Source organism: Streptococcus infantis (assembly GCF_018499575.1).
Taxonomy (GTDB): domain Bacteria; phylum Bacillota; class Bacilli; order Lactobacillales; family Streptococcaceae; genus Streptococcus; species Streptococcus infantis_K.
The window spans coordinates 1,151,245-1,205,990 of the sequence record NZ_JAHDAP010000001.1 but is presented as its reverse complement, the minus strand read 5'-3'; the positions used below and the strand labels follow the sequence as shown (position 1 = coordinate 1,205,990).

The 54,746-nt window shown below is 40.0% G+C and carries 72 protein-coding genes and 1 pseudogene (1 of these 73 running past the window's edge); 64 read left to right on the top strand and 9 right to left on the bottom strand.

Features of this window, described 5'->3' with window-relative positions; genetic code table 11:
- The first annotated feature begins 111 nt into the window (after positions 1-111).
- The 18 genes and pseudogenes from nagA to rpmH all read left to right on the top strand — a co-directional run bounded on the left by nagA (position 112) and on the right by rpmH (position 15,926).
- A complete protein-coding gene (gene nagA, locus KJR31_RS06000) occupies positions 112-1,263 on the top strand; it encodes an N-acetylglucosamine-6-phosphate deacetylase (protein ID WP_214262510.1) in 1,152 nt (383 codons plus the stop codon).
- A gap of 167 nt (positions 1,264-1,430) precedes the next feature.
- Entirely contained in the window at positions 1,431-1,808 is a 378-nt protein-coding gene (locus KJR31_RS05995; protein ID WP_214262509.1) for a DUF1033 family protein, read from the top strand.
- Positions 1,809-1,860: 52 nt separating this feature from the next.
- Positions 1,861-2,802 (top strand): competence type IV pilus ATPase ComGA, encoded by a 942-nt coding sequence (comGA, locus tag KJR31_RS05990; protein ID WP_214262508.1) that lies wholly within the window; start codon positions 1,861-1,863, stop codon positions 2,800-2,802.
- Positions 2,750-3,766, top strand: a complete 1,017-nt coding sequence (comGB, locus tag KJR31_RS05985) for a competence type IV pilus assembly protein ComGB (protein WP_214262534.1) — start codon at positions 2,750-2,752, stop codon at positions 3,764-3,766. Before comGA ends, comGB begins: the two co-directional genes overlap by 53 nt.
- On the top strand, positions 3,767-4,090 hold the full coding sequence (comGC, locus tag KJR31_RS05980) for a competence type IV pilus major pilin ComGC (protein WP_214262507.1): 324 nt from the start codon (positions 3,767-3,769) through the stop codon (positions 4,088-4,090).
- Positions 4,053-4,487 carry a competence type IV pilus minor pilin ComGD gene (gene comGD, locus KJR31_RS05975; protein ID WP_284444667.1) on the top strand — a complete coding sequence of 145 codons (435 nt, stop codon included), beginning with the start codon at positions 4,053-4,055 and terminating at the stop codon, positions 4,485-4,487. The genes comGC and comGD overlap by 38 nt, the downstream gene beginning before the upstream one ends.
- The gene (comGE, locus tag KJR31_RS05970) at positions 4,450-4,752 is read left to right on the top strand and encodes a competence type IV pilus minor pilin ComGE (RefSeq protein WP_178895505.1); all 303 of its coding nucleotides are present in this window, start codon (positions 4,450-4,452) and stop codon (positions 4,750-4,752) included. The genes comGD and comGE overlap by 38 nt, the downstream gene beginning before the upstream one ends.
- Positions 4,715-5,176, top strand: coding sequence for a competence type IV pilus minor pilin ComGF (comGF, locus tag KJR31_RS05965; protein WP_214262506.1), 462 nt, complete (start codon positions 4,715-4,717; stop codon positions 5,174-5,176). Before comGE ends, comGF begins: the two co-directional genes overlap by 38 nt.
- Positions 5,154-5,591 carry a competence type IV pilus minor pilin ComGG gene (gene comGG, locus KJR31_RS05960; RefSeq protein ID WP_214262505.1) on the top strand — a complete coding sequence of 146 codons (438 nt, stop codon included), beginning with the start codon at positions 5,154-5,156 and terminating at the stop codon, positions 5,589-5,591. The genes comGF and comGG overlap by 23 nt, the downstream gene beginning before the upstream one ends.
- Before the next feature lie 58 nt (positions 5,592-5,649).
- The gene (locus KJR31_RS05955; protein WP_214262504.1) at positions 5,650-6,351 is read left to right on the top strand and encodes a histidine phosphatase family protein; all 702 of its coding nucleotides are present in this window, start codon (positions 5,650-5,652) and stop codon (positions 6,349-6,351) included.
- Between the two features lie 190 nt (positions 6,352-6,541).
- The gene (locus KJR31_RS05950) at positions 6,542-8,248 is read left to right on the top strand and encodes an ABC transporter ATP-binding protein (RefSeq protein WP_214262503.1); all 1,707 of its coding nucleotides are present in this window, start codon (positions 6,542-6,544) and stop codon (positions 8,246-8,248) included.
- A 1-nt stretch (position 8,249) separates the two neighbouring features.
- Positions 8,250-10,016 carry an ABC transporter ATP-binding protein gene (locus KJR31_RS05945; RefSeq protein ID WP_214262502.1) on the top strand — a complete coding sequence of 589 codons (1,767 nt, stop codon included), beginning with the start codon at positions 8,250-8,252 and terminating at the stop codon, positions 10,014-10,016.
- Between the two features lie 137 nt (positions 10,017-10,153).
- Positions 10,154-10,843 carry a gamma-glutamyl-gamma-aminobutyrate hydrolase family protein gene (locus KJR31_RS05940; RefSeq protein ID WP_045614750.1) on the top strand — a complete coding sequence of 230 codons (690 nt, stop codon included), beginning with the start codon at positions 10,154-10,156 and terminating at the stop codon, positions 10,841-10,843.
- Positions 10,837-11,028: pseudogene (locus KJR31_RS08640) on the top strand (hypothetical protein). Before KJR31_RS05940 ends, KJR31_RS08640 begins: the two are co-directional and overlap by 7 nt.
- Complete coding sequence (locus KJR31_RS05935; RefSeq protein ID WP_214262501.1) at positions 11,015-12,364, top strand: glucose-6-phosphate isomerase; 1,350 nt, start codon at positions 11,015-11,017, stop codon at positions 12,362-12,364. Before KJR31_RS08640 ends, KJR31_RS05935 begins: the two are co-directional and overlap by 14 nt.
- A 131-nt stretch (positions 12,365-12,495) precedes the next feature.
- Positions 12,496-13,956 carry a glutamate--tRNA ligase gene (gltX, locus tag KJR31_RS05930; RefSeq protein WP_214262500.1) on the top strand — a complete coding sequence of 487 codons (1,461 nt, stop codon included), beginning with the start codon at positions 12,496-12,498 and terminating at the stop codon, positions 13,954-13,956.
- A gap of 476 nt (positions 13,957-14,432) precedes the next feature.
- A complete protein-coding gene (locus KJR31_RS05925; RefSeq protein WP_214262499.1) occupies positions 14,433-15,647 on the top strand; it encodes a pyridoxal phosphate-dependent aminotransferase in 1,215 nt (404 codons plus the stop codon).
- Between the two features lie 144 nt (positions 15,648-15,791).
- Positions 15,792-15,926, top strand: coding sequence for a 50S ribosomal protein L34 (gene rpmH, locus KJR31_RS05920; RefSeq protein ID WP_000831905.1), 135 nt, complete (start codon positions 15,792-15,794; stop codon positions 15,924-15,926).
- Between the two features lie 183 nt (positions 15,927-16,109).
- On the opposite strand, the gene KJR31_RS05915 is transcribed toward rpmH, so the two are convergent.
- Positions 16,110-17,954, bottom strand: coding sequence for an APC family permease (locus tag KJR31_RS05915; protein WP_214262498.1), 1,845 nt, complete (start codon positions 17,952-17,954; stop codon positions 16,110-16,112).
- Between the two features lie 155 nt (positions 17,955-18,109).
- Here KJR31_RS05915 and KJR31_RS05910 point away from each other — a divergent pair, with 155 nt between their 5' ends.
- The 13 genes from KJR31_RS05910 (at position 18,110) to pflA (ending at position 30,239) form a co-directional block, all read left to right on the top strand.
- A complete protein-coding gene (locus tag KJR31_RS05910; RefSeq protein ID WP_214262497.1) occupies positions 18,110-18,886 on the top strand; it encodes a TatD family hydrolase in 777 nt (258 codons plus the stop codon).
- The gene (rnmV, locus tag KJR31_RS05905) at positions 18,883-19,446 is read left to right on the top strand and encodes a ribonuclease M5 (RefSeq protein WP_214262496.1); all 564 of its coding nucleotides are present in this window, start codon (positions 18,883-18,885) and stop codon (positions 19,444-19,446) included. The genes KJR31_RS05910 and rnmV overlap by 4 nt, the downstream gene beginning before the upstream one ends.
- A gap of 132 nt (positions 19,447-19,578) precedes the next feature.
- Positions 19,579-21,006: an SseB family protein gene (locus KJR31_RS05900; RefSeq protein WP_214262495.1), complete on the top strand. Its 1,428-nt coding sequence runs from the start codon at positions 19,579-19,581 to the stop codon at positions 21,004-21,006.
- Positions 21,007-21,095: 89 nt separating this feature from the next.
- Positions 21,096-21,806, top strand: coding sequence for a dimethyladenosine transferase (locus KJR31_RS05895; RefSeq protein WP_214262494.1), 711 nt, complete (start codon positions 21,096-21,098; stop codon positions 21,804-21,806).
- A gap of 19 nt (positions 21,807-21,825) precedes the next feature.
- Positions 21,826-22,698 (top strand): 16S rRNA (adenine(1518)-N(6)/adenine(1519)-N(6))-dimethyltransferase RsmA, encoded by an 873-nt coding sequence (gene rsmA / locus KJR31_RS05890; RefSeq protein ID WP_214262493.1) that lies wholly within the window; start codon positions 21,826-21,828, stop codon positions 22,696-22,698.
- Position 22,699: 1 nt separating this feature from the next.
- Complete coding sequence (gene rsgA, locus KJR31_RS05885) at positions 22,700-23,578, top strand: ribosome small subunit-dependent GTPase A (protein ID WP_214262532.1); 879 nt, start codon at positions 22,700-22,702, stop codon at positions 23,576-23,578.
- Between the two features lie 10 nt (positions 23,579-23,588).
- On the top strand, positions 23,589-24,245 hold the full coding sequence (rpe, locus tag KJR31_RS05880) for a ribulose-phosphate 3-epimerase (RefSeq protein ID WP_214262492.1): 657 nt from the start codon (positions 23,589-23,591) through the stop codon (positions 24,243-24,245).
- The gene (locus KJR31_RS05875) at positions 24,208-24,870 is read left to right on the top strand and encodes a thiamine diphosphokinase (protein WP_214262491.1); all 663 of its coding nucleotides are present in this window, start codon (positions 24,208-24,210) and stop codon (positions 24,868-24,870) included. The genes rpe and KJR31_RS05875 overlap by 38 nt, the downstream gene beginning before the upstream one ends.
- Before the next feature lies 1 nt (position 24,871).
- Positions 24,872-26,128, top strand: coding sequence for a DNA recombination protein RmuC (gene rmuC, locus KJR31_RS05870; protein ID WP_214262490.1), 1,257 nt, complete (start codon positions 24,872-24,874; stop codon positions 26,126-26,128).
- Positions 26,118-27,059 carry a 3'-5' exoribonuclease YhaM family protein gene (locus KJR31_RS05865; RefSeq protein WP_214262489.1) on the top strand — a complete coding sequence of 314 codons (942 nt, stop codon included), beginning with the start codon at positions 26,118-26,120 and terminating at the stop codon, positions 27,057-27,059. Before rmuC ends, KJR31_RS05865 begins: the two co-directional genes overlap by 11 nt.
- 102 nt (positions 27,060-27,161) lie before the next feature.
- Positions 27,162-27,986, top strand: a complete 825-nt coding sequence (gene purR, locus KJR31_RS05860) for a pur operon repressor (protein ID WP_214262488.1) — start codon at positions 27,162-27,164, stop codon at positions 27,984-27,986.
- Between the two features lie 72 nt (positions 27,987-28,058).
- Positions 28,059-29,312: a diaminopimelate decarboxylase gene (locus KJR31_RS05855; protein ID WP_214262487.1), complete on the top strand. Its 1,254-nt coding sequence runs from the start codon at positions 28,059-28,061 to the stop codon at positions 29,310-29,312.
- Positions 29,313-29,444: 132 nt separating this feature from the next.
- Positions 29,445-30,239, top strand: coding sequence for a pyruvate formate-lyase-activating protein (pflA, locus tag KJR31_RS05850; protein ID WP_004251620.1), 795 nt, complete (start codon positions 29,445-29,447; stop codon positions 30,237-30,239).
- Between the two features lie 73 nt (positions 30,240-30,312).
- Here the strand turns inward: pflA and yidC are convergent, their stop codons facing one another.
- Together yidC and KJR31_RS05840 are read right to left on the bottom strand one after the other, a co-directional pair.
- Complete coding sequence (gene yidC / locus KJR31_RS05845; RefSeq protein ID WP_214262486.1) at positions 30,313-31,239, bottom strand: membrane protein insertase YidC; 927 nt, start codon at positions 31,237-31,239, stop codon at positions 30,313-30,315.
- A 77-nt stretch (positions 31,240-31,316) separates the two neighbouring features.
- Positions 31,317-31,595: an acylphosphatase gene (locus KJR31_RS05840; protein WP_001174501.1), complete on the bottom strand. Its 279-nt coding sequence runs from the start codon at positions 31,593-31,595 to the stop codon at positions 31,317-31,319.
- A gap of 33 nt (positions 31,596-31,628) precedes the next feature.
- Between KJR31_RS05840 and KJR31_RS05835 the strand changes: the two genes are divergently transcribed.
- The 11 genes from KJR31_RS05835 (at position 31,629) to KJR31_RS05785 (ending at position 40,554) form a co-directional block, all read left to right on the top strand.
- Entirely contained in the window at positions 31,629-32,369 is a 741-nt protein-coding gene (locus tag KJR31_RS05835) for a TrmH family RNA methyltransferase (RefSeq protein WP_214262485.1), read from the top strand.
- A 52-nt stretch (positions 32,370-32,421) separates the two neighbouring features.
- Entirely contained in the window at positions 32,422-33,105 is a 684-nt protein-coding gene (locus tag KJR31_RS05830; protein ID WP_214262484.1) for a Bax inhibitor-1/YccA family protein, read from the top strand.
- A gap of 95 nt (positions 33,106-33,200) precedes the next feature.
- Entirely contained in the window at positions 33,201-34,193 is a 993-nt protein-coding gene (gene asnA, locus KJR31_RS05825; RefSeq protein WP_214262483.1) for an aspartate--ammonia ligase, read from the top strand.
- A gap of 59 nt (positions 34,194-34,252) precedes the next feature.
- A complete protein-coding gene (rsmD, locus tag KJR31_RS05820; protein WP_214262482.1) occupies positions 34,253-34,792 on the top strand; it encodes a 16S rRNA (guanine(966)-N(2))-methyltransferase RsmD in 540 nt (179 codons plus the stop codon).
- A complete protein-coding gene (gene coaD / locus KJR31_RS05815) occupies positions 34,782-35,270 on the top strand; it encodes a pantetheine-phosphate adenylyltransferase (protein WP_214262481.1) in 489 nt (162 codons plus the stop codon). The genes rsmD and coaD overlap by 11 nt, the downstream gene beginning before the upstream one ends.
- Entirely contained in the window at positions 35,254-36,291 is a 1,038-nt protein-coding gene (locus KJR31_RS05810) for a SepM family pheromone-processing serine protease (protein WP_214262480.1), read from the top strand. The genes coaD and KJR31_RS05810 overlap by 17 nt, the downstream gene beginning before the upstream one ends.
- Before the next feature lie 57 nt (positions 36,292-36,348).
- Positions 36,349-36,579 carry a DUF1146 family protein gene (locus tag KJR31_RS05805; protein ID WP_033587493.1) on the top strand — a complete coding sequence of 77 codons (231 nt, stop codon included), beginning with the start codon at positions 36,349-36,351 and terminating at the stop codon, positions 36,577-36,579.
- 24 nt (positions 36,580-36,603) lie between these two features.
- Positions 36,604-37,890: a UDP-N-acetylglucosamine 1-carboxyvinyltransferase gene (gene murA, locus KJR31_RS05800; RefSeq protein WP_214262479.1), complete on the top strand. Its 1,287-nt coding sequence runs from the start codon at positions 36,604-36,606 to the stop codon at positions 37,888-37,890.
- Positions 37,883-38,071 (top strand): DNA-directed RNA polymerase subunit beta, encoded by a 189-nt coding sequence (locus KJR31_RS05795; RefSeq protein ID WP_195183716.1) that lies wholly within the window; start codon positions 37,883-37,885, stop codon positions 38,069-38,071. The genes murA and KJR31_RS05795 overlap by 8 nt, the downstream gene beginning before the upstream one ends.
- A gap of 203 nt (positions 38,072-38,274) precedes the next feature.
- Positions 38,275-39,102, top strand: a complete 828-nt coding sequence (locus KJR31_RS05790) for a DNA/RNA non-specific endonuclease (protein WP_214262478.1) — start codon at positions 38,275-38,277, stop codon at positions 39,100-39,102.
- Between the two features lie 120 nt (positions 39,103-39,222).
- The gene (locus tag KJR31_RS05785; RefSeq protein WP_214262477.1) at positions 39,223-40,554 is read left to right on the top strand and encodes a hemolysin family protein; all 1,332 of its coding nucleotides are present in this window, start codon (positions 39,223-39,225) and stop codon (positions 40,552-40,554) included.
- 110 nt (positions 40,555-40,664) lie between these two features.
- Here the strand turns inward: KJR31_RS05785 and KJR31_RS05780 are convergent, their stop codons facing one another.
- The 4 genes from KJR31_RS05780 to KJR31_RS05765 form a co-directional block, all read right to left on the bottom strand.
- On the bottom strand, positions 40,665-41,732 hold the full coding sequence (locus tag KJR31_RS05780) for a site-specific integrase (protein ID WP_214262531.1): 1,068 nt from the start codon (positions 41,730-41,732) through the stop codon (positions 40,665-40,667).
- Positions 41,733-41,855: 123 nt separating this feature from the next.
- Positions 41,856-42,125: a DUF4177 domain-containing protein gene (locus tag KJR31_RS05775; RefSeq protein ID WP_214262476.1), complete on the bottom strand. Its 270-nt coding sequence runs from the start codon at positions 42,123-42,125 to the stop codon at positions 41,856-41,858.
- A 14-nt stretch (positions 42,126-42,139) separates the two neighbouring features.
- The gene (locus KJR31_RS05770; protein WP_214262475.1) at positions 42,140-42,520 is read right to left on the bottom strand and encodes an ImmA/IrrE family metallo-endopeptidase; all 381 of its coding nucleotides are present in this window, start codon (positions 42,518-42,520) and stop codon (positions 42,140-42,142) included.
- Positions 42,517-42,867: a helix-turn-helix domain-containing protein gene (locus KJR31_RS05765; protein ID WP_214262474.1), complete on the bottom strand. Its 351-nt coding sequence runs from the start codon at positions 42,865-42,867 to the stop codon at positions 42,517-42,519. The genes KJR31_RS05770 and KJR31_RS05765 overlap by 4 nt, the downstream gene beginning before the upstream one ends.
- 163 nt (positions 42,868-43,030) lie before the next feature.
- On the opposite strand from KJR31_RS05765, the gene KJR31_RS05760 reads away from it, so the two are divergent.
- A complete protein-coding gene (locus KJR31_RS05760; protein WP_214262473.1) occupies positions 43,031-43,246 on the top strand; it encodes a helix-turn-helix domain-containing protein in 216 nt (71 codons plus the stop codon).
- 26 nt (positions 43,247-43,272) lie between these two features.
- Positions 43,273-43,425 (top strand): hypothetical protein, encoded by a 153-nt coding sequence (locus tag KJR31_RS05755; RefSeq protein WP_214262472.1) that lies wholly within the window; start codon positions 43,273-43,275, stop codon positions 43,423-43,425.
- Here KJR31_RS05755 and KJR31_RS05750 read toward each other — a convergent pair.
- Positions 43,379-44,038, bottom strand: coding sequence for a hypothetical protein (locus tag KJR31_RS05750; protein WP_214262471.1), 660 nt, complete (start codon positions 44,036-44,038; stop codon positions 43,379-43,381). The genes KJR31_RS05755 and KJR31_RS05750 overlap by 47 nt on opposite strands.
- Positions 44,039-44,097: 59 nt before the next feature.
- Between KJR31_RS05750 and KJR31_RS05745 the strand changes: the two genes are divergently transcribed.
- On the top strand, positions 44,098-44,433 hold the full coding sequence (locus KJR31_RS05745) for a hypothetical protein (protein WP_214262536.1): 336 nt from the start codon (positions 44,098-44,100) through the stop codon (positions 44,431-44,433).
- Between the two features lie 8 nt (positions 44,434-44,441).
- On the opposite strand, the gene KJR31_RS05740 is transcribed toward KJR31_RS05745, so the two are convergent.
- A complete protein-coding gene (locus KJR31_RS05740) occupies positions 44,442-44,651 on the bottom strand; it encodes a hypothetical protein (RefSeq protein WP_214262470.1) in 210 nt (69 codons plus the stop codon).
- 120 nt (positions 44,652-44,771) lie between these two features.
- On the opposite strand from KJR31_RS05740, the gene KJR31_RS05735 reads away from it, so the two are divergent.
- The 19 genes from KJR31_RS05735 to KJR31_RS05645 all read left to right on the top strand — a co-directional run.
- Entirely contained in the window at positions 44,772-44,930 is a 159-nt protein-coding gene (locus KJR31_RS05735; protein WP_214262469.1) for a hypothetical protein, read from the top strand.
- A 43-nt stretch (positions 44,931-44,973) separates the two neighbouring features.
- Positions 44,974-45,258 carry a DNA-binding protein gene (locus tag KJR31_RS05730; protein ID WP_214262468.1) on the top strand — a complete coding sequence of 95 codons (285 nt, stop codon included), beginning with the start codon at positions 44,974-44,976 and terminating at the stop codon, positions 45,256-45,258.
- 10 nt (positions 45,259-45,268) lie between these two features.
- On the top strand, positions 45,269-45,466 hold the full coding sequence (locus KJR31_RS05725) for a hypothetical protein (protein ID WP_214262467.1): 198 nt from the start codon (positions 45,269-45,271) through the stop codon (positions 45,464-45,466).
- The gene (locus KJR31_RS05720; RefSeq protein ID WP_214262466.1) at positions 45,463-45,654 is read left to right on the top strand and encodes a hypothetical protein; all 192 of its coding nucleotides are present in this window, start codon (positions 45,463-45,465) and stop codon (positions 45,652-45,654) included. Before KJR31_RS05725 ends, KJR31_RS05720 begins: the two co-directional genes overlap by 4 nt.
- Before the next feature lie 11 nt (positions 45,655-45,665).
- A complete protein-coding gene (locus tag KJR31_RS05715; RefSeq protein WP_214262465.1) occupies positions 45,666-46,004 on the top strand; it encodes a hypothetical protein in 339 nt (112 codons plus the stop codon).
- Entirely contained in the window at positions 46,001-47,335 is a 1,335-nt protein-coding gene (gene dnaB, locus KJR31_RS05710; RefSeq protein WP_214262464.1) for a replicative DNA helicase, read from the top strand. Before KJR31_RS05715 ends, dnaB begins: the two co-directional genes overlap by 4 nt.
- A gap of 3 nt (positions 47,336-47,338) precedes the next feature.
- Entirely contained in the window at positions 47,339-48,103 is a 765-nt protein-coding gene (locus tag KJR31_RS05705) for a conserved phage C-terminal domain-containing protein (protein WP_214262463.1), read from the top strand.
- Positions 48,104-48,925 carry an ATP-binding protein gene (locus tag KJR31_RS05700; RefSeq protein WP_214262462.1) on the top strand — a complete coding sequence of 274 codons (822 nt, stop codon included), beginning with the start codon at positions 48,104-48,106 and terminating at the stop codon, positions 48,923-48,925.
- Between the two features lie 75 nt (positions 48,926-49,000).
- Positions 49,001-49,297: a hypothetical protein gene (locus KJR31_RS05695; protein ID WP_000090262.1), complete on the top strand. Its 297-nt coding sequence runs from the start codon at positions 49,001-49,003 to the stop codon at positions 49,295-49,297.
- Between the two features lies 1 nt (position 49,298).
- Complete coding sequence (locus KJR31_RS05690; RefSeq protein ID WP_214262461.1) at positions 49,299-49,799, top strand: MazG-like family protein; 501 nt, start codon at positions 49,299-49,301, stop codon at positions 49,797-49,799.
- Positions 49,792-50,418 carry a DUF1642 domain-containing protein gene (locus KJR31_RS05685; protein ID WP_214262460.1) on the top strand — a complete coding sequence of 209 codons (627 nt, stop codon included), beginning with the start codon at positions 49,792-49,794 and terminating at the stop codon, positions 50,416-50,418. The genes KJR31_RS05690 and KJR31_RS05685 overlap by 8 nt, the downstream gene beginning before the upstream one ends.
- Positions 50,419-50,431: 13 nt before the next feature.
- On the top strand, positions 50,432-50,848 hold the full coding sequence (gene ssb, locus KJR31_RS05680) for a single-stranded DNA-binding protein (protein WP_214262459.1): 417 nt from the start codon (positions 50,432-50,434) through the stop codon (positions 50,846-50,848).
- 18 nt (positions 50,849-50,866) lie between these two features.
- Positions 50,867-51,097, top strand: coding sequence for a hypothetical protein (locus KJR31_RS05675; RefSeq protein ID WP_214262458.1), 231 nt, complete (start codon positions 50,867-50,869; stop codon positions 51,095-51,097).
- A complete protein-coding gene (locus tag KJR31_RS05670) occupies positions 51,094-51,294 on the top strand; it encodes a hypothetical protein (protein WP_214262457.1) in 201 nt (66 codons plus the stop codon). The genes KJR31_RS05675 and KJR31_RS05670 overlap by 4 nt, the downstream gene beginning before the upstream one ends.
- 18 nt (positions 51,295-51,312) lie before the next feature.
- A complete protein-coding gene (locus tag KJR31_RS05665) occupies positions 51,313-51,738 on the top strand; it encodes an ArpU family phage packaging/lysis transcriptional regulator (RefSeq protein ID WP_214262456.1) in 426 nt (141 codons plus the stop codon).
- A 145-nt stretch (positions 51,739-51,883) separates the two neighbouring features.
- Positions 51,884-52,450, top strand: a complete 567-nt coding sequence (locus tag KJR31_RS05660) for a site-specific integrase (RefSeq protein ID WP_214262455.1) — start codon at positions 51,884-51,886, stop codon at positions 52,448-52,450.
- A 214-nt stretch (positions 52,451-52,664) separates the two neighbouring features.
- Positions 52,665-53,009 (top strand): HNH endonuclease signature motif containing protein, encoded by a 345-nt coding sequence (locus KJR31_RS05655; RefSeq protein WP_214262454.1) that lies wholly within the window; start codon positions 52,665-52,667, stop codon positions 53,007-53,009.
- A gap of 200 nt (positions 53,010-53,209) precedes the next feature.
- Positions 53,210-54,478 (top strand): phage portal protein, encoded by a 1,269-nt coding sequence (locus tag KJR31_RS05650; protein WP_214262453.1) that lies wholly within the window; start codon positions 53,210-53,212, stop codon positions 54,476-54,478.
- On the top strand, positions 54,468-54,746 hold the start of the coding sequence (locus tag KJR31_RS05645; RefSeq protein WP_214262452.1) for a hypothetical protein. It continues 921 nt past the right edge of the window; the window shows 279 of its 1,200 coding nt (coding positions 1-279); its start codon is at positions 54,468-54,470; the stop codon falls past the right edge of the window. The genes KJR31_RS05650 and KJR31_RS05645 overlap by 11 nt, the downstream gene beginning before the upstream one ends.

The window sequence follows — 54,746 nt, the reverse complement described above, 5'->3', positions numbered from 1 at the left end:
CTTGTATTTTTTAACTATAACAGGTCTATACCATTTACAAATTGGTAAGAAAGGTTTATAATGTAATTGACATAATAAATATTAAATTAATCAATTACGGAGGTTATCATTATGCCTAAATATATTAAAGCAGATCAATTTTTCTATCCTCATGGTGTTCGCCGTGGCGGTTTTCTTGAACTAGTCGATGGTAAATTTGGTAAGCATGTAGATCAAGTAGCTGAAGGTGCTGAAATTATTGACTATAGTGGTTATAGTATTGCACCTGGTCTTGTTGACACTCACATCCATGGTTTCGGTGGTGTGGATGTCATGGACAATAATATTGAAGGAACACTTCATACAATGAGTGAAGGACTTCTTAGCACAGGTGTTACAAGCTTTTTACCAACAACTTTGACATCTTCATATGAGCAGTTATTAGCAGTAACTGAAAATATTGGGGCTCGTTACCAAGAAGCTACCGGTGCTAAGATTCGTGGTATTTATTTTGAAGGTCCTTATTTTACTGAAAAGTATAAGGGAGCTCAAAATCCAGCTTACATGAAGGATCCTCGAATGGATGAGTTTCGTGCTTGGCAGAAGGCTGCTAATGGTCTTCTTAATAAGATTGCGCTTGCTCCAGAACGTGAAGGTGTAGAAGACTTTGTACGTACTATTACTGGAGAAGGAGTTACCGTTGCTCTCGGTCATTCGAATGCAACATTTGATGAAGCTAAAAAAGCTGTTGATGCCGGAGCAAGTGTTTGGGTTCATGCTTATAATGGTATGCGTGGCTTAACTCACCGTGAGCTTGGTATGGTTGGTGCTATGTATGAGTTACCACATACCTATGCTGAATTGATTTGTGATGGTCATCACGTTGATCCTAAGGCTTGTGATATCCTACTTAAACAAAAAGGAACTGAAAATATTGCCCTTATCACTGACTGTATGACAGCGGGTGGTTTGCAAGATGGTGACTACATGCTAGGTGAATTCCCGGTCGTGGTTGCAAATGGAACTGCGCGTCTCAAATCTACTGGGAACTTGGCAGGTTCTATTCTCAAACTGAAAGATGGTTTAAAAAATGTTGTTGAATGGGGAATTGCAAATCCTCATGAAGCAGTCATGATGGCCAGTCTTAACCCGGCAAAATCTGTTCATATTGACGATGTCTGTGGACAAATCCGTGAAGGCTACGATGCTGACTTTATCGTTCTTGATAAAGATTTGGAATTGGTAGCAACTTATCTTGATGGTGAAAAACGTTATCAAGCATAAAATCATAAAGTAGTGACTAATCTTAGTTGCTGCTTTTTAGTTTTAGAAAGTTTTAAAGGGTGATTGAATCAATGAGAAATATTCTAAGGTAGTTACTGAAAACGAGCAGATTTCTTTCATTGTTCTCGAAATTTCGCTATAATATACGGTACAAAGGAAATGAAACTATGTATCGTGTTATAGAAATGTATGGAGATTTTGAACCTTGGTGGTTCATAGATGGATGGGAAGAAGACGTCACTAGGAGTAAGAAATTTGAAAATTACTATGACGCCTTGAAGTATTATAAATCTTGTTGGTTTGAGTTGGAAAAGAAAATTCCACTTTACAAAAGTCGTGGGGACTTGATGACCATATTTTGGGATCCAGATGATAAACGTTGGTGTGAGGAATGTGATGAATTCTTGCAACAATATCATTCGCTGGCTTTACTAGAAGATGGTCAAGTTATCCCAGACGAAAAATTCAGACCGGGTTATGAAAAACAAACGGGTATAGAAATCCACCGAACTTGTCGTATCAAAAAAGATGGAACAACTTTTTAATAAAGTTGTTCTTTTTTTATATTTTCTTCGAATAATAAACTGAGGAGGAGATATGGTACAAGCACTTGCACAAGAATTGATTAGTCTCGCAAAAAGGAATGGAGCTCAGGATATTTATTTTGTTCCCAAGAATCAGATCTATGAGCTACATATGCGAATTGGAGATGAAAGACGTCTAATTGACACCTATGATTTTGAAAAGTTGGGTGCTGTCATTAGTCACTTTAAGTTTATTGCGGGGATGAACGTTGGCGAAAAGCGTCGTAGTCAGCTGGGTTCCTGTGATTATCAGCATGATGGCAAGATTTCTTCACTACGTTTGTCAACTGTAGGAGATTATCGTGGCCATGAGAGTTTAGTTATCCGCCTTTTGCACGATGAAAAACAAGAGCTACGTTTCTGGTTTCAAGATATTCATGAATTAGAAAAGGGATTTAGACAAAGAGGTCTTTACCTTTTTGCAGGTCCTGTAGGAAGTGGTAAGACAACCCTGATGCATGAATTAGCTAAGTCATTGTTTAAGGGGCAACAGGTCATGTCCATTGAAGACCCGGTCGAGATAAAGCAAGAAGAGATGCTGCAATTACAACTCAATGAAGCTATTGGATTGAGTTATGAAAATCTGATAAAACTATCCCTTCGTCATCGACCAGATCTGTTGATTATTGGGGAAATTCGAGATAGCGAAACAGCCCGTGCAGTTGTACGAGCTAGTTTGACAGGTGCCACAGTATTTTCAACCATTCATGCCAAAAGTATTCGTGGAGTTTATGAGCGTCTTTTAGAACTTGGTGTCAGCGAAGATGAACTGGCAGTTGTTTTACAAGGTGTTTGCTACCAGAGGCTAATCGGGGGAGGAGGAATTATTGATTTTGCAAACCAAAATTATCAAGAACACCAAGCAAACAAGTGGAATGAGCAAATTGATCAACTTTTTAAAGATGGGCATATCACTGCCCTTCAAGCTGAAACGGAGAAAATTAGCTACCAGTAAACAGAAGAAAATCATCACTCTCTTTAACAATTTGTTCTCGAGTGGTTTTCACTTGGTAGAAATCATTTCCTTTCTAGATAGAAGTCTCTTGTTGGAAAAGGAATATGTATCGCAGATGCGCCTAGGGCTATCGCAAGGGAAGTCTTTCTCGGAAATGATGGGGAATTTAGGTTTTTCGAGTGCGATTGTCACGCAACTTTCGCTGGCTGAAGTTCATGGGAATCTCCATTTGAGTTTGGGGAAAATTGAAGAATATCTGGATAATCTAGCTAAGGTTAAGAAAAAGTTAATTGAAGTTGCGACCTATCCAGTCATTTTGTTAGTTTTCTTACTGCTTATTATGTTGGGTTTGCGGAATTATCTTTTGCCCCAACTGGATAGTAGCAACATAGCTACCTTAGTGATTAGTAACCTGCCACAGATTTTTCTTGGGTTTGCTCTGACGCTAGGTCTCGCATTTTTAACAGGACTGATATTCTACAGGAAATCTAGGAAGATACAGGTCTTTTCTTATCTGGCTAGGATTCCCTTTCTAGGTGTGTTTGTTCAGTATTTTCTAACTGCCTATTATGCTCGGGAATGGGGAAATATGATTGGACAAGGTTTAGAGTTGGCACAGATTTTCCAGATGATGCAGGAGCAAGGGAATCCTCTTTTTAAGGAAATTGGATACGATTTAGATCAATCTTTGCAAAATGGGCATGAATTTTCTAAGGTTGTTCAGACCTATCCCTTCTTTAGAAAGGAGTTGGGATTAATCATTGAATATGGAGAGGTTAAATCCAAGTTGGGAAGCGAATTGGAAATCTATGCGGAAAAAACTTGGGAATCCTTCTTTACTCGAGTTAATCGAACTATGAACTTAGTTCAACCACTGGTCTTTATTTTTGTAGCCCTGCTAATCGTTTTATTGTATGCAGCTATGTTGCTGCCGATGTATCAAAATATGGAGGTGAATTTTTAGATGAAAAAAATGATGATGAAATTAAAAGAAACGAAGGCAAAAGCTTTTACACTGGTAGAAATGTTGGTGGTGTTGCTTATCATTAGCGTCCTACTCTTACTTTTTGTTCCAAATCTTACCAAGCAAAAGGATGCAGTCAATGATAAGGGGAAAGCAGCTGTCGTCAAGGTGGTAGAAAGCCAAGCTGAACTGTATAGTCTGGATAAAAATGAAGATGCTAGTCTAAGCAAATTACAGGCAGATGGACGTATCACTGCAGAGCAAGCAAAAGCCTATAAGGAATACCATGCAAAACAAGGGACAAGTCAAACAGTTACGGATTAGGGCTTTTACCATGTTGGAAAGTTTATTAGTTTTAGGAATAGCTAGTATGCTAGCCTTAGGTTTGTCAAGTTCAGTTAAATCAACTTTTGCAGCTGTGGAAGAACAGATTTTCTTTATGGAGTTTGAGGAACTTTATCGAGAAACCCAGAAGCGAAGTCTGGCTAGTCAGCAAAAGATGAACTTAATGCTAGAAGAGAGAAGTATTGGGAATGGCTATCAGAAATTAGCCATCCCTAAAGGCATTCAATTGCAGTCTAATCAGTCAATTACCTTTGATAAGGCTGGAGGGAATTCGTCTCTAGCTAGCGTGAGATTTCAAACAAGGAAAGAAGTGGTTCGCTACCAACTATATCTAGGAAATGGAAAGATTAAACGTATTCAAGAAGCAAAAAATTAAGGCGGTTATTTTACTAGAGGCAGTGATTTCGCTAGCCATTTTTGCAAGTATTGCAACCCTCTTGCTGGGACAAATTCAAGAAAGTAGAAAAAGAGAAGTAGAACTTCTAAAACAGGAAGAAGTTTTGCGAGTGGCTCGTATGGCGTTGCAGACTGGACAAAAGGAGTTAACTGTCAATGGCCTTACGGTTCATGTTGTCTCGAATGAGCGAGGTTTGGAGGTATACCATGGAACGGAGAAATTACTGGCGATTCAAGACAAGTAGGGTCAGAGCTTTTACACTTTTAGAATCCTTGGTTGCCCTCCTCGTTATTAGTGGTAGCTTGCTTCTTTTTCAATCTATGAGCCGACTCTTGGTTTCAGAAGTTCGCTACCAGCAGAAAAGTGAGCAGAAGGAATGGCTACTATTTGTGGATCAGCTGGAAGCAGAGTTGAATCGAGCCCAATTTGAAAAAGTGGAGAATGATAGACTTTACCTCAAACAGGAAGGGAAGCCCATTTCCATGGGTAAATCAAAGTCAAATGATTTCCGGAAAACAGATGCTAGTGGACGTGGTTATCAACCCATGGTCTACGGTCTAAAATCAGCTCGAATTCAAGAAAAAGGGCAGGAGCTGCACTTTCATTTTCAGTTTGAAAAGGGACTAGAGAGGGAATTTATCTATCGTGTTGAAAAAGAAAAAAGTTAGAGCAGGAGTTCTCCTATACGCTATCACTATTGCTGGAATTTTTAGTCTTTTGTTGCAGTTTTATCTGAATCGACAAGTGGCACATCATCAGGATTATGCCTTAAATAAAGAAAAACTTCTTGCATTTGCTATGGCTAAGAGAACCTATGAAAAAGCCTCTTCTGAAAATGGAGAGCAGTCATTTAATGTAGGGAAGTCAACTTATCGAAATGACGAAAACTTCTTCACAACGACTATTGACACAGGAAAAAATAAGTTTGAATTTCACTTTTCTCCTTTAAAAAAGACCGGTCAAAAGTCTGAGAAAACAGAAAACAAGTCTAAAGAAGGAAATGAGGAGAAAACAGAAGAAGGGAGCAAAAAAGAGACTGCTAGATCTTCCAAATTAGCACCTTCAAAGAACGACACAGAGTAGTTTGGGCGAGGTTTTTACCTGAAATCATGCTATAATAGATACATATGGAGGACCAAAAATGGCAAGTGTAAAATTGTATCTAGTGCGTCATGGGAAAACAATGTTTAATACGATTGGGCGTGCTCAAGGCTGGAGTGATACTCCTTTAACAGCTGAAGGTGAGCGAGGTATTCACGAATTGGGAATTGGTTTGCGTGAGTCAGGCTTAAAGTTTGAGCGTGCTTACTCGAGTGACTCAGGGAGGACCATTCAGACTATGGGAATTATCCTTGAAGAGCTTGGTTTGACAGGGCAAATTCCTTATCGCATGGATAAGCGAATTCGTGAATGGTGCTTTGGTAGTTTTGATGGTGCTTATGATGGAGATCTTTTTATGGGTATCATCCCTCGAATCTTTAATGTCGATCATGTGCATCGTTTGTCCTATGCAGAGCTAGCTGAAGGTTTGGTAGAAGTGGATACAGCAGGCTGGGCTGAAGGCTGGGAAAAACTAAGTGGTCGTATTTGGGAAGGTTTTGAAGCCATTGCCAAGGAAATGGAAGCTAATGGAGGTGGAAACGCTCTGGTAGTTAGCCATGGAATGACAATCGGAACCATTGTCTATCTAATCAACGGAATGCACCCGCATGGTCTTGATAATGGAAGTGTGACGATTCTAGAGTACCAGGATGGTCAGTTCTCAGTTGAGATTGTTGGGGACCGTAGCTACCGTGAAATTGGTCGAGCTAAGCTAGAAGAGCAAGCTAGTTCAGAGCAATAAACATTCTCTACTAAGGCAGAAGATTTTTTAAATGATTCAATAGAATGCTGATGTCGTCATTCCACAAGCTTACGAGAGCTGAGTGCTTTGACAATAGCATTCTTTTTTGTTAGAATAGCATCAACATTAAAGCATAAGAAGGGACTGACAGAGCTGTCGTTCCCTTTTATCTATCTTATAAGGGGGAAATATGCTGTTTCAGAAAATGAAAACCTATAAATGGCAGGCTCTGGCTTCCTTGGTTATGACAGGATTAATGGTCGCGAGTTCACTTCTGCAACCACGTTATTTACAGGAAGTTTTAGAGGCCTTGCTAACAGGGAATAATAAGGCTATTTATAGTATCGGTTTTTGGTTAATCCTTGTTGCCTTGATTGGTCTAGTCGCAGGTGGAATTAATGTTGTATTAGCAGCATACATTGCTCAAGGAGTTTCGTCAGACTTACGGGAAGATGCCTTTCGTAAGATTCAAACTTTTTCATACGCTAATATTGAGAAATTTAATGCAGGGAACCTTGTTGTTCGTATGACCAACGATATCAACCAAATCCAGAACGTAGTCATGATGACCTTTCAAATCCTCTTTCGACTACCGATTTTATTTATTGGTTCCTTTATATTAGCTGTTGTCACCTTGCCTTCGTTGTGGTGGGTGCTGGTTCTTATGGTCGTTTTGATCGTTGCTATGACAGGTCTTATGATGGGGATGATGGGACCACGCTTTGCAAAATTCCAGACCTTATTGGAGCGTATCAATGCCATTGCTAAAGAAAATTTACGTGGTGTGCGCGTGGTTAAGTCTTTTGTCCGAGAAAAAGATCAATTTAATAAGTTTACGCAAGTATCAGATGAATTGCTGGGAGAAAACCTTTATATCGGCTACGCCTTTTCTATTGTTCAACCTGTAATGATGTTGATTTCTTACGGTGCTGTCTTTCTTTCAATCTGGCTTGTAGCAGGTATGGCAGAATCAGATCCTTCAGTGGTTGGTTCCATTGCTTCCTTCGTGAACTATCTGAGTCAGATTATCTTTACTATCGTTATGGTTGGATTTTTGGGGAATTCAGTTACTCGTGCCATGATTTCCCTCCGTCGTATTCGTGAAATCCTTGATACAGAACCGGCTATGACCTTTAAGGATGTGGAAGATGAAGACTTGGAAGGAAGTCTCAGTTTTGAAAATGTGACCTTCACCTATCCTAATGATGAGGAACCTATTCTAAAAGATGTATCCTTTGAAATCGCAGCTGGTGAGATGGTTGGGGTTGTCGGAGCAACCGGTGCAGGGAAATCAACTTTGGCTCAGTTGATTCCACGACTGTTTGATCCTCAACAAGGTTCTATCAAGATTGGAGGAAAGGACATTCGTACAGTTAGCGAAGGGACACTTCGCAAGACAGTCTCTATCGTCCTACAAAGAGCCATTCTTTTTAGTGGAACCATCGCAGATAACCTCAGACAAGGAAAAGGAGATGCAACAGTTTCAGAAATGGAACGCGCAGCTCGTATCGCACAAGCTAGTGAATTTATCAGTCGCATGGACTTGGCTTTTGAAAGTCCGGTCGAGGAACGTGGGACCAACTTTTCTGGTGGACAAAAACAACGAATGTCTATTGCGCGTGGGATTGTCAGCAATCCTAAAATATTGATTTTTGATGATTCAACCTCTGCACTTGATGCCAAATCAGAACGCTTGGTTCAAGAAGCCCTTAACAAAGATTTGAAGGGAACGACTACGATTATCATCGCCCAAAAAATAAGCTCTGTTGTTCATGCGGATAAAATTTTAGTGCTTGATCAAGGTCGATTGATTGGTCAAGGTAAGCATGCTGAGTTGGTTGCAACAAACTCAGTCTATCGTGAAATTTACGAAACGCAAAAAGGAAAGGAGGAGTAGGATGAAGACATTTCGATTTTTTTGGAACTATTTTAAAGTTTACAAGATATCCTTTGTCGTTGTTATCACTATGATTGTTATTGCAACGGTAGCACAAGCCCTCTTTCCAGTTTTTGCAGGTCAAACAGTAACGGAACTAGCTAATTTGGTTATAGCCTATCAAAATGGAAATTCAGATATGGTTTGGCAAAGTCTATACGGACTCCTTATTAATCTTGCCTATGTTTTGATTGCGCTCGTGGTGACTAGTCTCATCTATATGGTCTTGATGAGCCGCATTATTGCTGAATCTACAAATGAGATGCGTAAGGGACTTTTTGGCAAGCTTTCTCGCTTGACAGTTTCCTTCTTTGACCGCCATCAAGATGGAGATATCCTGTCACGTTTTACCAGTGATTTGGATAATATTCTCCAAGCTTTCAACGAAAGTCTTGTGTCTGTCATGACCAATATTGCCCTTTACATTGGTTTGCTGATTGTCATGTTTGCAAAAAATGTTACCTTGGCTTTGATTACGACTGCTAGCACTCCGATAGCAGTTGTCATGTTGTTCTTTATCTTAAAGCTAGCGCGGAAATACACCAACCTCCAACAAAAAGAAGTTGGGAAGCTCAATGCTTATATGGATGAGAGTATCTCTGGACAAAAAGCAGTTATCGTTCAAGGTATCCAAGAAGATGTGATTGCTGGTTTTGTCGAGCAAAATGAACGGGTTCGAAAAGCCACTTTCAAGGGAAGAATGTTCTCAGGAATTCTTTTCCCTGTTATGAACGGAATGAGTTTGGTCAATACAGCAGTCGTTATTTTTGTAGGTTCAGCTGTATTGCTGAATGATAAGAACATCGAGACAGCAACAGCACTTGGTTTGATTGTCATGTTTACCCAGTTTTCGCAACAGTATTACCAACCCATTATCCAATTAGCGGCGAGCTGGGGGAGTTTGCAACTGGCCTTTACAGGTGCAGACCGTATCCAAGAAATGTTTGATGCAGAGGAAGAAATTCGCCCTCAAGATGCTCCAGCCTTTAGCGAATTAAAAGATGGGGTGGAGATTCGTAACATAGACTTCTCCTACCTGCCAGGAAACCCGATTCTGAAAGATGTTAGCATTTCAGCTCCAAAAGGAAAAATGATTGCAGTGGTTGGTCCGACAGGTTCGGGGAAAACAACCATCATGAACCTCATCAATCGTTTTTATGATGTGGATGCAGGTAGTATCAGTTTTGATGGTAGAGATATCCGCGAATTTGATTTAGATAGTTTGCGAAGCAAGGTTGGAATTGTCTTACAGGATTCTGTTTTGTTTAGCGGAACTATTCGGGACAATATTCGTTTTGGTGTCCCAGATGCCAGTCAAGAAATGGTTCAAGCAGCAGCCAAGGCCACGCATATCCATGAATATATCGAAAGTTTGCCAGACAAGTATGATACATTGATTGATGATGACCAAAGTGTCTTCTCGACCGGTCAGAAGCAGTTGATTTCTATTGCTCGTACCTTGATGACAGATCCACAGGTCTTAATCTTGGATGAGGCAACATCAAACGTTGATACTGTAACAGAAAGTAAGATTCAAAATGCCATGGAAGCTATCGTGGCAGGAAGAACTAGTTTTGTGATTGCCCATCGCTTAAAAACCATTCTCAATGCAGATCAGATTATTGTCCTTAAGGACGGTGAAGTTATTGAGCAAGGAAACCATCACGAATTACTCAAGCTTGGAGGCTTTTACTCCGAACTTTATCACAATCAATTTGTCTTTGAATAAACAAAAAAGTTGTCCTAGTCTGGGGCAACTTTTTCTGATAAAAAAAATTTATCACGGCCTTAAAAAATACATATTAGACAGGAGTGGAGAAGGATGGTAAGATATGATTATAAATAGAAAACGAAAGGAAATCAGTAATGGCAAGAACGGTTGTTGGAGTTGCAGCAAATCTATGTCCCGTGGACGCAGAGGGAAAAAATATTCATTCATCTGTCTCTTGTAAATTCGCTGAGAGTATTCGTCAGGTTGGCGGACTTCCTTTGGTGATTCCAGTTGGTGATGAGTCAGTTGTCCATGACTACGTAGAAATGATTGATAAGCTTATCTTGACTGGAGGACAAAATGTTCATCCTCAGTTTTATGGTGAAGAAAAAACGATTGATAGCGATGATTATAACCTAGCTCGTGATGAGTTTGAGCTCGCTCTTCTACAAGAAGCATTGCGTCAGAATAAGCCAATCTTAGCCATCTGCCGTGGCGTTCAGCTTGTGAATGTTGCCTTTGGTGGGACACTTAATCAGGAGATTGAAGGTCATTGGCAAGGTCTACCTTTTGGGACTTCACATTCTATTGAGACAGTTGATGGCAGTGTGGTGTCTAAATTATTTGGTAAAGAAAGTCAAGTAAACTCAGTGCACCGTCAAAGTATTAAAGACTTGGCACCAAATTTTCGTGTGACGGCTGTGGATCCACGTGACCAAACTGTTGAAGCAATTGAATCCATCGACGAACACCGCATTATCGGTTTGCAGTGGCATCCAGAATTTTTGGTTAATGAAGAAGATGGAAATTTAGAATTATTTGAGTATTTATTAAATGAATTGTAACGACTAGAAACCTAGTCGTTTTTTTTGTCTTGTTTCGTTCAAATTTTAATATTGTAACATTTTTACGCAAACGTTTGAATTATGATAAAATTTGGAAAAATTCAGTATAAAAACTTGAAAAAATCCAAGGTAAGCGTTATGATAGAAAAGAAGAAATTTTGGAGGAATACTATGTCACATATTAAATTTGATTATTCAAAAGTATTAGACAAATTTGTTGCACCACATGAAGTGGAATACATGCAAGCACAAGTTACAGCAGCAGACGAATTGATCCGTAAAGGAACTGGTGCTGGTAGCGACTTCTTGGGTTGGTTGGACCTTCCTGAAAACTACGACCGCGAAGAATTTGACCGCATCTTGAAAGCTGCTGAACAAATCAAAGAAGACAGCGATGTTTTGGTCGTTATCGGTATCGGTGGATCATATCTTGGTGCGAAAGCAGCTATTGACTTCTTGAACCACCACTTTGCTAACTTGCAAACAAAAGAAGAACGCAAAGCACCACAAATCCTTTACGCTGGAAACTCAATCTCATCAACTTACCTTGCTGACTTGGTAGAGTACGTTTCAGATAAAGACTTCTCAGTAAACGTGATTTCTAAATCTGGTACAACAACTGAACCAGCGATTGCTTTCCGTGTCTTCAAAGAACTCTTGGTTAAGAAATATGGTCAAGAAGAAGCTAACAAACGTATCTACGCAACAACTGACCGCCAAAAAGGTGCTGTTAAGGTTGAAGCAGATGCTAACGGTTGGGAAACATTTGTGGTTCCAGATGATATCGGTGGACGTTTCTCAGTATTGACAGCAGTTGGATTGCTTCCAATCGCAGCATCAGGAGCAGATATCAAAGCCCTTATGGAAGGTGCCAACGCAGCTCGTAAAGACTACACTTCAGACAAGATTGCTGAAAACGAAGCTTACCAATATGCAGCAGTTCGTAACATCCTTTACCGTAAAGGCTATGCAACTGAAATCTTGGTAAACTACGAGCCATCACTTCAATACTTCTCAGAGTGGTGGAAACAATTGGCTGGTGAGTCAGAAGGGAAAGACCAAAAAGGGATTTACCCAACTTCAGCTAACTTCTCAACAGACTTGCACTCATTGGGTCAATTTATCCAAGAAGGAACTCGTATCATGTTTGAAACAGTTGTCCGTGTGGACAAACCACGTAAGAACGTGATCATCCCTACTTTGGAAGAAGATCTTGACGGACTTGGTTACCTTCAAGGAAAAGACGTTGACTTCGTTAACAAAAAAGCAACTGACGGTGTTCTTCTTGCCCATACTGACGGTGACGTGCCAAACATGTACGTGACTCTTCCTGAGCAAGATGCCTTCACTCTTGGCTATACTATCTACTTCTTCGAATTGGCTATCGCCCTATCAGGTTACTTGAATGCGATCAACCCATTTGACCAACCAGGTGTTGAAGCATACAAACGTAACATGTTTGCCCTTCTTGGTAAACCAGGATTTGAAGAATTGAGCAAAGAACTCAACGCTCGTCTATAATAGATTTAAAAAAGAGTGGTTTTACCACTCTTTTTACTATTTCTCGAAAAGAGAAATTGGACTCTGGCACGACTTGTGATATAATATAGAGAGCAAAAAGGCAGACGCCTAGAGACTTTATAGGAGAAGATATGTCAAAAGATATTCGTGTGCGTTATGCACCAAGTCCAACAGGACTACTACACATCGGAAATGCCCGTACAGCATTGTTTAACTACTTGTATGCACGCCACCATGGAGGAACTTTTATCATCCGTATCGAAGATACGGACCGCAAGCGTCACGTCGAAGACGGAGAACGTTCCCAGCTTGAAAACCTTCGTTGGTTGGGTATGGACTGGGATGAAAGTCCTGAAACGCATGAAAATTACCGCCAATCAGAGCGTTTGGAACTCTATCAAAAATACATCGACCAATTGCTAGCCGAAGGAAAAGCCTACAAATCTTACGTTACAGAAGAAGAGTTGGCAGCTGAACGTGAACGCCAAGAAGCGGCGGGTGAAACACCTCGCTACATCAACGAATACCTCGGCATGAGCGAAGAAGAAAAAGCAGCTTATATCGCAGAACGTGAAGCAGCAGGTGTCATTCCAACGGTTCGCTTGGCAGTCAATGAGTCTGGTATTTACAAATGGCATGATATGGTCAAAGGTGACATCGAGTTTGAAGGTGGCAATATCGGTGGAGACTGGGTTATCCAAAAGAAAGATGGTTACCCAACTTACAACTTTGCCGTTGTAATCGATGACCACGATATGCAAATCTCTCACGTCATCCGTGGAGACGACCACATTGCTAACACACCAAAACAGCTCATGGTCTATGAAGCTCTAGGTTGGGAAGCACCAGAATTTGGTCACATGACCTTGATTATCAACTCTGAAACTGGTAAGAAGTTGTCTAAACGTGATACCAATACCCTTCAATTTATCGAAGATTACCGTAAGAAAGGTTACCTTCCAGAAGCAGTCTTTAACTTTATCGCTCTGCTTGGTTGGAATCCTGGTGGGGAAGACGAAATCTTCTCTCGCCAAGAACTCATTCAACTCTTTGATGAAAACCGTCTCAGCAAGTCTCCAGCAGCCTTCGACCAAAAGAAAATGGACTGGATGAGCAATGAGTATATCAAGAATGCGGATCTTGCGACCATCTTTGAAATGGCCAAACCATTCCTCGAAGCAGCAGGACGTTTGACAGACAAGGCTGAGAAATTAGTGGAACTCTACAAACCACAAATGAAGTCAGTGGATGAAATCGTTCCATTGACAGACCTCTTCTTCTCAGACTTCCCAGAATTGACAGAAGCTGAGAAAGAAGTCATGGCTGGTGAAACAGTGCCAACTGTCCTTGAAGCCTTCAAGGCAAAACTTGAGGCTATGTCAAACGAAGAGTTTGTGGCAGAAAATATCTTCCCACAAATCAAAGCAGTCCAAAAAGAAACAGGTATCAAAGGGAAGAACCTCTTTATGCCTATCCGTATTGCCGTTTCAGGTGAAATGCATGGTCCTGAATTGCCAGACACCATCTACTTGCTTGGACGTGAAAAATCCATCCAACACATTGAAAAAATGTTGGAAGAAATTGCAAAATAGTACCTTAAAAAGAACTCATATATTGAGTTCTTTTTTGTGTATACTTATTTGAAAATGCAAAGATTTTATTGTATAATATGAGGTGGCAGGGCAAGGGAAATAAAGTAGTGCGATGGTATATTCTTTACAATAAGACTCGTATTAGCCCAGACATTAAATTTAATGTTGGTGAGTCTACTTATTTTTTCTTTGCGTTTTGCTGGATGTAAGGAGAGATTCCTCATCTATGCAGTTACCATCCGCTACAAAGACTTTGTTTTCGATCATGAGAGTTACTCTAGAAAGATTTTGGTCCAGTTTGGTCCAGCTTTTTAGAGAAGTATATCTACTCTTTCTTCTCCAAATACAGAAAGAAATCGACCTTGCTCTGTTACCTTGCGTTAAGCAAGGTTTTTTTGAGGAAAAGCGCTAGGAAATTTACGATTTCGTTTTGGAGTGGTATAATATTAACTATCCTGATGAATAGAGGAATTCAAATGAAAGAATTTAATAAATCAATCAAATTAGAACATGTGGCTTATGATATTCGTGGTCCAGTTTTAGAAGAAGCTATGCGCATGCGTGCAAATGGAGAAAAAATTCTCCGTTTGAATACAGGAAACCCAGCTGAGTTTGGTTTTACAGCACCAGATGAGGTGATTCATGACCTAATTATGAATGCGCGTGATAGCGAAGGTTATTCAGATTCAAAAGGAATCTTTTCAGCTCGTAAAGCGATCATGCAATATTGCCAACTGAAAAATTTCCCAAATGTAGGTATCGATGATATCTACCTTGGAAATGGGGTTAGTGAGCTGATTGTCATGTCTATGCAGGGGCTTTTGGACAATGGCGATGAAGTCTTAGTTCCTATGCCTGACTATCCTCTCTGGACGGCTGCTGTCAGCTTGGCCGGAGGAAATGCCGTGCACTACATCTGTGATGAAGAAGCTGAATGGTATCCAGACCTAGATGATATCAAGTCTAAGATTAGTTCAAATACCAAGGCCATTGTGTTGATCAATCCGAATAATCCAACGGGGGCCCTCTATCCCAAAGAACTCTTGCTAGATATTATTGAGATTGCTCGCCAAAATGACTTGATTATCTTTGCGGATGAAATCTACGATCGTATGGTTATGGACGGCAATGTCCACACACCAGTAGCAAGTTTGGCTCCAGACCTTTTCTGTGTCAGTATGAATGGTCTATCTAAATCTCACCGTATCGCTGGATTCCGTGTGGGTTGGATGGTCTTGTCTGGACCTAAACATCATGTAAAGGGCTATATTGAAGGTCTCAATATGCTCTCAAACATGCGCCTCTGTTCAAACGTACTCGCCCAGCAGGTAGTTCAAACCTCCCTTGGTGGTCATCAGTCGGTGGATGAATTGCTCTTACCAGGTGGTCGCATCTACGAGCAAAGAAACTTTATTTATAATGCGATTCAAGATATTCCTGGTTTGTCTGCTGTTAAACCAAAAGCAGGTCTTTATATCTTCCCTAAGATTGATCGTAATATGTACCGTATCGACGATGATGAACAATTTGTCCTTAATTTCTTGAAGCAAGAAAAGGTTCTCTTAGTACATGGACGAGGATTTAACTGGAAAGATCCAGATCACTTCCGTATCGTCTATCTACCACGCGTCGATGAGTTAGCTCAAATCCAAGAGAAGATGACTCGTTTCTTGAAGCAGTATCGTAGATAAGGCTTTCATAGGGAAAAGCAGGAAACATTTGTTCAGAGCTATTGACAAATAGGTAAGAATCAGATAGAATAGTAAAGTATGTTTAGTAACTGATCACATTATAGCCGGCTAAACGAATACAAAATCTATGAGGAGGTATTCATCGTGAAACGTACTTATCAACCAAGTAAACTTCGTCGTGCGCGTAAACACGGATTCCGTAACCGTATGTCAACTAAAAACGGTCGTCGCGTATTGGCAGCTCGTCGTCGCAAAGGACGCAAAGTTTTGGCTGCGTAATCAAAACGAATCAAACAAAGAAGTCAGTAGAAACTCGAGTCTACTGACTTTTCTGTTGCCTAAAAAAGTGAATTTTCTAAAATACCTGTTTTAGAATAAAACCTTTAGAAGATGTATTGGAAAGACGACATATAGAAAAAAGCTCAAAACCAGAGGTTAAGTTTTCTGGTTTTGAGCTTTTCTTTATTCTTTCAAATGATAAGAGTAGCTAGCAACGACGACATCTTCGTGCCATCTGAGAGCGTATTTTAATTTAAGACTCATTTGATTGTGGAGGATATTTTGCCAAGGCTTGTTAGGGATAAATTGAGGTACTAGAACTGTAACTGTGTAGTTCTTTTTCTTGGCTTCTTGAGAGATTTTTCGAACATATCGAACTGTAGGTGTGATGATATCGCGATAGCTAGTATTAATGTTTTTTAGAGTGATATTTGGGAAGTAGTCAGCGAATTCTTGAAGGATTTCTTGGTCTTTTTCCTCCGTTTCCTTGGTGGAAATGTGCATAGCCAAAACCTCATCTCCAATGCTTTGAGCGTAGTTAATAGCACCAACGCTGACTCTGGTAACATTTCCTACTAAGACAAGGACGACATTGCCATCGTAGGCTTTCTTTTGAATTCCTTCATAAAGTCGAAGTTGTTTGGCCACTTTTTGGTAATGGCTATGGATAGACAAGAAAAGGAAGGTTAGGACCAGGATGATTGGGAAGAAAGGCCAGATATCTCCAAGTCTGAAGAAGAGTAAGATAAGAACGATAGCATAACAAATGATGGCACCGAGGATATTTGCAAAGGCAGATTTTAAGAAATGAGAGCCTTTTTCTTTTTTCCAGTGGCGAATCATCCCTGTTTGAGAAAGAGCAAAAGGTACGAAAACTCCAATAGTATAAAGAGGAATCAAGCGTTCCGTATTTCCGTTAAAAATGAGCAGAAGAATCATAGCGCCAAAGGCCAAGGTTAGGATACCGTTTGAGTAGCCTAGACGATCTCCTTTTTCCATAAAAAGATGGGGCATGTACTTGTTTTTAGCCATATTGTAAGCCAACATCGGAAAGGCAGAAAAACCAGTATTTGCAGCTACGGCTAGGATGAGAGCTGTTGAAAATTGGAAGAGATAATAAACAACTTGACCGAGAGCTGAATCCCCTAAAATTCCTTTAGCCATCTGTGAAAGGATTGTTTCTCCGTGTTGAGGAGTAATCCCCATCCAGTAGTTTAGGAAGGTAATTCCTGCAAATAGAAATCCAAGAATCAGAGACATGATGGTCAGTGTCTGAGCAGCGTTCTTCTCTTTAGGAGTTTTGAAAAATGGAACAGCATTTGAGATTGCTTCAACCCCGGTTAATGAAGCTGAACCGCTGGTAAAGGCTCTTAAAATCAGGACGATTGAGAGACTTGGGACAGTTTGACCAATTGTAGAAGTTGCATGATAGCTGAGAGAACCTGTCAATAGTTGGAATAAGCCAAACAATAAGAGGAAGACCGTGCTAAAGATAAAGAGATAGACAGGGATCATCAGCGAACTAGCAGATTCCCTCAAGCCTCTCAGATTCAAAAGCATGAGTAAACAGACCAGAAAAATAGAAATGTGGAGATTGTAGGGATGGAGAGCAGGAAGTGCTGCTGTGATAGCATCAGCTCCTGCAGCCACGGATACGGCTACTGTTAGCATATAGTCAACAAGCAAGCTTCCCCCAGCAATCAAACCGAGCTCAGGTGACAGGTTTTCTCGAGTAACCATATAGGCACCCCCACCTTGAGGGTAGGCGTGAATGATTTGTCGGTAAGAAATGGTTAGACTAGCAAGTAGCAAGAGGACAAAAATGCCGATAGGGAGACTCCACCAAATAGCAAGCGGAGATAGGCTAGCCAAGACAAGGACGACCTGCTCAGGCCCATAGGCGATAGATGAAAGGGCATCGCTTGAGAGCATTGCAAGTGCTTGTGTTTTTCCAAGAAGTCCTCCTTCACCCTCAGTTAAGGATTTTAGAGGACGACCGATAAAGGTATATTTAAGTTTTGTAAACATTTTCTTTCCTTTTTTGAAATTTTCAACAAGAGCTATTATACTGCTATGAAAAAATACCGTCAAGGGAAAATCATTGATTTCAAAATATTTTTTTCCTATAAGGATGCGACTAGTTTTTTGGTATAATAGAAAGTAGAAAAAACGAGGAAATATAAATGATTTTTGATACTCATACACATTTAAATATAGAGGAATTTTTGGGACGTGAAGAAGAAGAGCTTGCCTTAGCAGCTGAAATGGGTGTGACTCGGATGAATATTGTTGGTTTTGACAAACCGACTATTGAGCGTGCTCTAGAATTGGTGGACAAGTATGACCAACTCTATGCGACTATTGGATGGCATCCTACAGAAGCAGGAGATTATACAGAGGATATTGAGAATTACTTGCTAGAAAAACTAAAACATCCAAAAGTTGTTGCGCTAGGTGAGATTGGTTTGGACTATCACTGGATGACAGCCCCTAAAGAAGTTCAAGAGAAGGTTTTCCGTCGTCAGATTCAGCTATCTAAGGAACTGGACTTTCCTTTTGTGGTCCATACCCGTGATGCGCTAGAAGACACCTATGAGATTATTAAGAGTGAGGGCGTTGGTCCTCGTGGTGGGATTATGCATTCCTTCTCAGGTTCTCTAGAGTGGGCTGAAAAGTTTGTGGAGCTAGGTATGACCATTTCTTTTTCTGGAGTGGTGACCTTTAAAAAAGCGACAGATATTCAGGAAGCAGCCAAAGAGTTGCCTTTGGAAAAGATTTTGGTAGAAACAGATGCGCCTTATTTAGCCCCAGTACCCAAGCGTGGTCGTGAAAACAAGACAGCTTACACGCGCTATGTAGTGGACTTTATCGCGGAATTACGTGGCATGACGACAGAAGAATTGGCAGCTGTGACAAGTGCCAATGCTGAACGAATCTTTGGATTGGAACGTAAATCATGAAAGAGAAAATTTCCCAAGTCATCGTAGTCGAAGGACGTGATGATACGGCAAATCTCAAACGTTACTTTGATGTGGAGACATATGAGACTCGTGGTTCGGCTATCAATGAACAAGACCTTGAACGAATCCAACGTCTACACCAACGTCATGGAGTGATTGTCTTTACAGATCCAGATTTTAATGGTGAACGCATTCGTCGCATGATTATGACGGCCATTCCAACGGTACAGCATGCCTTTCTCAAGAGAGATGAGGCTGTTCCTAAATCTAAGTCCAAGGGACGTTCTTTGGGGATTGAACACGCTAGCTACGAAGACTTGAAAACAGCACTAGAACAAGTCACAGATCAGTTTGAAGTAGAAAGTGACTTTGATATTAGCCGTAGTGACTTGATTCGATTAGGGTTTCTAGCTGGAGTAGACAGCCGAAAACGCAGAGAATATCTAGGAGAAAGCCTTCGTATTGGTTATTCCAATGGGAAACAACTGCTCAAGCGTTTGGAATTATTTGGTATCCGTTTAGCTGAAGTTGAAGATGCCATGAAATCATATGAGAATTGAGAAACTCCCCAAAATGTAAGGGGAATATGATACAATAGAAGTAATCATAAACGGTTTAATCAAGCTTGGTAGCAAGCATTAGAAAAGTGACTCCATAGGCTTTGTGCTAAGTGGAGATAATGAGGAAAAGTTATGGGAATCTTTGATTTTTTAAAAAAGACAGAAGCAACAAAAACAACTGAAATAACGGAATCCAATAAGGAAGCAGAAGAGGCGAAAGGCAATGCTTGCGTTGGCGTTCTAGATTTGTTTCCAATGAAGGAAACGAATCAATTATTGATTGTTGGGAGTTTAGAAGGGACTCTCAAGGTTGGGGATCAGCTGCAGTTTTGCAATCCTGACCAAGGAATGAAGGCTCTTGGCATTGTAGAGGTTAAAAAACTCAGCAGTCAAAACAAAGATACAGATAGTCTAACGGATGAAGTTCTCGCACATCTAGTGGTTGATATGGATCCTTCCTTGACTAAACTTAAAAAGGGAAGTGTCCTCTTTAGTTCAGGTGTTGATGAAGAACAAAAATTATCTAGCTATTCAGATGCTCTTTATCGTGCTTTCGTAGCCATCCAAGAGGGGCAGTTGACCAATGAAGACTATTTGGCAGCTAGCCTTGATGACAGTGTAGAGATTTTGCGACTCTTTTTATGGAAATGCCGTCAAAATCAGGAAACTGAAAGCGAAGAAAGCTATCAAGCTAACACTCGCAAGTTGGAACGTCTAGCGGAAATCGTCAAGGACAAGTTGCTGGCAGCAGATTCAGTTTATGCAGTTTATTCAGAAAAAACAGGCGAAACTTATCTTTTCTCAACCACCTATGACAGAGGCGAGGAAGGTTATCTGTGTACGGATCCCATGATTATGCTGTTGACGCCATCTTGGTATCGCCAATTCAAGGAAACTATTGATAGTCGACCAAACTCAGTTGTAAAACTGATTGAAAATACGGAAGATAAAAAAGGGATTGAGAATTTCCTTGGGGCAGCCTTTTACTTAAATGGTGCCTTGGGAGCAATCTTTAATTCCAAGGAAGTTAGCATCAGTGCCTCGGCCTTGGTTCAAAAACCAGATTTTTCTAATTTGCCAGAAATACAAGTTCCTGTGATGAACCCTGACCTAGTAAGATGGATGCTGTTAATGGGACAACTGGATAGCCCGACGACAGAAGATGAAGAAGTAATTTACAAACTCTATTATAAGTTCTTCTCTGAAGCTATGCTGAAAGCAAAATTCCTAATTCCTTTAGATGCTGCTTCGGAATTTAAGGACGATAGTCAGGAAGGAAGCTCCTTTGTCTTGGAAAAAGATTCTAGTTTCAACATTCCAGTCAAAGAAGGAAAAGATGGCAGAAATTCTGTGCCGGTATTTACCGATTGGAAACGTCTGCGAATGGTCTTTGACGAAAAATGGAATGGCATGATTGAAGAAGCGGGAGGCATGATTGAAGTTTTTGACTATGCCATTAATCCAACGGAGTATTATGAAGCGGGTGCTTATGTTAGCCTAACAGCTTTTAAAGAAATGCAAAAGTTTAGTGAGGAACTAGAAGGCAGAGCTAAAGATTAGAGAGTTTCTTTACATTGGGAAACTATATAGTTTTATCTACATCCTACTTGAACCACTACCCTTTTTCAAAGATTGTGAAAGGAAATGATATGGCAAATAGAAGTTATATTTACTTAAAAAACGGAGATGAAGCTCGTATTCTAACAGAGGGAATTTACACAATACCCTATTTTTGGCAATTGTTTTGGGATGAAGAAGATTTAAGAGCTCCTATTGCTCTCTGGGAAACAGCAGAAAAACTCGAAGAAGATGAAGAGCAAGCAGAAAAGTTTTACCAAGAGCAGAATGTAGATATCTTGATTCCTATTGAAAAATTCCAGCAAAACGCCCTCCAAAACCGGTCTTTTTTAGAAGAGAATGTCCCACAAGCCTTGAAACTATATGATGCCTTTGTTCGTTATATTCTTGCAAACGTAAAAGATGCTGATGTGTTAGGATTTGATCTTTTGGATGTAGTTTTTATGGACCAAGTCTCTGTAGTTGCTGATAAACTGTTAAAAAATATCCGAGCTATTCGGGAAAATCAACCCAAAGATTTAGATTTTTCTCTAACGGATGAGAACTTAATCGGCCTTGCTATGGGCTTTCCTGATTATTATGCTTCAGAATTATTGCCAGAAGACAATATTCTAGATTCAGTTGCCTATCAGGATGAATTGAAGAAAATGAACCCCCAAGATGATAAGCAAGGGGGCGATATGACTGGAGCCGATACAAAAGCGAACAAACATCGTGTTCTATTTGTATTTTGGATTTTGTTGGCAGGAATTATGTGGTTTCTATATATTATTTTTAGCTAATAATTAGAAAAGAGAATAAATGAGAATTGCAGATTATAGCGTGACCAAGGCAGTACTGGAGCGTCACGGTTTTACCTTTAAAAAATCCTTCGGGCAAAATTTCTTGACCGATACCAATATCCTTCAAAAAATTGTGGATACGGCTGAAGTTGATGACCAGGTCAATGTTATTGAAATTGGGCCAGGGATTGGTGCTTTGACGGAATTTTTAGCTGAGCGTGCAGCTCAAGTCATGGCCTTTGAGATTGATCACCGCTTGGTACCAATCCTAGCGGATACCCTGCGTGATTTTGACAATGTGACCGTAGTCAATGAGGACATTCTTAAGGTTGACTTGGCAAAACATATCCAAAATTTCAAAAATCCTGATCTGCCAATTAAGGTAGTGGCCAACTTGCCTTACTATATCACAACCCCTATTCTCATGCACTTAATCGAGAGTGGCATTCCGTTCAGTGAGTTTGTCGTCATGATGCAAAAAGAAGTGGCAGATCGTATCTCTGCTCGACCAAATACCAAGGCATACGGTAGTTTGTCGATTGCTGTGCAGTATTACATGACGGCCAAGGTTGCCTTTATCGTACCTCGTACGGTCTTTGTACCAGCTCCAAATGTGGACTCAGCTATCCTGAAAATGGTACGTAGTCCAGAACCAGCTGTAGCAGTGGAAGATGAGAATTTCTTCTTTAAAGTCTCCAAGGCTAGCTTCACTCACCGTCGCAAGACTTTGTGGAACAACTTGACAGGTTACTTTGGGAAGACTGAGGAAATCAAGGACAAGCTGACCAAGGCTTTGGATCAGGCTGGACTGGCACCAAGTGTACGTGGTGAAGCTCTCAGCTTGGCAGAATTTGCTAGCCTAGCAGATGCACTTAAAGGACAAGGACTCTAGGATGCAGGGACAAATCATTAAAGCCTTGGCTGGCTTCTACTATGTGGAGAGAGATGGTCAAGTTTATCAGACACGCGCGCGTGGGAATTTTCGTAAAAAAGGCCACACACCCTACGTCGGAGATTGGGTAGATTTTTCTGCGAAAGAAAACTCTGAGGGCTACATTCTTAAGATTCAGGAACGAAAAAATAGTCTAGTTCGCCCGCCCATTGTCAATATTGATCAAGCGGTTGTTATCATGTCGGTCAAGGAGCCGGATTTTAATAGCAATTTGCTGGATCGCTTCTTGGTTCTCTTGGAACATAAGGGTATTCATCCCATCGTTTATATTTCTAAAATGGACCTCTTGTCAGATCGAGGAGAACTGGATTTTTACGAGCAGACCTATCGTGCCATCGGCTATGACTTTGTAACTAGTAAGGAAGAGCTTTTGCCACTATTGACAAACAAGGTGACAGTCTTTATGGGGCAGACAGGTGTTGGTAAGTCAACCCTTCTTAATAAAATCGCACCTGACCTTAATCTAGAGACAGGAGAAATTTCTGATAGTCTAGGTCGTGGTCGTCATACCACTCGAGCTGTTAGTTTTTACAATCTCAATGGTGGGAAAATCGCAGACACGCCAGGGTTTTCATCTCTGGATTATGAAGTGGCAACAGCAGAAGACCTCAATCAGGCCTTTCCAGAAATTGCCTCTGTTAGCCGAGATTGCAAGTTCCGTACTTGTACGCATACCCATGAGCCTTCCTGTGCGGTCAAACCAGCAGTAGAAGAAGGTCTCATTGCGAGCTTCCGTTTTGATAACTATTTGCAATTCCTGAGCGAAATTGAAAATCGCAGAGAAACCTATAAAAAAGTCAGCAAAAAAATTCCAAAATAAGGAGAAACCTATGTCTCAATACAAGATTGCCCCATCAATATTGGCGGCAGACTATGCTAATTTTGAACGTGAAATTAAACGCCTTGAAGCAACTGGGGCAGAATACGCCCATATCGATATCATGGATGGTCACTTTGTACCTCAGATCAGCTTTGGTGCAGGTGTAGTCGAAAGTCTTCGACCTCATAGTAAGATGGTCTTTGACTGCCACTTGATGGTCTCCAACCCAGAAAATCATTTAGCGGATTTTGCGCGTGCAGGAGCTGACATCATCAGCATCCATGTTGAAGCGACACCTCATATCCATGGCGCTCTTCAAAAGATTCGTTCTCTTGGTGTCAAACCTTCGGTCGTCATCAATCCTGGTACACCAGTTGAAGCGATTAAGCATGTCCTTCATCTAGTCGATCAAGTTTTGGTCATGACGGTGAATCCTGGTTTTGGTGGGCAAGCCTTTCTACCTGAGACCATGGATAAGATACGTGAGCTAGTAGCCCTTCGTGAAGAAAAAGGATTGAACTTTGAGATTGAAGTGGATGGCGGGATTGATGATCAAACTATTGCTCAAGCCAAAGAAGCTGGTGCTACAGTCTTTGTAGCAGGGTCTTATGTCTTTAAGGGAGATGTCAATGAACGAGTGCAAGCACTCCGAAAACAACTGGACTAAAGTAGCGGTTTTTGCTGGTGGAGACCGAGGACATTATCGGACAGATTTTGATTGTTTTGTCGGTGTGGACCGTGGCTCACTCTGGGTGCTGGAGGAAAAACTTCCTCTTGCTCTAGCTGTTGGGGATTTTGATTCTGTGACTATGGAAGAACGTCAGTTGATTCAAAAGCGTGCTCAATACTTTGTCCAAGCCCAGCCAGAAAAAGATGATACGGATCTGGAACTAGCACTTTTAACGATTTTTGAAAAAAATCCTCAAGCACAAGTGACCATTTTTGGTGCCCTAGGTGGTCGTATTGACCATATGCTGGCTAATGTCTTTCTTCCGAGTAATCCCAAGTTGGCACCCTTTATGCGCCAAATAGAGATTGAGGATGGACAAAACTTGATTAGCTATTGCCCAGAAGGGACCAGTTGGCTAGAACCACGTTTGGATTATGATTACCTTGCTTTTATGCCTGTGAGGGATAGTCAGTTGACTATTCTCGGAGCCAAGTATGAATTGACTGAGGAGAATTTTTTCTTTAAGAAAGTTTACGCTTCTAACGAATATATAGATAGGGAAGTTTCGGTGACTTGCCCAGATGGCTATGTAGTCGTGCTACATAGCAAGGACAGGAGATAGGATGGAGATTGTAGTATTACTATTATTAATAGCTAACCTAGCCGGCCTCTTTCTTATTTGGCAAAGGCAGGACAAGCAGGAGACATATCTGACCAAGAGTTTGGAAGACCAGGCAGATTATCTGTCAGATCAGCTGGATTATCGTTTTGAGCAAGCTCGACAAGCTAGTCAGCTCGACCAAAAAAATCTTGAAGTGGCTGTCAGTGACCGTTTGCAGGAGGTGCGAATCGAGTTGCACCAAGGCTTGACTCAGTTTAGGCAGGAGATGAATGAGAACCTTCTCCAAACTAGAGATAAGACCGACCAACGCCTCCAAGCCTTGCAGGAGTCAAATGACCAACGCTTAGAACAAATGCGCCAAACGGTCGAGGAAAAGCTAGAAAAGACCCTACAGACACGCTTGCAAGCATCCTTCGAGACAGTTTCCAAACAGCTGGAATCTGTCAATCGTGGTCTTGGAGAAATGCAGACAGTTGCGCGAGATGTCGGTGCCCTTAACAAGGTCTTATCTGGAACAAAAACTCGAGGAATTCTAGGAGAATTGCAACTGGGTCAAATCATAGAGGATATCATGACCCCTGCCCAGTACGAACGAGAATTTGCAACGGTTGAAAACTCGAGTGAACGAGTAGAATACGCTATTAAGTTGCCTGGACAAGGCGACCAAGAATATGTCTATCTGCCGATTGACTCTAAATTCCCACTGGAAGATTATTACCGCTTAGAAGAAGCCTATGAAGTGGGTGACAAGGATGAAATCGAACGTTGTCGCAAGTCACTCTTAGCCAGCGTCAAGCGCTTTGCCAAGGATATCAAGAGCAAGTACATAGCGCCACCTCGGACGACCAATTTTGGGGTCTTGTTTGTTCCGACAGAAGGCCTTTATTCAGAAATCGTTAGAAATCCGATTTTCTTTGATGGTTTGAGACGGGAGGAACAGATTATCGTTGCCGGTCCAAGTACCTTGTCAGCTCTTCTGAACTCCCTATCCGTTGGCTTCAAAACTCTCAATATCCAAAAAAGTGCGGATCATATCAGCCAAACTCTTGCTAGTGTTAAAACTGAATTTGGCAAGTTTGGAGGCATTCTGGTCAAGGCACAAAAACATCTCCAACATGCCTCTGGCAACATTGATGAATTATTAAACCGTCGTACTACAGCTATCGAGCGAACGCTCCGTCACATTGAGTTATCAGAAGGTGAGCCAGCGCTTGACCTACTCCAGTTCCAAGAAGATGAGGAAGAATATGAAGATTAGTCACATGAAAAAAGATGAGCTTTTTGAAGGCTTTTACCTGATCAAGTCAGCTGACCTAAGACAGACACGTGCTGGGAAAAACTACCTAGCCTTTACCTTCCAAGATGATAGTGGGGAAATCGAAGGGAAACTCTGGGATGCCCAACCTCACAATGTTGAGGCCTTTACTGCAGGGAAGGTTGTCCACATGCAGGGACGTCGGGAAGTTTATAACAATACTCCTCAAGTCAATCAAATCACCCTTCGCTTACCTCAGCCTGGCGAACCCAATGATCCAGCAGACTTCAAGGTCAAATCACCAGTGGATGTTAAAGAAATCCGCGAGTACATGGCGCAGATGATTTTCAAAATTGAAAATCCTATCTGGCAACGAATCGTTCGAGCTCTCTATACCAAATATGATAAAGAATTTTATTCCTATCCAGCTGCCAAAACCAATCATCATGCCTTTGAGACAGGACTTGCTTATCATACTGCCACTATGGTTCGTTTAGCTGAAGCTATCGCAGATGTATATCCACAGCTGAATAAGAGCTTGCTCTACGCCGGAATTATGTTGCATGACCTAGCCAAGGTTATTGAGTTAACAGGTCCCGATCAGACAGAGTACACAGTAAGAGGCAATCTTATTGGCCATATCGCTTTGATTGATAGCGAAATTACCAAAGCGACAATGGAACTTGGTATTGATGATACTCGAGAAGAAGTCGTTCTTCTACGTCATGTTATCCTCAGTCACCATGGATTACTCGAGTATGGTAGTCCTGTTCGTCCTCGTGTGATGGAAGCTGAAATTATTCATATGATTGATAATTTGGATGCCAGCATGATGATGATGTCGACAGCTCTGGCCCTTGTTGATGAGGGTGAAATGACCAATAAAGTCTTTGCAATGGACAATCGTTCCTTCTACAAGCCGAAATTAGACTAGAAACTAAAAAAATGAGCTTTATTTAGGCAGTAAAGTTCGTTTTTTTTGTTTTAGTGTGATATAATGAGAAAAAGACTAATAAAAAAGAATGGTGAATAACTAATGAAATTAAGAAGAAGTGATCGGATGGTTGTTATTTCCAATTACTTGATTAACAATCCATACAAATTAACCAGTCTCAATACCTTTGCGGAAAAGTATGAATCTGCTAAATCTTCTATTTCAGAAGATATTGTCATTATTAAACGTGCCTTCGAAGAAATTGAAATCGGCCATATTCAGACAGTGACAGGTGCTGGTGGCGGTGTTATTTTCACACCATCTATCTCTACCCTTGAGTCTAAAACAATCATCGAAGAGCTTCGCAGCAAACTTTCAGAGAGCGACCGCATTCTTCCAGGTGGCTACATTTATTTGTCTGACCTATTGAGTACGCCAGCTATTTTGAAAAATATCGGCCGCATTATTGCCAAGAGCTTTATGGACCAAAAGATTGATGCTGTGATGACTGTTGCAACCAAAGGGGTTCCGCTTGCTAATGCAGTTGCAAATGTTCTCAACGTACCTTTTGTCATTGTCCGTCGTGACTTGAAAATCACAGAAGGTTCAACTGTGAGTGTTAACTATGTTTCAGGTTCTAGTGACCGTATTGAAAAAATGTTCCTTTCAAAACGGAGTCTTAAAGCAGGAAGTCGTGTCTTGATCGTTGATGATTTCTTAAAAGGCGGAGGAACTATTAATGGTATGATTAGCCTTTTAACAGAGTTTGATTCTGAGTTGGCTGGTGTAGCTGTCTTTGCCGACAATGCGCAGGAAGATCGTGAGCAGCAGTTCGACTACAAATCACTCTTGAAGGTTACGGACATTGATGTGAAGAATCAACAAATTGCTGTTGAAGTTGGAAATATCTTTGACGCAGAAAAATAAAAATTGACTTGAAATACAAAGGTTGGAACTTTCGTCCCAGCCTTTCTTTGATAATGAATATGAAGGAGCCCTATGAAGACGCCATTTATTAAACGTGAAGACTTAGAAAAGATTGTTGAAGAGTTTCCAACTCCATTCCATCTCTACGATGAAAAAGGTATTCGCGAGAAAGCACGCGCAGTAAACAAAGCCTTTTCTTGGAATAAGGGTTTTAAAGAATACTTCGCAGTAAAAGCAACTCCAACTCCAGCTATCTTGAAAATTTTGCAAGAAGAAGGATGTGGAGTGGACTGTTCTAGTTATGTAGAGCTCTTGATGAGTCACAAATTAGGATTTTCTGGTTCCGATATGATGTTCTCGTCCAACAATACCCCAGACCAAGAGTACACCTATGCCAGGGAATTGGGGGCTACAATAAATTTGGATGCCTTTGAAGATATTGAACATTTAGAGCGTGCAGCTGGGATTCCCGAGATTATCTCTTGCCGTTACAATCCAGGTGGAGTATTTGAACTAGGAACGGATATTATGGATAATCCTGGGGAAGCTAAGTTCGGGATGACCAAGGAACAGCTCTTTGAAGCTTTTGCTATCTTGAAAGAAAAGGGAGCGAAAACTTTTGGCATTCATTCCTTCCTAGCTTCCAATACAGTGACTCACCTCTACTATCCAGAATTAGCCCGTCAGCTCTTTGAGTTGGCCGTGGAAATCAAGGATAAATTAGGAATTTCCCTCGATTTTATCAATCTTTCCGGAGGTATCGGGGTCAACTATCGTCCGGACCAGGAGCCAAATGATATTGCTTTAATTGGTGAGGGTGTTCGTCAGGTTTATGAAGAAGTCCTCACACCAGCAGGTCTTGGTCAAGTTAAGATTTTTACAGAACTAGGACGCTTTATGTTGGCGCCTCATGGAATTCTAGTGACTAAAGTAACCCATAAAAAGAAAACATACCGAACTTATCTCGGAGTAGATGCGTCAGCTGTCAATCTGATGAGACCGGCTATGTATGGAGCCTATCACCATATCACCAATATGATGAATCCTAACGGTCAGACGGAAGTAGTTGATGTTGTTGGCTCTCTTTGTGAAAACAACGATAAGTTTGCAGTTAATCGTGAACTACCTCAAACAGAAATTGGTGATTTGTTAGTCATTCATGATACAGGTGCGCATGGCTTCTCTATGGGCTACCAGTACAATGCCAAACTTCGTTCAGCAGAAATTCTCTATACAGAAGATGGCGGGGCACGGCTAATCCGTAGAGCAGAGCGACCTGAGGACTATTTTGCAACTCTCTATGGATTTGACTTTGATAAAGATTAGTAGAATTTATGAAAATCATGAAAGTTGAAAGTGAAAAACAGATTGTTTTCTAAAAAATAGACAAAATCTATTGTTTTTCCTTTCAAGCGTGATATAATAAAATTATAAAACGGTTTCAAGGAAGGTGACGTGATGTCTGAAGAAACAATTGACTATGGACAAGTGACAGGAATGGTGCATTCGACAGAGAGTTTTGGGGCGGTAGATGGTCCTGGGATTCGTTTTATTGTCTTTTTGCAGGGTTGTCAGATGCGTTGCCAATATTGCCATAACCCTGACACATGGGCGATGGAAACCAATAAATCTCGTGTAAGAACAGTAGATGATGTTCTAGAAGAAGCGCTTCGTTATCGTGGTTTCTGGGGAGATAAGGGAGGTATCACAGTCAGTGGAGGAGAAGCCCTCTTGCAGATTGATTTCCTAATCGCTCTTTTTACAAAAGCAAAAGAAAAGGGGATCCACTGTACCTTGGATACTTGTGCCCTTCCATTCCGAAACAAACCACGCTATCTAGAGAAATTCAACAAGCTCATGGCCGTTACAGACTTAGTTCTCCTTGATATCAAGGAAATCAACGAAGCACAGCACAAGATTGTAACCAGTCAGACCAACAAAAACATCTTGGCATGTGCGCAGTACTTGTCAGATATTGGGAAACCTGTTTGGATTCGTCACGTTCTCGTACCAGGATTGACAGACCGTGATGAAGATTTGATTGAACTCGGTAAGTTCGTAAAAACTCTTAAAAACGTTGATAAGTTTGAAATCTTGCCTTACCACACTATGGGAGAATTCAAATGGCGTGAACTTGGGATTCCATATTCGCTTGAAGGGGTGAAACCTCCAACAGCAGATCGTGTGAAGAACGCTAAGGAATTGATGGATACAGAAAGTTATCAAGATTACATGAAACGTGTTCATGGATAAAAAGAAGCCTGATGGGGACATCGGGCTTTTCTGGTATCAAAAAAGCTTAGCCAAAATGCTAAGCCTTTTATTTTTATCTAGAATGTTGTTTTCCAGAATTGCGTTTTTTGTTTTTCTTTTTATTAGAAGTTGAGATAACTGCTGCTGATTCAGGGGTTACATCTTTACGAGTACCTGAAGTTTTACTTGCTTTTGGTGGGTTCTTTGCAAATTCTTCGCGTACTTTTTTACGAAGTTTTGGACGAATGATGTAGTTGACGATGAATTGTTGAAGGATCATCATGAAACCACCGACAACCCAGTAAAGTGTAACGCTGGCTGGTGAGAAGATAGAGAACATGACGATCATCATTGGACTCATGTAAATCATCTTCTTAAGTTGTTCTCTTTGAGTCTCGTCCTCAACTCCGTGTAGAGAAAGGAGTGATTGGATGTAGTAGAGAACACCTGCGCAGGCAATGAGAATCCAACTTGGAGATCCCAATGCAATTCCTAAGAAGCTAGCTTCAGAAACACCTTCTGTATGTTGAGCAGCAAAGTAGATGGCAGAGAAGAAAGGCATTTGAATGAGGATAGGGAAACATCCTACACCACCAAACATACTAATACCGTGCTCTTTTTGAGCAGCAAAGAGAGCTTGTTGGGCTTCTAGTTTTTCTTCCTGAGTAGTTGCTTCTTTCAGACGAGTTTGATGTGGCTCAAGAACATGCTTGAGGGCGTTCATCTTTTCAGAGTGAAGAGTTGCCTTCCATGATTGGTAGATACCAAGTGGTAAAATAATCAAGCGGACGATAATGGTTACGATAATAATAGCGACCCCGAAGCCTAGCCCTTTATCAGTAGCAAAGTACTTGATAGCTTCAGCCATAGGTGCTCCAATTGTATTCCAAATAAATCCTGTTGGTTGTCCAGTCGTTTTATCAACCTGGACACAGCCTGTCAAGACTAATAGCATAGCCACTCCCATGACTGAGAGGGCGATTCGTTTAATTGATTTCACTGTTTTTATTCCTTCTTAAAAAATTATACCTTTCTATTCTACTGTTTTTTTTGAAAATATACAATAGTTCTAGAGACCTAATTTGCGACTTTGAAATCTGAATAGGATGGAAAGTTGCTCAATTGGACGTCGAGATAGGTTACTTTTGAGAAGGGAGTAGGACCTTTTCGGATTTCTTGGATGAACTTAGCCATGATAGCTGAAGACTCAGCCTGGGCAAGAATTTCGACGGTGCCGTCATCATTGTTCCAGACCCGACCGGTGATTCCGCCTAGTTCGAGAGCAAGGGTATAAACACCCCAGCGAAAGCCAACACCTTGGACGCGCCCCTGTGCAATCATTTTGACCTTTTGCATACCAAACCTCCTTGATTGTGTTATAATACTCCTATGACTATTATAACCTCTAAAGCGAATTCTGTGGTAAAAAATGCCAAGAAATTGCATCAAAAAAAATATCGAAAATCTTCTTATTTAATTGAGGGCTGGCATTTGTTCGAAGAAGCTGTTCAGGCAGGAGCAACGATTGAGAAAATTTTTGCCTTGGCAGAACATGAGGAAAAATTAGGAACTTATCCTCAGACTGTCTTTGTGTCGGAAGAAATCTTACTTGATTTAGCGGATTCACAAACTCCTCAGGGCATCGTTGCTATTGTTCAAAAGGAAGAAGATCAGTTGCCGGATTTGAGCCAAGGAAAGTATCTCTTCTTAGAAGATGTGCAGGATCCAGGGAATGTGGGAACTATGATTCGGACGGCAGATGCAGCTGGATTTTCAGGAGTCATTGTCTCAAGTAAGTCTGCAGATATCTATAGTCTCAAAACACTTCGTTCCATGCAGGGCAGCCATTTCCATTTGCCGATTTATCGCATGCCTGTTGAAACATTTGTAGAAGAGGCTAAAAAGAGCAATTTATCAATTCTGGCAACCACCTTATCACAAAACTCTAAAGACTATCGTGAGCTTGCTCGGCTAGAGAATTTTGCCCTAGTTATGGGAAATGAAGGTCAAGGCATTAGTCCATTCATGGCAGACCAGGCAGACCAACTGGTTCATATCAGTATGAAGGGACAGGCGGAAAGTCTCAATGTTGCCATCGCGGCAGGTATACTCATGTTTTATTTGAGTTAAATGTTTTAATTTTTGTTATAATCAGTAAAAAGATTTCATAAGGAGAAAAAATATGAATCAAACAATTATTCAAGAACGTTCAGGTTTGAATCAATTTTATGCAAAAGTCTATACTTTTGTAGGGATTGGAATTGCCTTATCTGCTCTTGTTTCAGCCCTAATGTTAACAACCTTCCAAGATCTTCTTGTTCAGTTAATGCTTAACGCTCGCGTATGGCTAATCGTAACAGGAATTGTTGAAGTTGCGCTAGTGATTTTTGCAAGTGGTTTAGCAGCAAAGAATAGTCCAGCAACCCTTCCGATATTCCTACTATATTCAGCGGTCAATGGTTTTTCACTAAGCTTCATTGTGTCGCTTTATCTTCCAGGGACAGTTCTGACAGCCTTTATCTCTAGCGCGGCCCTCTTCTTTGTCATGGCAATCGTAGGTGTAGTCATCAAAAAGGATTTGAGCGGAATTGGTCGTGCTTTGATTGCAGCCTTATTTGGTTTGATACTAGCCATGGTTGTCAATATCTTCTTAAATAGTGACCTAATGGACTATATCATTAGTATCATTATGGTTCTTGTCTTTTCAGGATTGATTGCTTGGGATAATCAAAAAATTCGTTATGTTTACGAAGAGTCAGATGGCCAGGTAGCTACTGGTTGGGCAATTTCTTTAGCACTTAGCCTCTACCTCGACTTTATCAACCTCTTCCTTAGCTTCTTACGAATTTTTGGAAGAAACGATTAATACTTTTAGAGCTCAAATGAGCTCTTTTTTAATTTTTACTTTCATTTTTACTGACAAAAAGGTATAATCTTTTTATTATTCAAAAGGAGCAATGTATGAAGAAAAGTTTTATCCATCAGCAAGAAGAGATTTCCTTTGTAAAAAATACCTTTACCCAATATTTGAAAGATAAGTTAGAAGTCGTAGAAGTACAGGGACCAATCTTGAGCAAGGTTGGGGACGGGATGCAGGATAACCTTTCAGGGATTGAACACCCAGTATCTGTTAAAGTTCTGCAAATTCCTAATGAAACCTATGAAGTGGTGCATTCACTTGCTAAGTGGAAACGCCATACCTTGGCTCGTTTTGGTTTTGGTGAGGGAGAAGGCCTCTTTGTTCACATGAAGGCCCTTCGTCCAGACGAAGACTCACTAGATGCGACTCACTCGGTTTATGTTGACCAGTGGGACTGGGAAAAGGTCATTCCTAATGGGCACCGTAATCTAGCCTACCTCAAGGAAACCGTTGAAAAGATTTATAAGGCTATTCGTTTGACAGAGTTGGCAGTCGAAGCCCGCTATGATATTGAGTCAATCTTGCCGAAGCAAATTACCTTTATCCATACTGAAGAATTGGTAGAACGCTATCCAGACTTAACTCCAAAAGAACGTGAAAATGCTATCTGTAAGGAATTCGGTGCAGTTTTCTTGATTGGTATCGGTGGCGTATTGTCAGATGGAAAACCCCATGACGGACGTGCACCAGACTATGATGACTGGACAACAGAATCTGAAAATGGATATAAGGGATTAAATGGAGATATTCTTGTTTGGAATGATAACTTAGGTGCAGCCTTTGAGTTGTCTTCTATGGGAATTCGTGTTGATGAAGACACCCTTCGTCGTCAGGTTGCGATTACAGGAGATGAAGACCGTTTATCCCTAGAATGGCATAGGGCTCTCTTGAACGGACTCTTCCCATTGACAATTGGTGGAGGGATTGGACAGTCACGTATGGCGATGTTCTTGCTTCGTAAGAAGCACATCGGTGAAGTCCAAACTAGTGTTTGGCCACAAGAAGTCAGAGATACTTACGAAAATATTCTTTAAAGAATCGAACCGATAGGTTCGATTTTCTTATTTCATCAGAATTTGGTATAATATACCTTATGAAAATCGTATCAGGAATCTACGGAGGCCGTCCTTTAAAGACCTTGGACGGGAAAACGACGAGACCGACATCGGACAAAGTCCGAGGAGCTATCTTCAATATGATTGGTCCCTACTTTGAAGGAGGGCGTGTGCTAGACCTCTATGCTGGTAGTGGTGGCTTATCCATTGAAGCAGTTTCAAGAGGAATGTCGAGCGCTGTTCTAGTCGAGAAGGATCGCCGAGCCCAGGAGATTGTGGTAGAAAATATCAGGATGACCAAGGAGACATCTAAGTTTCAATTATTGAAAATGGAATCCAGTCGTGCATTGGAGCAGGTGGATGGTGTCTTTGATCTCATCTTTTTGGACCCTCCCTATGCAAAGGAACAGATCGTATCTGACATTGAAAAAATGGCTGAGCGTGATCTTTTTTCAGATGATGTCATGGTGGTTTGCGAGACCGATAAATCAGTAGAACTTCCAGAAGAAATTGCCTGTTTGGGCATTTGGAAGGAAAAAATATATGGGATTAGTAAGGTGACGGTTTATGTCAGATAAAATTGGCCTATTTACAGGTTCTTTTGATCCAATGACCAATGGTCATTTGGATCTCATCGAGCGTGCAAGTAAGCTCTTTGATCAATTGTATGTGGGAATTTTTTATAATCCACACAAAAATGGATTTTTACCGATAGAAAGTCGGCTAAAGACTGTTGAAAAAGCAGTGGCACATCTAAAAAATGTTCAGGTCATATCCTCTCATGATGAATTAGTCGTTGATGTTGCTAGAAAACTAGGTGTAGAGGTTTTGGTGCGTGGCTTGCGTAATGCGACTGATCTTCAGTACGAAGCCAGTTTTGATTTTTATAACCATCAATTAGCAGGAGAAATTGAGACAGTCTATCTCCATGCTCGACCAGAGCATATTTACATCAGCTCTTCAGCTGTGAGAGAACTATTGAAATTTGGTCAAGATATCAGCGAGTATGTACCAAATGCTGTCTTGGAGGAGTTAAACAATGAAGAAAAAAACTAGATGGCCCATATATCTAATCATCGGGCTTATTGTCACTTTTATCGCTTTTACGGTGCCTCTGCCTTACTACATTGAGGTGCCAGGGACTTCAGAAGATATTCGAAAGGTTTTACAAGTCAATAACCAACCGGACCAAGAAGAGGGTTCTTATCAATTTGTAACGGTTGGAGTTAAACACGCTAGAATGGTGGACTTGGTTTATGCTTGGTTAACACCTTTTACAGATATTCGTAGTGCCAAAGAGATGACAGGGGGTTCTTCGGATGCAGAATATATGCGAATCAACCAGTTTTACATGGAAACTTCGCAAAACATGGCCAAATATCAGGGTCTGAAGTCGGCGGGTAAAGAGATAGAACTCAAATACCTGGGAGTCTATGTTTTGACCGTAACAGACAACTCAACCTTCAAGGGAATTCTCAATATTGCTGACACTGTAACAGCTGTGAATGATAAGACTTTTGAAAGTTCCAAGGAGATGGTCGACTACGTCAACTCTCAAACGCTAGGTGATAAGGTTAAGGTTACTTATCAAGAGGACGGGAAAGTCAAAACTGCTGAAGGAAAAATCATTACTCTGGAAAATGGGAAAAATGGTATTGGAATCGGTTTAATTGACCGCACAGAAGTGTCAAGTGATGTGCCAATCAAGTTTTCAACGGCTGGTATTGGTGGTCCAAGTGCAGGAATGATGTTTAGTTTATCCATCTATACTCAAATTGCAGACCCAACTCTTCGAAACGGACGCATTATTGCTGGTACAGGAAGTATCGATAGAGATGGGAATGTTGGCGATATTGGTGGGATTGACAAAAAAGTTGTTGCTGCAGCTAAAAAGGGAGCGACTGTATTCTTTGCTCCTAACAATCCAGTAACGGAAGAAGCTAAAAAGGCCAATCCCAATGCTAAAAGTAATTATGACACGGCTGTAGAAGCTGCTGAAATGATTAAAACGGACATGAAGATTGTTCCAGTTAAAACGCTTCAAGATGCAATTGACTACTTGAAAAACAACCCCTAAAATACGGTGTGAGTCCATAGACTAGCGTAGAAAAAAAGAAGATGGTATAATAGGCAGATGATTCAATTGTTTTTTACCCTCAGTAGTCATATGTTTTTTGTCTACCTGGTTTTTCAACTCTTGAAAGATTTGGTCAAATGGGATCAAATTTTGAAGGTGACTAAGGACAATGCGAGGAAGGTACGACTTTTGGTCGTATTGTGTAGTATCGGTTTAGGATATCTGATTAGCTCTTTTTTCCTAAATCTCTACCAATTATGGCAAGAAGCAGTACGGACATTATTCTAAACTCGAAAGTAAAGGAAAATAGTTATGGAAAAAATTGTAGTTCGAGGTGGCGATAATCGCCTTGTCGGAAGTGTCACCATCGAGGGTGCAAAAAATGCAGTTTTACCCCTACTTGCGGCGACGATTTTAGCAAGCGAAGGAAAAACAGTTTTAAAAAATGTTCCTATCTTATCAGATGTTTTTACCATGAACCAGGTCGTTCGTGGTTTAAATGCCAAAGTAGACTTTGATCAAGAAGCACATATTATTGAAGTAGATGCAACAGATGACATCACAGAAGAAGCACCTTATAAGTATGTCAGCAAGATGCGTGCTTCAATTGTAGTCTTGGGTCCAATCCTAGCTAGAGTTGGTCACGCTAAAGTTTCGATGCCAGGTGGCTGTACAATTGGTAGTCGTCCGATTGACCTTCACCTTAAAGGTTTGGAGGCAATGGGAGCTCAGATTACTCAAACGGCAGGTTATATCGAAGCTAAGGCGGACCGTTTGCACGGAGCTCACATCTATATGGACTTTCCAAGTGTTGGAGCAACCCAAAACTTAATGATGGCTGCGACGCTTGCTGATGGAGTCACTGTTATTGAAAATGCAGCACGTGAACCTGAAATTGTAGACTTAGCTGTTCTTTTAAATAAGATGGGAGCTAAAGTCAAAGGTGCAGGAACAGAAAGCATCACCATCACTGGTGTTGAAAAATTGCATGGTGCAACACATAACGTTGTACAAGACCGTATTGAAGCAGGGACTTTCATGGTTGCCGCTGCAATGACAGGTGGAGATGTCCTAATTCAAGATGCTATCTGGGAACACAATCGACCATTGATAGCGAAATTACAGGAAATGGGTGTTGAAGTCATTGATGAGGATGAAGGTATCCGCATCCGTTCTCAACGAGACAAACTGAAAGCAGTTCATGTTAAGACACTTCCGCATCCAGGGTTTCCTACGGACATGCAGGCACAGTTTACTGCTCTTATGACGGTTGCTCAAGGTGAATCAACTATGATTGAGACAGTCTTTGAGAATCGTTTCCAACATCTAGAAGAAATGCGTCGTATGGGCTTACATTCTGAGATTATCCGTGATACAGCTCGTATCGTTGGAGGTCAACCTCTCCAAGGGGCAGAAGTGTTGTCTACAGACCTTCGTGCAAGTGCAGCCTTGATATTGACAGGTTTAGTGGCCGAGGGTGAGACAGTTGTTGGAAAACTTGTCCATTTGGATAGAGGCTATTATCGTTTCCATGAAAAATTAGCTCAGCTAGGAGCTAAGATTGAACGGGTAAGTGTGGAAGCTGATGAAGATGAATAAACAAGGATCTTATGTATTACGTAGATTCCTACTAGTTATAATTGTCCTACTTCTAGGGGTCTTAGCACTTGGAATTGGCTTGATGATTGGCTACGGTATCTTAGGCAAGAGTCAAGATCCATGGGCAATTTTAGCACCAGAAAAATGGCATGAGTTAATTGCGAAATTTACAGGAAAATGAGAGTGGGACAGAAATCGGTAATTCGTTAGAATTCGATTTCGTTGTCCCACCTCCGCACAGTTGAGTAGGGCTGTAAAAGCTGATGAAATCAGCGTAGTAGAGCCCACTCAGCCACTGCGTCTTGATCGACAATCCAAAGACAATTGAGAGGCTAGGACTTTTGTCCCAGCTTCTTTTCTAGAAAGTGAAATGAAGGAGAAAACATGAATAAAAAAAACAGACAGGCCCTTATAGGTCTTCTGATTTTCCTACTTTTGTCGGCAGGAAGTTACTACATAAAAGAAATGCAGGCTTCGAATGCCACGCCACGAACACAGGTACAGCAGAAATCCCAATCGCTTGATACTCCAAATCAAGAATTGGCTGAGAGTGTATTGACAGACTCGGTAAAAAAACAAATAAAGGGGACTCTTGAGTGGAATGGAGCAGGAGCCTTTATTGTCAATGGGAATAAGACTAATCTGGATGCAAAAGTTTCAAGTAAACCTTATGCTGATAATAAAACAAAAACTGTAGGCGGGGAGACGGTCCCAACTGTAGCCAATGCCCTTATGTCAAAAGCAACAAGACAGTACAAAGACCGTGAAGAAACTGGGAATGGCTCAACCTCTTGGACGCCAGCAGGATGGCATCAAGTTAAAAATCTAAAAGGAACTTACAATCACGCAGTAGATAGAGGACACTTGTTAGGCTATGCCTTGATTGGCGGTTTAGATGGCTTTGATGCATCTACTAGCAATCCCAAAAATATCGCTGTACAAACAGCCTGGGCCAATCAAGCACGCGCAGAGGATTCAACGGGACAAAACTACTATGAAAGTTTAGTTCGAAAAGCCTTGGATCAAAATAAGCGCGTGCGTTACCGTGTCACATTGCTCTACGCAACAGAAGAAGATTTGGTCCCTTCTGCATCTCAGATTGAAGCCAAATCATCTGACGGGGAATTAGAATTTAATGTTGTGATTCCTAACGTTCAAAAGGGAATTCAGTTAGACTACCGAACAGGCAAAGTAACCGTAACAAAAGACTAATGAATAGATAGTCCCTTATCTTATTTAGATAGGGGATTTGCTACTGAAATCGTAATTTAATGTGTAGAAGTTAAAAAATATGGTATAATAGTCACAATTATACTTTTTAGGAGAAGGAAAATGGAAGACCCGAGCAGTCAGGATTTGTTACTGCAATTTGTATTATTAGTTGTTTTGACCTTTTTAAATGCCTTTTTCTCTGCAACAGAGATGGCCCTGGTTTCACTTAGTCGTTCACGTGTTGAGCAAAAAGCTGAAGAGGGAGATAGACGCTATATCCGTTTACTAAAGGTACTTGAAAACCCAAATCACTTTTTATCAACCATTCAAGTTGGTATCACCTTGATTACGATTTTGTCAGGGGCTAAACTAGCAGATTCACTTGGAGAGTTGATTGCTTCTTGGATGGGAAATAGTGAGACTGCCTATGCAGTAGCTAGCTTCTTATCGTTAGCTTTCTTGACCTATATTTCTATCGTTTTTGGCGAGCTTTATCCGAAACGCATTGCTCTCAATTTAAAAGATGCCTTGGCCATCCGAACAGTACCATTTATTATCGCTCTCGGTAAGATTGTGAGTCCCTTTGTTTGGATGCTCTCCGCATCAACCAATCTTTTGAGTCGTTTGACACCGATGACATTTGACGATGCAGACGAAAAAATGACTCGTGATGAGATTGAGTACATGCTGACTAAGAGCGAAGAAACCTTGGATGCTGATGAAATCGAGATGTTACAGGGGATTTTCTCACTAGATGAGCTTATGGCGCGTGAAGTCATGGTTCCTCGAACAGATGCCTTCATGGTGGATATCCAAGATGACACTCAAACGATCATCGAAAGTATCTTAAAACAAAACTTTTCTCGTATTCCTGTCTATGATAATGACAAGGATAACGTGATTGGTTTGATTCATACCAAGAGTCTGCTTAAAGCAGGGTTTACCGATGGTTTTGACAATATCATCTTGAGAAAGATTTTACAGGAACCACTCTTTGTACCTGAAACCATTTTTGTGGACGATTTGTTAAAAGAACTAAGAAATTCACAAAGACAGATGGCAATTCTTCTCGATGAATATGGAGGAATGGCTGGTTTGGTCACTCTTGAGGATTTACTTGAAGAGATTGTTGGTGAAATTGATGATGAAACCGACCGAGCTGAAGTCTATGTCTATACCATTGGTGAGGACACCCATATTGTCCAAGGAACAATGACCCTAAACGACTTCAATGACTACTTTGATGTAGAACTTGAAAGTGACGATGTGGATACTATTGCTGGTTATTATTTGACTGGCGTGGGAACCATTCCAACATCAGAGAAACTCAGCTATGAGCTAGATAGTGGCAATAAGCATATCACATTGACAAATGACAAGGTGAAAAATGGTCGTGTCACCAAGCTTAAAGTTCAAATCCAAGAACTTGAATCAGAAGAAGAAGCTGAATAAAACAAAAAGACTCCATCAGGAGTCTTTCTTTATTATAGAGGCGGTAGACGGATTAAAAACTATTGATTTATCGGGCTTTGTGGGCAGTTCGCCCCAAATCCGCCCCAAATTTAAGCGGTTAGGAAAATTTCTTTTATTTGCTCGAAGTTCTTATCCGCAAGTGCTTCCATTTGATGAGAATAAACTTTCAAGGTGATGTCCGGGCTTTCATGTCCTAACAATTTCGATATAGTCACAATGTCAATCCCTTTAAATATTAGGTAAGAAGCATAAGTGTGTCTTAGACTGTGGTTTCTGACAGGCCTGCCTACAAGTCTTTTTATCAACTTGTTACAAGCTGAGTTTGAAACTCCGAAACACACCCTGTTTTTAATGTTTGCTTGCCAGTAGCTCTTTCTATACGTTTTTAAAGTTTCGATCGTGATCCTGTCGATTGGGATTTTTCTTTTTGAACTCTCATTTTTTAAATCTCCGAAATCTTGCGTTTTGGAATAATCAAAAGACTTGTTTATATCTATGATTCCATTTTTAAAGTCAATGTCGTCCCATGTAAGCCCCAGAGCCTCAGAGAAGCGCATACCAGTCACCGAAAGTAAGTAGAGGGCAAAATAGGACACGTACTGTATATTCGAGCGTGTGGACGAAATTAGAGCCTTATATTCGTTCTCTTCCAAGAAGTCGTTATCCTCTGACCTGGTTTCGATTTGTGATTTTACTTTTGCATCGTCTGCGAAATTGTAGCTGATCACTTGCTCCCTGACTGCCACTTTTAGAGCGCCCTTGATTTGATAGTGGAATTTCTCAAGGGTTTCTTGAGCGTATTTCTCGCCAAACTCGTTGAGCCGTTTTTGGTAATATAAGGGAGTGATATCCTTTACTTTCAAATCTCCAAAGTACGTTTTGATATGCTTCAGATTTTTGGTGTATGTGTCCCAAGTCTTATCCTTGACATGTGGACGCTTGTATACATCGGACCACGTTTTAACAAAATCGTAAAGCGTGACATCTTTGTCTGTCAAGATATTCTCGGATAGGTTATCCTCTATCTCCCTTGCTGCAACTTGAGCTAGTTTCTTGGTCTTGAATCCACTTTTTGATTTTTGTTTGTATTTGCCGTCTGTATCCTTGTAAGATATTCGGTATTCCCAACCGTTATCTCTTTTTCTGAAGTATGCCATTGATTTTACCTCACTTTTTTGATAAAATGGGCATAGAAAAGAGGGCTTTTTAATGCCTATCTTTCTATACATCCCACCTCACGCTCAGACTCGCCAAAGTTTGAGAGCGTGGGGATTTTTTAATTAGATGATTTTTTCAAAAACCATAGTAGCTTGGATACGATCTCCACCACTCAGGCCTTTACTTCCACCATTGGCAGTAGTGATAGTATGTAAACGATAACCTTTTTCTACTTGCTTGTTAATCACATTTTCTAGTTCAGTCAAATTACCTGAACCAGTTCCAAAAAACTTTTCTTTCAAAGTTACTTGAAGTACAACATAGTGTAATCCATTAACTCCAGAAGCAGTTGAAAAAGATGATTCTTGTTTAATATTGTCAAAAATTCCCATAGGTTTTTACTCCTTTAATTTAATAACGCTTGATATTCTTCCATAACCATTACTTCATCAGTAGTGGTTTTTAAATTATAAAATTTCATGAAGTCAAGATAATTAAAATCTGACGGATCATCTAATTCTTCTAATGCATCCACTAATAAATGATGTATCATGTTCCTGTTAGCTTCATTTTCGCACCTTATAAGTGCGTTTTGGTATTCTCTTTCAGTGTGATCTATGTGACCCAGTTCATGGAGAATAACTTGCTTTTGCTTATCTGGACTAAGGTCTTTGCTGACGAATACTACTTTGATTTCGTCGACGTAAATCCCATTCCTGTTCCAGACGTCTTTATCGAAGTATTCAACACGCACGCCATATTTAGCACAAATCTCATTGATGCTCATTTTCTACCACTCAAATATATTTGAATTATATTCTGTATAGCTTCGATATCTTCCTCGTTCAATGGTTTACCGTCAAATGTTTTCGCATTTTCAGCCATTTTTCGTAGGTCTAAATCTGTATATGTTTTCGGTTCTACTGAAGTTTCATCACTCCAGCCCATGAGTTCAGCCGGAGAAATATACAACTTATCAGCAATCTTTTTCAAAACTTCCGGACCAACCTTTTCGATGTCCCCTTTTTCATAACGAAATATAGTAGAACGTGAAACACCGACTGCATCGGCTAGATCGTCAGCAGAGATTTTTAATTCTTTTCTTCTTAATTTTATTTTTTCTCCAACGTTCATGATAATTGCCTCCTATATATTACACATTAATTTTACACCTTTAGTTTCAAAAATGCAATAAAAAAAGTTTCAAAAATGCGATTTTTTTGTTGACATTTACTTTTCAAGGTGTTATACTTATTACAACAAGTCGCACAAGTGCGACATAATGAAAGGGGAATATATGGTAGATGTTTCAAAATTAAAAGGTAAAATTGTTGAACGCAATACCACGCAAGAAGAACTTGCAAATAAAATTGGCATTGATAAAAGCACGTTTTACCGCAAGATGAAACAAAATGGCAACTTCTCAATCAAAGAAGTGAACTTGATTGTATCAACACTCAATCTTTCAAAAGATGAAGCTATGTCCATTTTTTTTAGTGATACAGTCGCATAAGTGCGACAAAAAAGAAAGGAGTGCGCATGAAAGAAATTGAAAAAAATGCCCTCAATGATGTTTTGAGGACAATTATACTTGTAAACGGAAAGATTGAAGAAATTGCTGAAATTCAAAAGCAGCAGGAAATACTTATTTCTTATCTTCGAGGGATGATAGCTGGTTCTGAATCTGAGTGATTCTATCTTGAGATTGTTTAACAATTGACTGATAGCCAAGTTGTGATTCGTTTAATTTTAAATCACGAATGATTCCAGGAGAATAGTTTGACTGATTTTTTTCAAGAAGATTTAGTATTTTGTCTAGCTTTTTAGTTAGTTTATCATCAAGCTTATCTAATGTAACGCTTTTATCAAGACTACTCTCAGGCATTTTGAAGTTTTCAAAACTTTGAATTTTAGATTTCAAATTTTCTTTAGATTCTTCAATTTTCGATACATCTGTATCATAGAAAACGGTACGAGTCGTCATAACATCAAAAGGAAGTCTTTCTCCTACTCTTATGATTGGAACAAGAGGCAGTTCAAGTGCCTGTCTAAAACCTAACTCGTAAAATGCGTTGGGATTATGGTCTGTCATATCTGCTATAACCATAGGAGCAGTTTTAAGGTAATTGATAATTGTAGCGTTGATGTTATCTACCGCATTTACGTGGTCAACACGTACAGGCTTATAACCAAGGTCTTCACAAACAGGGGCGATAAGATATTTATATACATTATCAGCTCTTTCCCTAGTAGGGGTACCAGATTCACCAATAGCAGTCACAATAAAACAAATTTTTTCAGTCATAACTATACTCCGCAAATTTTATTATCTTTATTATACCAAATTTAGAAAGGAAAAAAACAATGAAACCAAACCGATATCCGTATAGCGGGAAAAAAGGCCATACCTTAATAAAGGTAGAACCTGAATTAGTTGAAAAAGTTTTAAGACCTAGGAGTATTCTTATAGATTCTCAAAGTCTGACAACAAAATTACAAGCTAAAGACATAAGTGCTGGTGATATCATTTGTATTGATGAGTTAATTCGTGGAATCGATTCATATTTTGATTCTGTTAATATTATTGGAAAATCTTCACTGAATGACTATGGAAGAGGTCAGCATGGTACAATATTCCGCATTGCTAATGTTTTGAGAAAAATAAGAGAAAATGAAGAAAAAGCGTCAGGTGACGCTTAAAAATAGTACTAAAAACCTAGCTCAGGATCTGGATTCTTATTACTTAATTCAACAATTGCTATCTGATCTGGAGCGATATATACAGTATCACCATCAATTAGAACGTAAAGATCATCTGATGTTTTAGCGCTCACTACATCGTAACAATAATTATGATTTTTAATTCTGATTGAAACAATTTTTTTATCAGAAAGCAATTGATTTATCAATTCTTTCATGACATTAACTCCTTTCTGTTAATTTTTTTGACTAAAACAGTGAGAGGTCCTAGTTAAAAGTTATTATATCAAATCAAGGAGGAATCACATCGGTCTTAAGACTGATATATAGGAGGTTGAATGGAAGATAAAATCATAGAATTAGCTGATTACTTTATCAGGGAGAACACAACATACAGAGAAGCTAAGATAGCGTGTGAGAGGCTATTGAAACAAGTTAGCCATGAGATAGAACTCAGGGCCATGGAAAGTAAAATTCCTAAACAAAAAAGCACCTGACGGCAATCAGGCACTCATCAAAAATATCTAAGGAAATTATATCATGAATGACTTAATGAATCAATTATTAGATCAGTTTGAAGCTGGATTGATGGATAGAACACTCAAAGTCATGACGATTGTGACCGATGAGAAAAGGCGCTATCCAATGGAATTGAACAAGTCGCAATGCTCCGAAATGTTACTTGGAACAAAAGACACGTCAACGTTTGACGAACGTTTCAACCGACACGCAGACTTCCCAAGAATTGAGGGCAAGCGCGAGAAATATCCAAGGGATGCCGTGATTGAATGGTATCACGAAAACTGGCAGAAAACTGCAATATAGGAGAAATTACATGAAATTAATAGACAAAATCACAAAATGGTTTTTCAACACAACCAAAATCGAAGTCAACACCGACTGGAGATTGGTTGCGTTGGATACGAACAGGGAATTGATAGACCTTCAAGAAAAATATCAGCAAGCAAATCAACGTATCGCAGATCTTGAAAAAATCGTAGCAATCTATGAAGAAAAGGAAAACACAAAATGATTGAATATATCTATTTCGGAACAACAATGCTTTTTTTGCTCTGGGCACTAGTAAATGAGCTAGATGACCGAGCAGAATCTAAAAAGAAAAACAGACAACTAATCGCAAGCGACATCGCTCGTATGAATCTGAGAAATTCAGATAAGCAATTTACATACGATGTGGATCCACCAGTAGGATTGAAATAAGGGATAAAAATATGAGTGTAAGTCGCAACATGAACGAAATGGAAATTCGGGTGTTAAATATGATTCTTAATTGCGCTACGTTCGACCTTCCAATTCAAGCAAGTGAAATACGTTTAGAAACTGGACTCTCAAAACGTAAGTTAGAAGAAGTCATTGAAAGTCTTCGAGTTAATTTTAGACACCCTATTGTGGCTAAGAAGACGAAACCAAATGGATACTACTTGCCACAAAGTGAGGAAGAGCGACAATCTGGCCTGGCTCCTTACCGTAGACAAATCTTAACCGAGCAGAAGAATCTTGCTGCTGTTATGAATATTGACTTAGAAAGCTACTGGAGGAAGAGTGTATGAGTGAAGATTTTAGAATACTACCTCATGATCTAGTTGCAGAGCAGTCGGTTCTGGGTGCTGTCTTTATCTCACCGGAAACGATGATATCACTTGCAGACGAATTAACTCCTGACGATTTTTACAAGCCTGCTAATAAAATCGTATTTAAGACGATGCTATCACTTCTTGAGAAGGGAGAGCCAATAGATGCCACCACTATGGTATCAGCTCTTACCAATCAAGGGGATATTTCAAACATCGGAGGTATTAACTACGTTGTAGAGTTGGTAAATTCAACACCAACATCGAAAAATGTGGAGCATTACGCAAAATTAGTAAAAGAGAAGGCAAATCTTCGGAAAGTCATCGCTGACTTGTCTGATTCATTATCTAGTGCCTACCAAGGTGATGTTTCGATTGATGACATCATTGCTAAAACTGAAAAATCCTTAATTAATATCAGTAATCAAAATACAGGTACTGGATTTCGTAATGTGGCCGATATCCTAGACACACATATGCAAATAGTTGAGACTCGCTCGCAGACAGATGGATTTGTGACAGGGATTTCTACAGGTTTCATAGGATTAGATAAGATTACAACAGGTCTTCATGAGGATAACCTTATCATTCTTGCTGCACGTCCTGCTATGGGTAAGACTGCATTAGCGTTGAATATAGCAAAGCATGTAGCTGTGAAAGAAAATAAACCAACTGTTATTTTTTCACTCGAAATGGGAGCAGAAGACTTAATTGAACGGATGGTGGCATCAGAGGGGATGGTTCCAGGTTATCATTTGAAGACTGGGAATTTAAGTACAGATGAATGGAGAAGGCTTGTGCATGCTCAAAGTAATCTCTATGATGCTCCTATCTTTGTAGATGATACAGCAGGTATTCGTATTTCAGAAATTCGTTCAAAAGCTCGAAAACTTGCCCAAGAAATGGGTGGGCTTGGTGTTATTATCATTGACTACTTGCAGTTAATTACTGGATCAAAAGGAGAAAATCGTCAGCAGATAGTTTCTGAAATATCAAGGGAATTGAAGATACTTGCAAAAGATTTAAAAGTACCAGTCATTGCTTTATCCCAATTAAGTCGCGCAGTTGAACAGAGGCAAGATAAGCGCCCGATGCTGGCAGACTTGCGAGAGTCTGGCTCGATTGAGCAAGATGCTGATATCGTAGCATTCTTGTATCGTGAGGCCTACTATCAGAAGGAACAGGCAGACAGTCAAGAAGCGAATAACGTAACCGAACTGATCTTGGAAAAGAATCGGCATGGCAGTTTAGGCACAGTGAAGTTGTATTTTCACAAAGAATACACAAAATTTTCAAGTGTGGAGGAATAGTATATGGCTGAGACATATTATAAAAACGAAGTTGAAAAGTATCAATACTTTCAATTACCAAAATGGCTATTTAAAGAGCCATATAAAAAACTATCAAACAATGCAAAAATTATGTATGCATTGCTCTATAATCGTTTGGATTTATCTTTGGAGTCAAAGTGGCATGATCGAAATGGCAAAGTTTTTATGTATTTTACTACAGCTGAATTTTGTGAAGAACTTGGATGTTCAGAGAAGACAGTAACCAAGATTAAAAAGGAACTTGTGACATCAGGTTTACTAAAGGAAGAGCGCCAAGGATTGACTAAGCCAAATCGACTTTATATCCTTGGTCCCAAAATTGTTCAACAAACAATTCTTGAACCGGAGAAATTACCATCCAGAACCGGAGAAATTACCACTCTGGAGACGCAAGAAGTACAAACAATAAAGACTGATATTATAAAGACTGATATAGATAATAATAATAAATTGTCGATTTGTAAAGAAGTCATTTCTTATCTCAATTTGAAAGCTAAGAAAAATTTTAAAGTTGATACTGCTAGTCATCAAAAATTTATCAAGGCAAGGCTAAAAGAGGGTTATGTCCTCGAAGATTTTAAAAAGGTTGTGGACATCATGGTCGCTAAGTGGAAAGGTACAGAGTATGAACAGTATCTTCAACCACAAACACTTTTTGGCAATAAGATGGACAATTATCTGAATCAACCTATGCCACGAAAAGTTCACTCATTTCAATCAGCAGTTGACGAAAGGCTAGGATTTTAAATGAAACAGTTTAAACAATTTAGAACTAGAACAGTTCTTGATGATGTCTGTGAAATCCATGGATGCCATCTTTGGTCTGTTAAGATTCCTATCAAGGGCAAGGTTGAGGAAATCAGTCAATGTCCTGAGTGTGAGAAAGAGAACATTCGACTCTTTGAAAAGCAGCTGAATATGGAATCCGAGGTCAAGAGTAAGCTTTCGGACACTTATGAGGTCTTTGCTCGCGATAGTATCGTTTCAACTAAGCTGGCCAGCAAGTCACTACATGACTATGAGATTCAGGTTGATATTGATGAAAAGGCTATGAATTTCGTGAAGCGATTAGAACGCTGCTATGCCAAAGGTGAAACTGGCAATGCTATCATCACTGGTCCTTCTGGTGTTGGTAAGAGTCATCTGACCTATGGCTTGGCTCGATTTCTCAATGAGCAATTTAAGTCTTATGATGAACCGAAAAGCGTGCTCTTTGTATCTGTTGTGACTTTATTTGACAAGATTCGAGAAAGCTTTGAGTTTGACAATGGATTTTCAGAAGCTAAGATGGTCAAGCTATTGTCTGAGGTTGATTTTCTTTTCTTGGATGATCTTGGGAAAGAGAGTCGAAAAGCTGACACGAAGCGGAACGAGTGGTCGCATCAGATATTGTTCAAGATCCTGGATAATCGGACGAATACGATTATCAACACGAATCTGTCTAGTGAAAAAATTAAGGAGCTTTACTCGGACGATTTTGGGAATGGTGCTTTATCAAGTCGTATCTTTGAGGGAGCAACTGGAAAGTGCTTTGTGTACCCGTCTGGGATGAAGGATAGGAGGTATTGATGATTGAACTCTACAGGATTGAATACGGAGCAGCTGATTGCTACTACTTGATTACTAGGAAAACGGAGGAAACGAATGGCTAGAGATATTTTAACCGATTTAGCATTTGAAAACTTATACAAAGCTGTAGCACTTCCAGATTGGAAAGAATCTGATGAAGTAATTCTTGTTAGCTTAGCCAATAGGGAACAAATAGAGTCAGATGAAAGACACCGATTAACAGAAAATTGCAGATTTTTTGGTGATCGAATTTGTATTTTCTGTGAACAAGTGAAGAAAAATAATTACATTACGCTACACAAATCTAAGTTAGAAAAGATTATTAAAGCGATGGGATCATTTAAAGAAGCGGAAGAAACGGAGGAAAAATAAGATGAATACAAAAATGAATTTGGAAGAAAAAGTACAACAATGGTTTGTAGACAGAAATTTACATGAAGCAAATCCAGTCAAGCAGTTCTTGAAGTTGATGGAAGAGTCGGGTGAATTGTTTGAGGGAATTGCTAAGGATAAACCTGAACTGATTTACGATGCGCTCGGAGACATCCAGGTAGTTTTGATTGGGTTTGAACAACAGATCAAGAATGGCGCTAAGATTTCAGCGAATCAACAGGAACTCGAATTGCTGCTGATGGTTTCCAGTTTGGGCAATATCGCTCAGAAGTTATACGCCCATGTCTGTCACAATGAAACACAAATTCCTTTAATCAAAGCTGATTTGATGTTTCTTGACAGTGTTGTTAGCACTGTTTCGTTTTTAAATGGAACTACTGCTGAGAATTGTTTAGACGAAGCATACAACGTTATCAAAGACCGAAAAGGGAAAATGGTTGACGGAGTATTCGTCAAAGAGGAGGATTTGTCAGATGAATAAACAAGAATTGATTGAGAAATACAAAAGCTATGAAGGAAAGTGGGGTGCTCCTGGTGCGGAATTAGCTCGTCAAATTTTTATAGAAGATTTGAAACTACTAGACGAACCCGAAACAGGTCACGCAGACGAAGCTCCACGCTACGTTAAGAACATACTTGCAAGATTGAGAGAACTTCCAGTGCATGATCGTAAAGTTTGGCTAAAGGCTATCATGGGTGAATTTGATGGCGTGTTTGAACACGAAAAAGTCAAAATCCCACAGTTTGTTGCGGATTGGATTGAGCAATGTAAAGCAAAAAGGAAAAGGTTACTTACAGCTCTCTTATATACGCCGGAGAAAGTTAATAGCTGGGTGGATGATCTAGATAATCAAAAACTATTCGCTCGTGCGTATCTTGACGGCTACGAGGTAGAGAAAGAACCGAAGTATACTGTTAGGATGAAAGGGGTCAGCGGATACACTACCCATCTCAATAAAAATTTAGACAGTCAAAACTGGTTTTTTGCATCAAAAAACGAAATCTATGGGTATAGAGTCAAACACACCCGCAAAGAACTAGAAGATGCAGGATTTGGCTGGGTATTTGATTCCCCAGGTATTGAGATTGAGGAAGCATAAAAGGAGTTAAATAATGATCAATAATGTTGTGTTAGTAGGTCGATTGACTCGTGACCCTGAGTTAAGATACACACCATCAAATGTGACTGTTGCAACTTTCAGTTTGGCAGTGAATCGCAATTTTAAGAATCAGGCAGGTGATTATGAAGCTGATTTTATTAGTTGCATCATGTGGCGCCAGCAAGCTGAAAACTTTGCAAATTGGCTTAAAAAGGGTGCTCTTGTAGGAATTACAGGTCGCATTCAGACTCGTAGCTACGATAACCAGCAAGGACAGCGTGTCTATGTGACTGAAGTTGTAGCTGAAAGTTTTCAAATCCTTGAAAAAAAAGATAATTCTGCAAATCAGGCAAGTATGAAAAATCAAATTCCGCCAAGTTTTGAAAAAACTAACCCTATGGATATATCTGATGATGATTTACCATTCTAATATTTAGGAGAATGAAGTATGAATAATTTAAAAGTGGATGTACAGTGTCCTTTTTGTGGTAATTGTACAGTTGGACATATTAGATCAGCTGCTAAAAAATGGATTTGCCATGAATGCAAGATGCCACTCTTTCTAAAATATGCAACAGAAAATCCAGACGGTGTTGATGAACACGGATTTGGAAGAGTGGCACATGAGCCATTTAGGCACAATGAAGTTGTTAGAGAGATTGATGAGGTCTTCGAATGAGTGAATTTCTAGATAAATTAATCGAGAGTAAAAGACATTCTATCGAATTAATCGAGCAACAAATTGAAGAATATTCTCAACCATGTGATAGATCGATGGCTCAATCACGAACCGCTCATAGAGAATACCTGAAGAAGAACTTGAAGAGAATGAAAGAGGAACTAGAAACTCTTCTAAGTAAACAAAGCGGAACTTAGTAAGATTGGAGGTGAACAATGCCTTTTTTCCCTGACGTTAATGAATCAAAGACAAAAGAGAATGCTAAGAAGATTCTAAAAGGGTATCTGAGATGGAGAAGGGTTGCAAATGATAAGGAAGGCCAAAGAGTAACTACCACATACTCGTTTATGCCACGCTCTCAATCATTCAGCAGAAATAGCCAGGTTGAAAAATTAGCAATTCGAAAAGTTGATGCTGAACTTGAACTTGATGCAATTGAACAAGCAGTAAGTGGATTACATGATCCACTCTATCGTAGAATCCTTTACGAGAAATATCTGCAGTGGGATTGTAAGAAAGACGAAACAATCTCTATGGATTTGGCTATCTCAGAAAGTTCTTACTACGATATCCTAGATAAGGCTCTAATGGCATTTGCTGAGCTTTATCGAAATGGAGAACAAATTGAAATCTTAGAATAAAAAATGGAGTTTTCTTGGAGTTTTTTTGGAGTAAATTTGGAGTAAGTTCGGAGTAAATATACGATTTAATGTGCTAAAATTATATTATGAAATAATTATAAAGGCAGGCACAACCTGCCTTTTCTTGTAGTTTGGAGGTGATACCATGAAGAAAGTAGAACCCATTCGTGAACCAGATGACATTGATAGAATGAAGAATTATTTGAAATCGAAAAGTGAGCGAAACTACATTCTTTTTTTGGTCGGAATTTATTCAGGGCTACGAGTAAGCGATATTGTCCCTCTTCAAGTAAAGCATGTCAATCAAGATAGAATTGAGGTTAAAGAGAAGAAGACTGGTAAAATAAGAAAATTTGCAGTTAATCCTGAACTACGTAAAGCTTTGGATCGTTACATAAAAGAAAATCATCTTGAGAGTTATGACTATCTTTTTCCTAGCAGAAAGAAAGTTAGAGGTGACGGAGTAAGTATTAAACACATTGGTAGAGTAGCTGTGTATCAATTTTTAAATGATGCAGCTAAACATTCAGGATTAAAAAACATTGGAACCCATTCGATGAGAAAAACATTTGGTTATCATCATTACAAACAAAATGGGAATATAGCTATTCTAATGCAAATACTTAATCACTCTGCACCAGATATTACCTTAGATTACATCGGATATAACCAAGATGAAATCGATGAAAGTATGCTTACTTTTACGTATTAAAAGTATACTTATTTAACATATTGAGAAAAAGTAAATTGGATAATTCAGAAATGCTTACAAACCATTGTCATAACTGGGTTGAACAATACTCTGTCGAAAGTCACAAAATATAAGATATGTTAAATATAAGAGGGTGTTAAAGGTTGAAAAACTCCCCCCTACATCATAAAAAATTTAACTCCCTATCTCCCAAAAAAGAAAGGCCCCTCCCTAAATGAATAACCCCCAAGATAGACCGGACCGGAGTGGTCCTCACAGAGTCGCTTTTGAAAAGAATAAAAATATTATTCTCAAAACAAGAAATACTTGTGGGATTTGTGGACTACCAGTTGATAAGTCCTTGAGGTACCCACATCCATTAAGTCCAGTCATTGACCACATTATTCCAATCAATCGTAATGGTCATCCATCAGATATTCAAAACTTGCAGTTAGCCCACTGGCAATGCAACAGACAGAAGTCTGACAAGCTTTACGCTGATGATAGATCAGCTAATGCTACTGTTGTAGGTAACAGGAACTTGCCACAGTCCAGGGACTGGACTAGGTATAGAGCTTGAAGTCTTAATGAAAGAATTATTTTTTTGTAAAAAAGAAAAATAAAAAAATATTTAAAACTCGAAAAAATAACAGATATGTGTGAAAGTAAGTCCTATATGATGATAGGGGGGTACCCCCCTCCCACTAGGCGCTCGCGAGCTTCACGCCGTCACTGTACATTTTTTCTCGCGCCAAATCATCACAATGAAAGGAGAACGGTTTGGAATTAAGAGGGATTGAGTATCTTAGGAGGAAGTTGAATCTCTATCAGAGCAGAGTCAATCTGAGATACAAGCATTATGCGATGCAGCATTATGAAGCACCTACAGGAATCACAATTCCTGCACACATCAGGGCAAAGTATCAAGCTGTCCTTGGTTGGGCTGCAAAGGGCGTTGATAGTCTTGCAGATCGTTTGATTTTCAGGGCATTTGCTAACGATGATTTTAATGTTACAGAAATCTTTAATCGGAACAATCCAGATATCTTCTTTGATAGTGCTATTTTAGCTGCGCTGATTGGTTCGTGTAGTTTCGTCTACATTTCGAAGGGTGAAGATGATGAGGTGAGGTTGCAAGTCATTGAATCAAGTAATGCGACGGGTGTTATTGATCCTATAACTGGATTGCTTGTGGAAGGTTATGCAGTTCTGGCTTGTGATGATTACAATCGTCCAACGCTTGAAGCATACTTTGAACCTAATGCTACTCATTTTATTCCGAAAGATGGGGAGCCTTACTCGGTTACGAATGAAACGGGTATTCCTCTGCTAGTTCCGGTCATTCATCGTCCTGATGCGGTTCGTCCTTTTGGTCGGTCTCGTATTACCAGGGCAGGAATGTATTATCAGAAATACGCTAAGCGAACTTTGGAACGGGCTGATATCACTGCTGAGTTCTACTCATGGCCACAGAAATACATTCTTGGACTTGATCCTGATGCGGAACCTATGGAGAAATGGAAAGCTACTGTATCAAGCTTGTTGACGATTTCTTCAAGCGATAAAGGTGAGAAGCCGAGCGTTGGACAGTTTACTACAGCTAGCATGTCACCGTTTACTGAACAACTGAGAACAGCCGCTGCTGGATTTGCTGGGGAGATGGGCTTGACCTTGGATGATTTAGGTTTTGTGTCTGACAATCCGTCATCTGTTGAAGCTATCAAGGCTAGCCATGAGAACTTGCGCCTGGCTGGTCGCAAGGCTCAGAGGTCACTGGGAGCTGGTCTACTTAATGTGGCCTATGTTGCAGCATGCTTGCGTGATGAGTTTCATTATGCCAGAAGTCAATTTGTAAGAACTACAGTCAAGTGGGAACCATTGTTTGAAGCTGATGCGAATACAATGACTATGATTGGTGATGGTGTTGTGAAATTGAATCAGGCCTTACCTGGCTACATCAATGCGGAAACAATTCGTGATCTTACTGGTATAGCTGGAGATATGTCAGCTAAACCAGTGGTAAGCGAGGGTGGTTCAAATGGAGAATGATGTTTTACCTGGTATCTTGCAAGAGGTTCAGGAGAGATTTGAGAGAGATTTCGGTAAGAGTGAGATTGTCAGAAATGCTTTTGCTACATTGAAGGCCAAAAAAGCAACCTACAAAACAGCAAATGAGTTTGCGATTGAAATTGGTGATATTCTCTCTAAGGCTCTAGGAGCTTCTCTAAGCGCCGACAAACTACCAGACGGTAAAATGTATTACAATATCGCTCAACGTTTACTGACGGACGTGCTAGGACGAAATCACGAGCTTGTA

Bases quoted from the DNA above. Each gene is read 5' to 3' on its own strand.
- nagA (WP_214262510.1), top strand. From the start codon at position 112: ATGCCTAAATATATTAAAGCAGATCAATTTTTCTATCCTCATGGTGTT.
- KJR31_RS05995 (WP_214262509.1), top strand. From the start codon at position 1,431: ATGTATCGTGTTATAGAAATGTATGGAGATTTTGAACCTTGGTGGTTC.
- comGA (WP_214262508.1), top strand. From the start codon at position 1,861: ATGGTACAAGCACTTGCACAAGAATTGATTAGTCTCGCAAAAAGGAAT.
- comGB (WP_214262534.1), top strand. From the start codon at position 2,750: ATGGGCATATCACTGCCCTTCAAGCTGAAACGGAGAAAATTAGCTACC.
- comGC (WP_214262507.1), top strand. From the start codon at position 3,767: ATGAAAAAAATGATGATGAAATTAAAAGAAACGAAGGCAAAAGCTTTT.
- comGD (WP_284444667.1), top strand. From the start codon at position 4,053: ATGCAAAACAAGGGACAAGTCAAACAGTTACGGATTAGGGCTTTTACC.
- comGE (WP_178895505.1), top strand. From the start codon at position 4,450: ATGGAAAGATTAAACGTATTCAAGAAGCAAAAAATTAAGGCGGTTATT.
- comGF (WP_214262506.1), top strand. From the start codon at position 4,715: ATGGAACGGAGAAATTACTGGCGATTCAAGACAAGTAGGGTCAGAGCT.
- KJR31_RS05955 (WP_214262504.1), top strand. From the start codon at position 5,650: ATGGCAAGTGTAAAATTGTATCTAGTGCGTCATGGGAAAACAATGTTT.
- KJR31_RS05950 (WP_214262503.1), top strand. From the start codon at position 6,542: ATGCTGTTTCAGAAAATGAAAACCTATAAATGGCAGGCTCTGGCTTCC.
- KJR31_RS05945 (WP_214262502.1), top strand. From the start codon at position 8,250: ATGAAGACATTTCGATTTTTTTGGAACTATTTTAAAGTTTACAAGATA.
- KJR31_RS05940 (WP_045614750.1), top strand. From the start codon at position 10,154: ATGGCAAGAACGGTTGTTGGAGTTGCAGCAAATCTATGTCCCGTGGAC.
- KJR31_RS05935 (WP_214262501.1), top strand. From the start codon at position 11,015: ATGTCACATATTAAATTTGATTATTCAAAAGTATTAGACAAATTTGTT.
- gltX (WP_214262500.1), top strand. From the start codon at position 12,496: ATGTCAAAAGATATTCGTGTGCGTTATGCACCAAGTCCAACAGGACTA.
- KJR31_RS05925 (WP_214262499.1), top strand. From the start codon at position 14,433: ATGAAAGAATTTAATAAATCAATCAAATTAGAACATGTGGCTTATGAT.
- KJR31_RS05915 (WP_214262498.1), bottom strand. From the start codon at position 17,954: ATGTTTACAAAACTTAAATATACCTTTATCGGTCGTCCTCTAAAATCC.
- KJR31_RS05910 (WP_214262497.1), top strand. From the start codon at position 18,110: ATGATTTTTGATACTCATACACATTTAAATATAGAGGAATTTTTGGGA.
- rnmV (WP_214262496.1), top strand. From the start codon at position 18,883: ATGAAAGAGAAAATTTCCCAAGTCATCGTAGTCGAAGGACGTGATGAT.
- KJR31_RS05900 (WP_214262495.1), top strand. From the start codon at position 19,579: ATGGGAATCTTTGATTTTTTAAAAAAGACAGAAGCAACAAAAACAACT.
- KJR31_RS05895 (WP_214262494.1), top strand. From the start codon at position 21,096: ATGGCAAATAGAAGTTATATTTACTTAAAAAACGGAGATGAAGCTCGT.
- rsmA (WP_214262493.1), top strand. From the start codon at position 21,826: ATGAGAATTGCAGATTATAGCGTGACCAAGGCAGTACTGGAGCGTCAC.
- rsgA (WP_214262532.1), top strand. From the start codon at position 22,700: ATGCAGGGACAAATCATTAAAGCCTTGGCTGGCTTCTACTATGTGGAG.
- rpe (WP_214262492.1), top strand. From the start codon at position 23,589: ATGTCTCAATACAAGATTGCCCCATCAATATTGGCGGCAGACTATGCT.
- KJR31_RS05875 (WP_214262491.1), top strand. From the start codon at position 24,208: ATGAACGAGTGCAAGCACTCCGAAAACAACTGGACTAAAGTAGCGGTT.
- rmuC (WP_214262490.1), top strand. From the start codon at position 24,872: ATGGAGATTGTAGTATTACTATTATTAATAGCTAACCTAGCCGGCCTC.
- KJR31_RS05865 (WP_214262489.1), top strand. From the start codon at position 26,118: ATGAAGATTAGTCACATGAAAAAAGATGAGCTTTTTGAAGGCTTTTAC.
- purR (WP_214262488.1), top strand. From the start codon at position 27,162: ATGAAATTAAGAAGAAGTGATCGGATGGTTGTTATTTCCAATTACTTG.
- KJR31_RS05855 (WP_214262487.1), top strand. From the start codon at position 28,059: ATGAAGACGCCATTTATTAAACGTGAAGACTTAGAAAAGATTGTTGAA.
- pflA (WP_004251620.1), top strand. From the start codon at position 29,445: ATGTCTGAAGAAACAATTGACTATGGACAAGTGACAGGAATGGTGCAT.
- KJR31_RS05840 (WP_001174501.1), bottom strand. From the start codon at position 31,595: ATGCAAAAGGTCAAAATGATTGCACAGGGGCGCGTCCAAGGTGTTGGC.
- KJR31_RS05835 (WP_214262485.1), top strand. From the start codon at position 31,629: ATGACTATTATAACCTCTAAAGCGAATTCTGTGGTAAAAAATGCCAAG.
- KJR31_RS05830 (WP_214262484.1), top strand. From the start codon at position 32,422: ATGAATCAAACAATTATTCAAGAACGTTCAGGTTTGAATCAATTTTAT.
- asnA (WP_214262483.1), top strand. From the start codon at position 33,201: ATGAAGAAAAGTTTTATCCATCAGCAAGAAGAGATTTCCTTTGTAAAA.
- rsmD (WP_214262482.1), top strand. From the start codon at position 34,253: ATGAAAATCGTATCAGGAATCTACGGAGGCCGTCCTTTAAAGACCTTG.
- coaD (WP_214262481.1), top strand. From the start codon at position 34,782: ATGTCAGATAAAATTGGCCTATTTACAGGTTCTTTTGATCCAATGACC.
- KJR31_RS05810 (WP_214262480.1), top strand. From the start codon at position 35,254: ATGAAGAAAAAAACTAGATGGCCCATATATCTAATCATCGGGCTTATT.
- KJR31_RS05805 (WP_033587493.1), top strand. From the start codon at position 36,349: ATGATTCAATTGTTTTTTACCCTCAGTAGTCATATGTTTTTTGTCTAC.
- murA (WP_214262479.1), top strand. From the start codon at position 36,604: ATGGAAAAAATTGTAGTTCGAGGTGGCGATAATCGCCTTGTCGGAAGT.
- KJR31_RS05795 (WP_195183716.1), top strand. From the start codon at position 37,883: ATGAATAAACAAGGATCTTATGTATTACGTAGATTCCTACTAGTTATA.
- KJR31_RS05790 (WP_214262478.1), top strand. From the start codon at position 38,275: ATGAATAAAAAAAACAGACAGGCCCTTATAGGTCTTCTGATTTTCCTA.
- KJR31_RS05785 (WP_214262477.1), top strand. From the start codon at position 39,223: ATGGAAGACCCGAGCAGTCAGGATTTGTTACTGCAATTTGTATTATTA.
- KJR31_RS05780 (WP_214262531.1), bottom strand. From the start codon at position 41,732: ATGGCATACTTCAGAAAAAGAGATAACGGTTGGGAATACCGAATATCT.
- KJR31_RS05775 (WP_214262476.1), bottom strand. From the start codon at position 42,125: ATGGGAATTTTTGACAATATTAAACAAGAATCATCTTTTTCAACTGCT.
- KJR31_RS05770 (WP_214262475.1), bottom strand. From the start codon at position 42,520: ATGAGCATCAATGAGATTTGTGCTAAATATGGCGTGCGTGTTGAATAC.
- KJR31_RS05765 (WP_214262474.1), bottom strand. From the start codon at position 42,867: ATGAACGTTGGAGAAAAAATAAAATTAAGAAGAAAAGAATTAAAAATC.
- KJR31_RS05760 (WP_214262473.1), top strand. From the start codon at position 43,031: ATGGTAGATGTTTCAAAATTAAAAGGTAAAATTGTTGAACGCAATACC.
- KJR31_RS05755 (WP_214262472.1), top strand. From the start codon at position 43,273: ATGAAAGAAATTGAAAAAAATGCCCTCAATGATGTTTTGAGGACAATT.
- KJR31_RS05750 (WP_214262471.1), bottom strand. From the start codon at position 44,038: ATGACTGAAAAAATTTGTTTTATTGTGACTGCTATTGGTGAATCTGGT.
- KJR31_RS05745 (WP_214262536.1), top strand. From the start codon at position 44,098: ATGAAACCAAACCGATATCCGTATAGCGGGAAAAAAGGCCATACCTTA.
- KJR31_RS05740 (WP_214262470.1), bottom strand. From the start codon at position 44,651: ATGAAAGAATTGATAAATCAATTGCTTTCTGATAAAAAAATTGTTTCA.
- KJR31_RS05735 (WP_214262469.1), top strand. From the start codon at position 44,772: ATGGAAGATAAAATCATAGAATTAGCTGATTACTTTATCAGGGAGAAC.
- KJR31_RS05730 (WP_214262468.1), top strand. From the start codon at position 44,974: ATGAATGACTTAATGAATCAATTATTAGATCAGTTTGAAGCTGGATTG.
- KJR31_RS05725 (WP_214262467.1), top strand. From the start codon at position 45,269: ATGAAATTAATAGACAAAATCACAAAATGGTTTTTCAACACAACCAAA.
- KJR31_RS05720 (WP_214262466.1), top strand. From the start codon at position 45,463: ATGATTGAATATATCTATTTCGGAACAACAATGCTTTTTTTGCTCTGG.
- KJR31_RS05715 (WP_214262465.1), top strand. From the start codon at position 45,666: ATGAGTGTAAGTCGCAACATGAACGAAATGGAAATTCGGGTGTTAAAT.
- dnaB (WP_214262464.1), top strand. From the start codon at position 46,001: ATGAGTGAAGATTTTAGAATACTACCTCATGATCTAGTTGCAGAGCAG.
- KJR31_RS05705 (WP_214262463.1), top strand. From the start codon at position 47,339: ATGGCTGAGACATATTATAAAAACGAAGTTGAAAAGTATCAATACTTT.
- KJR31_RS05700 (WP_214262462.1), top strand. From the start codon at position 48,104: ATGAAACAGTTTAAACAATTTAGAACTAGAACAGTTCTTGATGATGTC.
- KJR31_RS05695 (WP_000090262.1), top strand. From the start codon at position 49,001: ATGGCTAGAGATATTTTAACCGATTTAGCATTTGAAAACTTATACAAA.
- KJR31_RS05690 (WP_214262461.1), top strand. From the start codon at position 49,299: ATGAATACAAAAATGAATTTGGAAGAAAAAGTACAACAATGGTTTGTA.
- KJR31_RS05685 (WP_214262460.1), top strand. From the start codon at position 49,792: ATGAATAAACAAGAATTGATTGAGAAATACAAAAGCTATGAAGGAAAG.
- ssb (WP_214262459.1), top strand. From the start codon at position 50,432: ATGATCAATAATGTTGTGTTAGTAGGTCGATTGACTCGTGACCCTGAG.
- KJR31_RS05675 (WP_214262458.1), top strand. From the start codon at position 50,867: ATGAATAATTTAAAAGTGGATGTACAGTGTCCTTTTTGTGGTAATTGT.
- KJR31_RS05670 (WP_214262457.1), top strand. From the start codon at position 51,094: ATGAGTGAATTTCTAGATAAATTAATCGAGAGTAAAAGACATTCTATC.
- KJR31_RS05665 (WP_214262456.1), top strand. From the start codon at position 51,313: ATGCCTTTTTTCCCTGACGTTAATGAATCAAAGACAAAAGAGAATGCT.
- KJR31_RS05660 (WP_214262455.1), top strand. From the start codon at position 51,884: ATGAAGAAAGTAGAACCCATTCGTGAACCAGATGACATTGATAGAATG.
- KJR31_RS05655 (WP_214262454.1), top strand. From the start codon at position 52,665: ATGAATAACCCCCAAGATAGACCGGACCGGAGTGGTCCTCACAGAGTC.